The following is a 57,671-nucleotide window of genomic DNA, read 5'->3' as shown; positions in this document are numbered from 1 at the left end:
GACGCGGTGACGTTTTACCGCAGATCGCTCAAACTCTGAAATTTCGGTGTTGCCCGTCCGCCTCTCAGGCGGCCGCAGAAGGGGGAACCATGGCGAAGACCGCTCTCATCACCGGCGTGACCGGACAGGACGGTTCGTACCTGTCCGAGCTGCTGCTCCAGAAGGGATACACGGTCCACGGGCTCATCCGCCGCTCGTCGAGTTTCAACACGGAGCGGATCAACCACATCTACCAGGGACCGGAGGAGGAGAACCGCTCGTTCGTCCTGCACCACGCCGATCTCGCCGACGGGGTCGCCCTGGTGAACCTGCTGCGCGACATACGCCCCGACGAGGTCTACAACCTCGGCGCGCAGTCGCACGTCCGGGTCTCCTTCGACGCCCCGCTGTACACGGGTGATGTCACCGGTCTGGGGACGATCCGGCTGCTGGAGGCCGTGCGGGCCAGCGGCATCGACACCCGGGTCTACCAGGCGTCCTCCTCGGAGATGTTCGGCGCCAACCCGCCGCCGCAGAACGAGCAGACCCCCTTCCATCCGCGCAGCCCGTACAGCGTGGCCAAGGTGTACTCCTACTGGGCGACCGTCAACTACCGCGAGGCGTATGGCATGTTCGCGGTCAACGGCATCCTGTTCAACCACGAGTCGCCGCGTCGCGGGGAGACCTTCGTGACCCGGAAGATCACTCGTGGTGTGGCCCGGATCAAGGCGGGACTGCAGACGCGTCTGCATCTCGGCAATCTGGACGCGGTGCGTGACTGGGGTTACGCGCCCGAGTACGTCGACGCGATGTGGCGGATGCTGCAGTGCGACACCCCGGACGACTACGTGGTGGCGACGGGCGAGGGCGTGAGCGTCCGGCAGTTCCTCGAGTACGCCTTCGAGCACGCCGGTCTCGACTGGCGCGAACACGTCCGCTACGACGCGAAGTACGAGCGACCCAGCGAGGTCGACGCGCTGATCGGAGACGCGTCCAAGGCCGCGGAGCTGCTGGGCTGGAAGCCCGCCGTGAAGTCGCGGGAGCTGGCCCGGATCATGGTCGACGCCGATATCCGGCAGCTGGCCGATCAGCTCACCGGAGCAGCCGTGCGGGTGGACCGATGAGAAATCCCGGCCGTCTCAGACGCGGCCGCAGCGGTGTGTTCGCCGCCGTCCTCGCCCTCACGGGCGGGGTCCTGAGCGCTTCCGCGGTGACCGCTCCGCCGGCCGCCGCGCTCACCGATCCGGTCGGCTTCACGGCCGACCACCTCGCCACGTACCAGACGAACGGCATCGTCTGGTCGCTGGCCGAGGCGAACGGGGTCGTCTACGCGGGCGGCACCTTCACCAACGTCCGCCCGGCGGGCTCCCCCGCCGGCAGCAACACCACGTCCGCCGTCAACTTCGCCGCGTTCAACGCCGCCACCGGGGCGCCCACCGGCTGCTCGCTCTCCTTCACCCGCTCCAGTGGCACCGCGACGGTACGGGCGCTCGCGGTCTCCCCCGACAAGTCCACGCTGTACGCGGGCGGCTACTTCAACGCGGTCAACGGGACGGCAGCCAACGGTCTGGTCGCCGTCAACACCGCCACCTGCACCCTGCGTTCGGGGTTCGCGCCGAACTTCGGGGCGACCGTGCGGGCGCTCGACGTGGCCGCCAACGGCACCGTCTACGCGGGCGGCGACTTCCAGAACGTCAACGGGCAGACCCGCCGCTTCTTCGGCGCGGTCACGTCCGGCGGTGCGCTGACGGCCTGGAACCCGGACGCCGATGATCCCGGCCGGGCCCTGGAAGTCACTCCGGACGGGCAGAGCGTGCTGATCGGCGGGGACTTCTTCACGGTGGGCGGCACGAACTCGCACGCGCTCGCGGTGACCGCGGCCGGCACCGGGGCGCTGACCCGCGCCTACCCGGACAACTTCATCCCGTCGTCCGCCGTGATCAAGGACATCGTCACGGACTCCGCGTCCGGAGGCTGGTACGTGGGCGGCGAGGGGGCCGGAGGCGCCTCGTTCGACGGCCGGCTCGCGATGGATCTGACCACGTTCGACCAGCGCTGGCGGGACACCTGCCAGGGCGCCACGCAGGCGCTGCGGGTCTACCGGGGGGTGCTGTACGCGGGCAGCCACGTCCACGACTGCTCCACCATGGGCGGCTTCCCCAACCAGGTCCGCAAACACCTGACCGCACAGGCCGTCGACGATCCGGCGATGCTCGGCTGGCTGCCGGACACCAACGACGGCATCGGGGAGCCGGTGGGCCCGCGCGCGCTGACCGTCTCGTCCCGCGACGGCCACGACTTCCTGTGGGTGGGCGGCGAGTTCACCACGGTCAACGGGGTCGCCCAACAGGCCCTGACCCGGTTCGCCGACTCCCCGGACACCGGGGCGCCGTCCGCACCGGTGGTCAGTGTCTCCGCGCCGCGGGCGGGCGAAGTGCGTGTGAGCTGGCGTTCGAGCCTGGACCTGGACGACAGCCGGCTCACCTACCGGGTGTACCGCGACGGCGGCCAGACGCCGGTCCACACCACGACGGGTTCCTCGCTCTTCTTCAGCCGGCCGCAGCTGACCTTCACCGACACGAACGTGGTGGCGGGCCGCAGTTACTCCTACCGGATCACCGCGAGCGACGGCACCAACACCAGCGCGCTCTCCGCGGGCGCCTCGGTCACCGCGTCCGGTTCGGCCAGTCCGTACGCCGAGCGTGTGCTCGCCGACGGGGCGGATCTGTACTGGCGTTACGACGAGGCGGGCGGGGCCTTCGCGTCGGACGCCTCGGACAACGGCGACGGCGGGGTGTACGCGAACACCCCGTCGTACCGTTCGACGCCGCCCGCCGTGACCGGCTCCACGGCGCTCGCCCTCAACGGCACCGACGAGTACGTATACAGCGACCGGCTGCATCACTACACCTCACCCACCCCGTACTCCATCGAGACGTGGTTCCGTACGAGCACGACCCGCGGCGGGCGCCTCGTCGGCTACGGCAGCAACATCGGCACCGCGCAGGGGCACACCAGCGGGATCTCCGACAAGATCCTCTACCTCACCGACAACGGGCGCCTGGCCTTCGGCGTCCAGGTCGGCAGCTCCGGCAGCCGCCCGACGATCACCTCCGCCGCCTCGTACAACGACAACGTCTGGCACCACGTGGTCGCCACCCAGGGCCCGTCCGGCATGCGGCTCTACGTGGACGGGGCGCAGGCCGGCACCAACGCCACCACCGGCAACCGCTCCTACAACGGGTACTGGCGGGTCGGCGGGGACGCCATGGCCACGGCCTGGCCCAACCGTCCGACCAGCACCTATTTCGCGGGCCAGGTCGACGAGACGGCCATCTACCCCTCCGCGCTGACCGCCTCCCAGGTGGCCGCGCACCACGATCTGGCGGACACCCCGCCGGGCCCGGGTGAGACCACGCTCACGCTGACGCCGGCGGAGGACGCGTACGTCAACGGGGTGGCCGCGAACACCTCGTACAACGACAACCAGCTCGCCTCCCGGGGCACGACGCCGTACCTCGGCTACCTCCGGTTCGACCTGCCCGCCGCCCCGGCCGGGCAGCGGCTCACGAGCGCCCGGCTCACCTTCCGTACCTCGTCGGACGCCACGGCGGGTTCGGCCGAACCCCACACACTCGTGCCGGTCACCGGCGCGTGGACCGAGTCGGCGGTCACCTACAGCACCCGCCCGTCGCTCGCCACGACGGTGCTGGGGACGATCTCCGGCGCAACCGCCGTCTCCACCGACTACTCGGTGGAGCTGACCGCGCCGGTACTGGGCGGGGCCCTGGGCTCCGCCTACTCACTCGCTCTGACCAGCGGCGGGACGGACAGTCTCCGCATCTGGTCGAGCGAGGTCGCAACCGCGGCCTACAGGCCGCAGCTCGTTCTCACCTTCGGAGCTGAATGATGAACGAAAGTACGGGGCGCAGACGCGGCACCCACGGCCGCGCGCGTGCCGCGGCCGCCGCGCTCTGCCTGCTCGCCGGCGCCCTGAGCGCCGCTGCCGGGGGCTCCCCGGCAGCGGCCCTCACCCCACCGGTCTCGCTCACCGCGGACGACCTGACCACCTGGCAGACCAACGGCATCGTCTGGTCGATGGCCGCCTCCGCCGACGGGGTGGTCTACGCGGGCGGCACCTTCTCCACCGTACGGCCGCCGGACGCCCCGGCCGGTACCTCCGAGCAGCCGGCGGTGAACTTCGCCGCGTTCGACGCCGCGAGCGGGGCGCCGACCGGCTGCAGCCTGTCGTTCACCCTCTCCTCGGGAACGGCGACCGTGCGGTCCCTGGTCCTGTCCCCGGACGGTGACACCTTGTACGCGGGCGGCCAGTTCGGCGCGGTCAACGGGGTCGGGGTCAGCAATATCGCGGCCGTCGACACGGCCACGTGCACCCCGCGGGAGAACTTCAAGGTCGCCGTGTCCGCGACCGTACGGGCGCTCGCCGTCACCGATGACACCGTCTATCTCGGCGGTGACTTCAACAGCGTCGCGGGGCAGACCCGCAACAAGTTCGCGGCCGTGACCACCGGCGCCCAGCTCAAGCCGTTCACCGCGAACACGGACGAGGTGGGCCGGGCCGTGGAGGTCACGCCCGACGGGCAGCACGTGGTGATCGGCGGCGACTTCTTCACCGTCAACGGGACGAACTCGCACGCGCTGGCCGTGGTCGACGCGACGACGGGCGCCCTGGACAGGAGCTATCCGGGATTCATTCCGAACACCTCGACGGTGCAGGACCTGACGTCGGACGCCACCCAGTTCTACACCGCCAACGAAGGCACCGGCGGCGGTGTCTTCGACGGCCGGATCGCCCTCGACCTGGCCACGTTCTCCCAGGTCTGGCGCGACACCTGCCTGGGTGCCACCCAGGCCCTGCTGGTGCACGACGGGGTGCTGTACAGCGGCAGCCACGCCCATGACTGCGCGTCCATGGGCGAGTTCCCCGACCAGCCGCGCAAGCACCTGCTGGCGCAGTCCGTGGACGACCCGAAGCTGCTGCCGTGGTTCCCGGACACCAATGACGGGATCGGCGAGCCCGTCGGTCCCCGGGTGATGGCGCAGACGGACAAGGGCGGCCGTCACTACCTGTGGGTGGGCGGCGAGTTCACCACGGTCAACGGCTCGGCGCAGCAGGGGCTGACCCGGTTCGCCGACGGCCCCGACACGGGGGCGCCGTGGGTGCCCAACGCCAGTGTCTCCACGGTCCGTCCGGGCGAGGTGGACGTGAACTGGCAGACCAGCTTCGACACCGACGACGGGGAGCTGACCTACCGGATCTACAAGGACGGCGCGAGCACCCCCGTGCACACCACCACGGGCTTCTCCGTGTTCTGGAACCGTCCTCAACTCACGTGGACGGACCGGGACGTGGCACCGGGTGAGACGCACACCTACCGGATCAGCGCGAGCGACGGAACGAACACCAGCGCCAAGTCACCCGCGGTGACGGCGGAGGTGGCGTCCGCCGCGGAGGCGTATCCCGCCCGGGTGACCGCCGACGCGGCTACGCTGTACTGGCGCTACGACGAGGCCACCTCGACGTTCGCCGCCGACTCCTCGGGCAACCTGAACAACGGCTTCCTGCGGAACGCGCCCTCCTACCGACAGACTCCGGCGGCGGTCTCCGGTCCGTCGACCGCCATCGGCTTCAACGGCACGGACGAGTACGCCTACGGCAACAGGCCGAGCGCCTCGCCGTCCACGTTCTCGGTGGAGACGTGGATCAGGACGACGACCACCCGGGGTGGAAACATCCTCGGGTTCGGCAATCTGACCATGGAGAACAGCGGCCAGCACGACAAGAGCGTCTACCTGCGCAATGACGGACGTCTGGCGTTCGGGGTCTACAGCGGCGGCTACCGGGCGGTGGCCACGTCCGCCGCGTACAACGACGGGGCCTGGCACCATGTGGTGGCCACCCAGGGCTCCGGGGGCGTGGCGCTGTACGTCGACGGACAGCTCCGCGCCAGCAGTCCGCTGTACACGGGCAACAGGAACTACCCGGGCTACTGGCGGGTCGGCGGGGACAACCTGTCCGGCTGGCCGAACCGCCCGACGAGCAACTTCTTCGCCGGGCAGATCGACGAGACGGCGGTCTATCCGACCGTACTGACCGGCTCGAAGGTCGCCGCCCACTACGCACTGAGGACGGGTGGATGAGGTATCCGTTCCTGGCCGGCGCCGTCGTCGTCATGATGACGGCGGTGCTGGCCGCCTGCGGTTCGTCCTCCGGCGAAGGAGACGGGGAGAACACGGCCGGAGCCGGCCCCGCGGCCTCGTCGGGGGCGGCCTCGCCGGGGCCGGAGGCCGGATCCGGGAGCCCTTCCGCCGCGGATCCGCAGGCCACCGCGACCAGCGAGCCACCGAAGATCCCCCGCAATGAACTCACCCCGGCCACCGGCACGTTCACCAAGAAGCAGAAGGAGTACCTCGTCGACCGCGTGCCCGAGGGCATGGACCCCGCGGCCGTGCTCCAGACCGGCCAGGAGACCTGCGACCGGCTGACGTATCTCGTCAAGGTGGACCGGGACACGGCCGTAGGCGCCATCGTCACCGGTGAGATCGCCGACGCGAAGCCCGCCGTCGAGCACCTGTGCGTCCAGCACAAGGAGCTGGTGGAGCGGGCCTCCGGGGGGTACGCCGACGGCACGCACGAGGGCAAGGCGCTCCGAGCGGGGCGCTTCCGCGACGTCTCCCCCACCATGACCTGCAGTTGGCAGGTCACCGGGGCGAATGGCAGAAACCTCGTGTCGGGGTCCTCGGACGACGGCAGGCGGACCGTGATCACGATCCCGGAGGCGGCCCGCGCCTTCACCTCCACAGGCTGCTACGCCTGGCTGCCCGAAGGAGACAACGGATGAACCGACTGCCGATAGCCGTGGCGATCCCCACGAAGAACGAGGGCCTCAACATCGCCGAGGCGGTGAAGTCGGTCCTCGGCCACTTCGAGGCGGTCGTCGTCGTCGACTCGCACAGCACCGACGACACGGCGAAGATCGCCGCGGAGTGCGGGGCCGAGGTCGTGATGTACACCTGGGACGGCGGCCACCCCCGGAAGAAGCAGTGGTGTCTGGACCATGTCCGCACGGACCTGGACTGGATCCTGCTGCTCGACGGCGACGAACGGCTGAGCCCGGGGCTGCTGGCCGAGCTGCGTCAGATCTTCGCCGATCCGGACGCGCCCCGGCCGGCCGCGTACGACATCCCGCTCGGGTACTGGTTCTCGGGGAAGCGGCTGCGGCACGGGTACACCATCCGCAAGCGCTCGCTGACCGATCGCACCCGCAGCCGCTACCCGGAGGTGGGCGATCTCGACGCGCCGGGCATCGGCGAGGTGGAGGGGCACTACCAGCCGGTCGCGGACAGCGCGGAATCCCTCCGCAACCCGATCGAGCACCAGGACCTCGATCCGGTGACCGCCTGGTTCGAGCGGCACAACAGGTACTCGGACTGGGAGGCGTGGCTGGAGCACCACCCCGACGTCAAGGAGCAGGTGCGCCGGGTCAAGTCGCGACAGGGGCAGCTGTTCCACAAGGCGCCGTTCAAACCGCTGGTGTCCTTCGCGTACATGTACGTGTACCGGCGGGGCTTCCTGGACGGGCGGGCCGGGCTCGACTTCGCCCTGGCGATGAGCTTCTACCGGTGGCAGATCGCGCTCAAGTCACGGGAGAAGCCGTCTCCTTGACTTATCGGCGCTCCGGCGGGCCACCACGTCCTCATAGGTCCGCCGGAGCGTCCGGGTCACGACGTCGATGGTGAAGTGCTCGTTGACCAACTCCCAGGCGGCCTTTCCCGCTGCGGCGTTGGCCTCGGGCTCCAGCAGCTCCAGGACCGCGCGCGCGACCTTCTGCGCGTTGGCCCCGTCCTCACCCACCCGGCTGTCGATCACCCGGCCGGCTCCGGCCCGGGCCACGTCCGGGCCGAGGCCGCAGGTGCGGGTGACGACCACCGGGGTGCCGACGGACATCGCTTCGAGGACCGAGACGCCGAGGGGTTCCTCGATCGAGGGCAGGACGTACACATCGGCCTGCCGCCCGGCGGCCAGTACCTCCTCGTGGCCCAGCGGTCCGACATGGTCGAGCGAGTCCAGCACGCCCAGGCGGCCGGCCAGTCGCAGGGTGCCAGGGAGTGCCCCGGTGTCCGGCCCTGCCAGGACGAACCGCGCGTCCGGGTGTTTCGCCAGGACCGCGGGCATCGCGGCCACGAAGTCCTCCGGGCGCTTGCGCTCCTGGATCCGGGCGAGGAACAGCACGGTCGGCGGGCGGGCCGGATCACGGGCGGGCTTGAACTCCTGCGGGCGCACGCCGTTGACCAGGCGCACGGTCCTGGTGAGCGCGACGGGGGCGGCGACGGCGTTCACATCGGCCCGTTCGACTTCGGTCAGGTGGAGCACCGCGTCCGCGCCGCGCAGGACCCTCCGTACGCCCAGCAGGTCCGTCAACTGCGCGACCCGCTTCTCGGTGGGGTCCACCATGCCGTGCGTCTGCACGACGAGCGGGGTCCGGGTGGCCAGTGCGAGCAGCGCGGCGGGCAGCGTCACCAGGTCGCGCATCAGATGGACGTGTACGAGGTCGGCGCCGCGCATCATGCGGGACGCGGCCCGCAGGAGGGCTCCCGAGGTGATGCCGCTGACCTCGAACGCCGGCAGCAGGTGGCGGGCCTGGAAGAGATGGACGGGCACGCCCTCCACCTCGGCGGGCAGCGGGCCGTCGAAGCCATCGCCCAGGGCCATGATCCGGGCGTCGTCACCCCCTGCCCGCTGGACCTTCGACAGGTTCAGGGCCACCCGGGTCGGACCGCCGAAGGCATGGTCCGGGGTGTGCAGTGTGACGATGTGCAGGATCTTCACCAGGGTTCCCCTCGACCTCGGCCGGCTGTTCACAGACTAGTCATCACATCACCTCAAGTGGGTTGATTCGCTAAGGTGTTCACAGGCGCGCAGGCTCACGGAACGGGGAATCGATGACGTCCGTGCACCAGGCACCGCCGTCCGCGCCCGTCCGGGGGGACGGCCCGCGCCATCCGGTCGAGCCGCCCGCCAGGCCGATGTCCTGGGCGATGCTCTCGCGGGCGATGGCCGTGCCGCTCATCCTGGGGCTGGTCTGCTTCCTGCCGGCCCTGATCGCCGCCCAGCCCGGGACCGGGTCCCGGGACACGGCGTACTGGTTGCAACTCGTGCTGACGTGTTACGCGGGGGCCCGGCTCTCGACCATGATCCTCTCCACCCGGCGGCGACTGCTGCAGGGCGTCTTCTGGATGTTCGTGTACATCGCGATGGGGGTGGCGCCGTTCGCCCAGGCGGTCATCGGTCAGACGCCGACGCCGGTGGTCGGGCCGCGCTCCGATCTGGTCACGGCGATCGCCCTGATCCTGGTGGGGTGCGCCGCCTTCGACCTGGGGGCGCTGCTGGCGTCCCGGCGCCCGCTGCGCCGGCGCGCCACGGCCCGCGGGGGCGGCGGCCCGGCCACAGCCCATCCGGTCAGGCTGCGGCTGCTGGTGCTGTTCGCCTTCGCGGCGAGCGGCTACTACGTGCTGAAGCTCGGCGGGCCCGGCGTGTTCTTCTCCAGCAGGCAGGAGATCAGTGCCTCGGTGGCGGAGAGCGGCGTCGCGTCCGGCGAGTCCAATGTGGGCTCGGCGTTCCTGAAGGGCTTCGGCACGGTTCCGGCCCTGCTGGCGCTGCTGTTCTACACCCGCCGGCTGGTGACCTCGCGCCGGGCCCGGCGCGCACCGTCCACCGTCCTCGTGTGGATCGCGCTGGCCGGGGTGAACCTGGTCGTGAACAACCCGATATCCAACGCCCGTTACTGGTTCCTCACGGTGCTGGTCTCGCTGCTGTTCACGGCGTTCCCGAGCAGCGCGGCGATGTACCGGTCGGTGCTGGCCATGGGGGTGGTCGGCGCCCTGGTGCTGTTCCCGTACGCGGACAGGTTCCGCTACGACGACTCCGGGTACCGGCCTGTCCAGTCGTCGTCGGTGTTCGAGCCGCTGGCCACCAAGGACTACGACCAGACGGTGATGTTCGCCAACACCATCTCGTGGGTCGACACGCGCGGCCACACGTACGGCCGCCAACTCGCCGGCTCCGCCTTCTTCTTCGTTCCTCGGGCGGTGTGGAGCGGGAAGCCCGAGGACACCGGGGTGCGCGTCGGGCAGTGGATGGGGATGAACATGACCAACCTCTCCGCGCCGCTGTGGACCGAGCTGTGGGTGGACTTCGGGGCTCCAGGACTGATCGGCGGGTTCGCCCTGATCGGCTACGCGACGGCACGTACCGACCGGCGCTATGCGCGGGCGGTGTCGCGGGACGGGCCGGGGCCCGGCAGTGTGCTGGCCATCACGGCGCCGCTGATCGCGGGGTACACCTTCATCCTGCTGCGCGGCCCCCTGCTTCAGGCCGTCGGGAAGCTGGCCATCGCGGCACTGTGCCTGGCACTGATCACGAGTTTCACGGGCCGGAGCCGACGGCGGTCGCCGTGACCGGGACGGGCCCGTGCTCACCCCGCCGGACGAGCCGGGCCACCCGCGTCCAGGTGGCGACCGCCTTGCAGACGGATCCGAGGCACAGGCCCCACGCGGCACCCATCACTCCGCCGGTCAGATAGCCGCCGGCGAGGAAGCCGACGGCGGCGAGGGAGAAGACCACCTGGATGGAGAGCGTGGTGCGCGGGTCGAGCAGCCTGAGCGCCAGCAGTCCGCAGGTGCCGACGGCCATCGCCGCGTACTGGCTTCCGGTCGCCGGGAGCAGCGCCGCCGCCGTCGGCCAGGTGTCGCCGAGCAGATGACGGCCGGCCGATCCGGGGAGCAGGGCCAGAACGGTGGCCCAGCCGGCGGCGGTGAGCGCCAGGAGCACGGCCAGGAGCACGGTGGCCCGCACCCTGAGCCGGTCGGTGGCGAGCCGCCCGAGGAGCGGGGGGCCGAAGCCGGTGGCCGAGGTGTACAGCACGTTCAGCGGGCCGAAGAGCGTGGTGGCGCCGCGCAGGGCGCCGACGACAAGGGGGCTGCCGACGGCGCCGAGCCCGAGCACGGAGAGCTGGCTGGTCGCGTTGCCCACGCCGAACTCGACGACGAACCGGCGGCCCAGGTGCCCCTTCCCCAGCAGCGGCCGAAGCCGCACCGGGGTGCCGGCCGTCCTGCGGTGCAGGATGGCTGCGGACAGCAGGAGCGCGGGCAGGGCGGAGAGGCCCCAGACGATGACCAGCCGGGCCGCCGGGGCACCGTGCGGCTGTACGGCCAGCGCGCCGAGGACGCAGACGAGCCGGAGTGTGTCGGAGGCCAGCGCCAGGTGCTGTGCCTGCAGTGTGGCGAAGGCGTAGCGGGCCGTGTCCTGCCCGAGGACGACCGGCAGCACGAGTCCGAGCATCGCCGCGGCGCGTGCCGTCTCCCCCGGCAGCAGTGCGCAGACCGCGGCGAGCAGGCCTCCGATGACGGCCGAGACGAGCAGGGTGAAGCCGACCGCCGACCGGCACGCACCACGCGTTTTGTCGCTCGCCGCTCCCCGGCGCAGCACCAGGGGCTGTCCGGTGTAGGCGCCGGACACCCCCAGCAGCACGGAGAAGACAAGGTAGACGGCGGAGAAGCGTGCGAAGTCGGCGACGCTGGAGAGCCGGGCGGCCACCACCAGGACCAGGATGTTGGTGAGCGCCGCCACCCCCTGGTCCGCGACCGAGCAGACGACGGCGGTGCGTGCCCTCATCTGTGTCCCGCGGTGCTGCTGTGGTCGCCGCCGCCGCGTCCTGTGCCGCCGTCCAGTGTGCGCAGGCCGAGGGTCTCGGTGGGGTCGCCGGTGCGGGCCACGTCGCGTGCCCGGTCGGGCCCGTCCGGCTCCGCGTCGTCGTGGGCGTCGCGGCCGTCCGGGGGTGCCGGCCGGCCGCGGCCCCGTTTGGCCGCCTTCCGGCGGGCCCGGCGCTCCAGGCGTCCGTATCCGGGGTGGAGCAGGGTGCCGAGGACCGAGCCGCCCGCGGCGGCGATGATCTCGCGGATGCGCTCCAGGTCGCTGCGGTGCACCTCGCGCGGGTCGCAGACCACCACGACGCCCTCGACGCGGTCGATGAGGGCGACGGCGTCGGCGTACGAGAGCACGGGCGGGGCGAGCACGATGACGACCGCTCCCGGCCGGCCGCCCTCGGCGAGGATGCGGCTGACGGGGGCGGAGGTCAGGGCGCGCGGCACGTTGTCCGTGCGACGGCCGGCGATGAGCGTGAAGGCCCCCGATCCGGGCACGTCCACGTTGGTGCGGCTGKCCGASGGMCAGCCGCGCCCGTCGCGTTCGGTGGCCCAGCTGGGCCGGCCCGCGCGTCCCACCGCGCCGAGCGCCCCGGCCAGGGACGGGGCCCTCAGATCGGCCTCGACGAGCAGGACGTCGCGCCCCATCTCGGCGAAGGCGGCCGCGAGGTTGGCCGCGGCGGCCGTCGCCATGTCGTTGTCGCCGCGAGGAGCCGTGACGAGGATCCGGCGGCGCTCGGTGAACGAGGGGTCGTAGGCGAGCCGGAAGGCCACCGCCCGGTACTCCTCGGCGAGTCTGCTGCCGCCGCGTCCGATGGCGAGCAACGTTCCGGCCGCGGCACGTTCCCTGGGCAGTGTGCCGAGCAGCGGGGCGCCGAGCGAGCGGACGAGTTCCCTGGTGGAGCGCACGGCGGGGTCGAAGACGAGCCGTACCCAGGACAGCAGCAGGCCGAGCGCGAGTCCGACGACGCCGCCGAGTCCCAGAAGCAGCGGCAGCCCGGCGCCGCTGGGGTTCTCGGGCGCGACCGGCTTCTTGTTGAGATAGCCGGGCGTGGTGTCCAGGGCCCGCAGCTCCGAGATCTTCTGGCTCAGTTCGGAGATGGAGACGATGAGGTTGGCCCGGGCGCTGGTGACGTCGTTGCCCACCGTGCCGGTCTCCTGCTCGGCCAGCCGGTCCCGCTGTTCGGTGAGTGGCTTCAGCTGGGCGCGATAGCCGTCGACCATGTTGTCGATGCTGTTCTCGGTGCGTTCCCGGCGTATCTCCAGGTAGGCCTCGGCGAGTGCCTGGGCGCGGGCCCTCGCCTCTTCGGGGGTGCGGCCGGTGTAGGAGAACCTGAGGACCAAGGTGTTGGGCGGATTGGTGACCTGGAGCCCGGAGAGCAGCGCCCCCACGTCCACGGTGTCGCCGGACTTGGTCAGCGAGCCGACGGCGACGGTGCCGACCGCGTCGCTGACCGCGGTCTGGCGCTCGGATCCGATGTTGATGCCCTTGTCGGCCGAGGCACCGGCGGCGAAGGGGTCGGACGTGGCGGAGCGTACGGACACCTCACCGGTGGAGGTGTAGGTGTCCTCGCCGCCCAGGGCCAGCCAGCCGGCGCCGAGCAGTCCGACGACGACACCGCACGCGAGCAGGGCGCGGTAGCGCAGGAGCTGGCGGAACTGGTCCCGCAGCAGCGCGGGTTCGTCCTGGTCCTCCAGGGCGCGGATCGGGTGGGTCATCGGCGGTCTCTCCCTTCGGCGTCCTGAAGGACCTCGGTGATCAGTGCGTCGAAGCGGGCGAGGCCGGCTTCCCGGCCGAGATGACGGGTCACGTACCGCGGTCCGTTGGAGCCGAGTTCGTCGGCGGCGGAGGGTTCCTCGACGAGTTTGCGGACCGCCGCGAGCACCGCGGCCGGGTCCTCCGGCGCCACGAGGAGCCCGGCGCCCGAGCGCTGCACCTCCTGGGCCGTGCCGCCCCCGTCGGCCACGGAGGCGATGACGGGGCGGCCCGAGACGAAGTACGAGGTGAGCTTGGAGGGCACGCTCATGTCGAGGACGGACGCGCGCTGGGTCACGGCGAGGACGTCGGCGGCGGCCAGGACGTCGGGGAACTCGTCCGCGCCGGCGGGCGGCAGGAAGTCGAGGTTGGGCAGACCGGACGCACGGGCCAGCAGGGCGTCGCGCTGATTGCCGTCCCCCATCAGGACGATGCGTATCTCCGGGGCGAGCCGCGCCGCGTCGACGAGGACCTCCAGTCCCTGTTTCAGCCCCATGTTGCCGGAGTGCAGGACCACGGGTGTGCCCTCGCGCCACCCCAGGCGAGCCCTGGTCGTGGCGCGGTCCGCCGAAGGCGGCTGTACGTGGGTCCAGTTGGGAACCAGCCGGATGCGTTCCGGGTCCACCCCGTAGGCGGTGACCCGGGGGACGAAGCTCTCGTGGATGACGCCGACCAGCGTGGCGGCCCCGAGTGCGTACCGCTCGGCGCGTGAGGCCAGCGCGGCTGCCCTGCCCCCGCCCCGGATGCCGCTCTGCGCGGCGGCGGCACCCATCAGGTCCTGCACCACGGGTATGTAGGGAATGCCGTGGCGGCGGGCGAGCCGGGCGCCGATGACACCGCCGGCCAGGCTCGGCAGCTGGGCGATCACCGCGTCGGGCCGCACCGCGGGCGGGGCGGCGAGGCCGTGCGCGAGCACGGTCGCCTCGAAAGCGGCTCTGCGCAGGGCGCTCTGACGGGGCGGCACATAGTGTCTTCGCCGGTGGACGGTGACACCCGCGCGCTGCTCCTCGGTCCGCCACACGCCCCGGTAGGCCGCCTCCGTCCGCCAGGACGGGTAGTGCGGCATGCCGGTCAGCACATGGGTGTCGGCCCCGGAACGGGCCCAGTGCTCGGCGAGCTGGGCGGCGTACGGGCCTATGCCGGTGAGTTCGGGCGCGTAGTTCGTGGAGACCACCAGCAGGCGGCGGCCGTCGAGCGGCGTGCGGTGCTCTTCTTCTGGCATCTCTTCTGGCATCGGACGATCGCCTTCCCCCCGGAGCCACCTGTGTTCCCCCCAAGGAACAGCCCCAAAAGTGAGCTTATCCGTTCACGAGATGCGCAAGTGGTCTTCACAGTAAGGTCGTTGCACCATCAACACCGATACCGATATCCCACCGGACCGGATGCCATGTCCGGACACCAGCCGATGGGGCTCGGACATCACGTTCACACCGTGGGGGGAGAGAACGGATGGTGCACAGGGTCGGCTACGCGCCGGGGGTCTACGACCTGTTCCACATAGGTCACCTCAACATCCTGCGGCATGCCCGCAGTCAGTGCGACTACCTGGTGGCGGGGGTCGTCTCGGACGAGATGGCCGCACTCGCCAAGGGACACAAGCCGGTCATACCGCTGCCGGAACGGCTGGAGATCGTCCGGAGCGTGCGGTACGTGGACGCCGCCTTCGTCGAGACCGTCCCGGACAAGGTCGAGACCTGGCAACAGGTCAGGTTCGACGTCATCTTCAAGGGGGACGACTGGCGCGACACGGAGAAGGGCAAACGGCTGGAACGCGACTTCGCCGAGGTCGGTGTGGAGGTCGTCTACTTCCCGTACACCGTGCACACGTCCAGCACCCAGCTGCGCCGGGCGCTGGACACGCTGGTCAGTCCGCCCGGAGCGCTCTCAGCTCCCTGAACCACTTGCCGAGGAACGCCACCAGGAACAGCGCGTGCACGGCGGCGAGTACGGCGTATCCGGTCCGGAACGCCGTCTCGTCGCCGAGCAGCAGGAACACCAGGCAGAACACGCCGTAGTCGGCCGGCAGCAGCACCACGGCCCGCAGCCGGGAGACGGGTCCGGCCGGCGCGCCACCGGAGGGTGCGGACCGGGCGGCGGCCTTGCCCAGCTGCTCGCGCAGCAGCCCGGCGCAGAACGTGAGCACCGCGACGAACAGGAAGCCGAGCGGCAGCAGCAGCCAGGCGTCGGAGCCGAGACCGAAGAAGCGGCGGAACGCGATCAGTACGGCGGTGTGGACGAGGATCATCTTCGCGCAGTCGACGACGTGGTCGAGCCATTCGCCGTCGGGGCCGCCGCGGCCGGTCAGCCGGGCGAGCTGGCCGTCCGCCGAGTCCAGGGCGAACCCCACGGCGAGCCCCAGGTAGACCAGGACCGCCAGCCCCCAGGTGGGGCGCGCCAGGGCCACCGCCGCAACGGCGGCGAAGGTGAACGCGGCACTCACCAGCGTGACCTGATTGGGAGTCATACCGAGTCGGTACGCAGCGGCGGCGAAGACCCGCCCGGCCGGCCGGTTCACGTACCGGGAATAGAGCGACACCCCCTTGGCCGACTTCTGCGCCCCGCGCAGTTCACGCAGCACCGTGCCCGTGCTTTCCATACGCCCCCCAGCGTGTCGCCGTTCCCCACAGCTCCGGCGGCGATGCGGACCTCGCCGCCGGAGCCGCATCATGGCACGCGTGCCCCCTCGCGGGGGCGGGAACTCCGGGACCCGGCCGGGAGGGTCCCTGCCGGGTGGCCGTCAGGCGGTGGCGGTCCGGCACTCCGGGTGGCCCCAGCCATGGTCGTTCTTGGCGATCATGTCCTTGGCCGCGTACGGCTTTCCGCAGTGGCACCGCCCGGAGAACTTGGCGCGGATGGTCGCTCCGGCCCGGGCGGCGCTCCCCGCCTTCTTCGGCGCGGCGCCGGTCCGCCGTCCTTCGGTGGCACGGGAGGGCGCGGGAACCGGCAGATCCGCCGAGCCCTGGGAGGTGCCCGCCGCGCGCTGCGCGACGGCCACTTCGCTGGCTGCCTGGTCGGCCAGGGCGTTCAGCGGGTCGCCGTCCACCTGGTGGGCCGGCACGTAGACGAACTCCACGGCCCGGCCGGTCAGCAGGGAGTCAATGCGGGCCACCAGGTCGCGGTTGGCGACGGGCTTGCCCGCCGACGTCTTCCAGCCGTTGCGCTTCCAGCCCGGCAGCCACTTGGTCACGGCGTTCATCGCGTACTGCGAGTCCATCCGGACTTCGAGCGCGACGGCCGGGTCGATCGACTCCAGCAGTTCCCGCAGGGCGGTGAGCTCGGCGACGTTGTTGGTGGCGGTGCCCAGCGGACCGGCCTCCCACCGCAGCGGCCTGCCTGCCGCGTCGGCCACCACATAGGCCCAGGCCGCCGGCCCCGGATTACCCTTCGACGCCCCGTCACACGCGGCGATCATGCGCTCGTTCATACCCCTGATCATGCCAGCGTCCCCCAGGCCCGGATCACGCCGGTTCCGCTCCCGGTGTCCGCATCGCGTCGTCCCGGCGTCGCACCCGCCCCACCTGCCACCCTCACCGTGCGTGACGCTTCGGGGTGCGTTGCTCACGCAGCGCTGCTTCTCTGGGAGGGCCCGCTCTTCCCTACCGTTCAAGGAGCGACGATGAGCGTTGCAGGAGAAACCGGCCGAGCCCAGCAGATGCGCGAGAAGGCCCGGCACATGACCGAGGCCGCGGAGCGCACGAGCGATCCGGAGCAGCGGCGCCGGCTCCAGGAGAAGGCCCGGAAGCTGCAGGAGCAGAGCGAGCAGCAGGGTGTCCGGAGCGGCAGCGACCGCCCCGTGTAGCCACCGCATACGCGGTCGACCGGCTGCCACCCTTCCATGAGGGGGTGGCAGCCGGTCGGCATGCCCGCGCCGCGGCGTGCGCCCGCTCCCGACACCGCGGCCCACCCGGAGGTTGCTGATCACCACTCCCTACGATGGGTGCTCACCGAGGACGTACAGCGTCGTCGCACACGAGCGAGGGGCCTTGCATGAGCCGTCAGCCGGTCACCGTGGTCACCGGTGGCAGTCGCGGAATCGGAGCCGCCGTCTGCCTGCGTCTGGCGGCCGACGGTCATCACGTCGCCCTGGGCTACCGCTCCGACGCGGCAGCGGCCGAGGCAGTCGCCGCAGCCGTACGGGAGGCGGGCCGGCGCTGCGTGACGGTGCGGATGGACACCGCCGACGAGGCCGGCGTCGACCTGCTCTTCGACACCGCGGCGGCCGAGCTCGGCCCGGTTACGGGTCTGGTCAACAACGCCGGGGTCGGCGGCCCGACGGGCCCGCTCGCCGACGCCGACGCGGCCGGGCTCCGGCGCGCCCTCGACGTCAACGTCGTCGGCTACCTGCTCTGCGCGCGGCGTGCCGTGCGCGACATGACCCGGTCGGGCGGCGGGGCCATCGTGAACATGTCGTCGGCGGCGGCCACGCTCGGCAGTCCGGGCGAGTACATCCACTACGCCGCGGCGAAGGCAGCCGTGGACACGATGACCATCGGGCTGTCCAAGGAGGTCGCGGCGGCGGGCATCCGCGTCAACGCGGTCGCCCCCGGCATCATCCGAACCGGTTTCCACGCGGACCCGGAACGCCCCGACAAGGCTGCCGCCGGGATCCCCCTGGGCCGGCCGGGAGAGCCCGAGGAGATCGCCGGCGCCGTCGCGTGGCTGCTCTCGGAGGACGCCTCGTACGCCACCGGCGCGATCCTGAGGGTGGCGGGCGGTCGCTGACGCCCGGTTGTACGGTGCTGCGGTGACCGGTCACGGCGGGCTTCCGGTGCTCTTCCTCGATGTCGACGGCCCCATCGTCCCGTTCGGCCCGCGCGCCGGCGGGCACCCCGTCTTCCCTGGTGCGCCGGGTCCACCGGAGGCCGGGGCGAATCCGCTGCTCGACAGGATCGACCCGGCGCTCGGGCCCAGGCTGGCCGCGCTCCGGTGCGAGCCGGTCTGGGCGACGACCTGGGAGGACGAGGCGAACACGGTCGTCGCACCGCGCCTCGGGCTGCCGGAACTCCGCGTGGTCTCCTGGCCCGCTCCTTCGGACGAGGACGAGCGGGACGCACGGGCGGGGCTCCACTGGAAGACGCGCACGCTCGTCGGCTGGGCCGCGGGGCGCGCCTTCGTGTGGGTGGACGACGAGATCACCGAGCGGGACCGGCGCTGGGTGGCGGCCCACCACGGCGGACCGGCTCTGCTCCACCGCGTCGATCCCGGAATGGGCCTGACGGACGCCGGTCTCCGCGTGATCGACACCTGGCTGAGCACGGTGTGAGAACCGCGTGTCCGGGTCATACCGGGGCGGTGCCGCGGACCAGCAGGAGCGTCACGTCCGCCGCCGCGACCACGGCCGCCGCGGCGAGGGGCGCCTTGCGCCAGGTCCGGGCGAGCAGGAGCCCCGCGAGGGCCGCGGGCGCCGCGACGGCGAGCGTGACCGCTCCCCCGGGCCCGGCCGGACCGGCCGGGCCGAGGGCCAGGACCACGGAGGCCGCCACGAGGGGCACCGGAAGCAGCAGTCCGGTGGCGCTGGGGCCCAGCCGGTGCGGGAGACCGCGCACACCGCTGCGCAGGTCGTCCTCGATGTCGGGCAGCACATCGCCCAGGTGGGCCGCCAGACCCAGCAGGGCGCCCGCGGTCACCGCCCACCACGTCGGCCCCGGGCGGCCGGGCAGGGCCAGCGCGGCCACGGCGGGCAGGGTGCCGAACCCGATGACGTACGGAAGCCAGGACAGGGCCGTGGCCTTCAGCTTCAGGTTGTACGCCCAGGCGGCCGCCACCGCCGTCAGATGCACGGCGCCGGCGAGCGGGCCGCAGGCCAGGGAGAGCGGAACGCACAGCAGCGCGGCGGTGAACGCCGCCGCCCAGACCGCCCTGCGGCTCACCGAGCCCTCGGCCACGGGTTTGCCGGTGCGTCCGGCGGCGGCGTCCCGCCGGGCGTCGAACGCGTCGTTGCACCAGCCCACGGAGAGCTGGCCGCTCAGCACGGCGGCGACGAGGACGGCGCACCGGGCACCGTCGAGGCCGACGCCCACACCCAGGGCGCCCGCGATGGCGGTCACGGCGACGACCGGCCCCGGATGGCAGGAGCGGGCCAGCCCCATGGTGCGGCGGAGCGGCAGCGTGGTCGGAGCGTAGGCGCGAGAGGGGTCCTGAGTGCCCATCACGTGATCGTAGGTACTCCGGACACCGCGGGCGTGACAGCCGCACGGGTTGTCTGCGGTGTTCTGCCCCGGTTTCGGGGCAGGGATGGGCCATGACGCCTGAGAAGCAGGGCCCGGGATGACGCGGATCGCAGCCGTGCACGGCACCCTGGCCCCGTATCGCCACACCCAGCGCGAGGTCACCGACATGGTGGCCCGCACCTGTCTGCCGCCCGGGGCCGACCGGCGGGTCCTGGACCGGCTGCACGAGAACGCCCGGGTGCGCAGCCGCACCATGGTGCTGCCGCTGGAACGCTACGCGGAGCTGGACGGTTTCGGGGACGCCAACGACGTGTTCATCAAGGAGGCCGTGGACCTGGGCGCCGACGCGGTGCGCGGTGCGCTGCGGACGGCGGGGCTGCGGCCCGCCGACGTGGACCTGCTGATGTTCACCTCGGTGACCGGTGTGGCCGCCCCCTCCGTCGACGCCCGGCTCGTGGGGCGCCTCGGCCTGCGCCCGGATGTGAAACGGCTGCCGGTCTTCGGGCTCGGCTGTGTCGCCGGGGCCGCGGGGATCGCCCGTCTCCACGACTACCTGCTCGGCCGGCCCGACGACGTGGCGGTCCTGCTCTCGGTCGAGTTGTGCTCCCTCACCTTCCAGCGCGGCGACGCCTCGCCCGCCAATCTGGTGGCGACCGCGCTGTTCGGTGACGGGGCCGCCGCCGTGGTGGCGCTGGGCGAGGGCAGGGCGGCCCGGACGGGTCCCGAGGTGGTGGCCACCCGCAGCCGGATGTACCCCGACACCGGGCACGTCATGGGCTGGGACATCGGCGACTCGGGCTTCAAGGTGGTCCTCGATCCGGGCGTTCCCGACGTCGTGCGCCGCTATCTGGCGGACGACGTGGCCGGCTTCCTTTCCGAGCACGGCCTCAAGCCGAAGGACATCGCCCACTGGGTGTGCCACCCGGGCGGGCCCAAGGTGCTGGAGACCGTCACCGATGTCCTCTCGCTCCCCGAAGGCGCGCTCGACGTCACCTGGCGTTCGCTGGCCGACGTGGGAAACCTGTCGTCGTCCTCGGTGCTCCACGTCCTGCGGGACACACTGGAGCAGCGGCGGCCCGAACGGGGCTCTCCCGGGCTGCTGATCGCCATGGGACCCGGATTCTGCTGCGAACTGGTGCTGCTGCGCTGGTAGGTCGGAGGACACATGATCTGGTACACGGCACTGGTGCTGGCCGTTGCGGGCGAGCGCCTCGCCGAACTCGCCGTCGCCCTGCGCAACACGCGCTGGGCGCTGGCCCGGGGCGGAACCGAGTCGGGCCGCGGTCACTATCCCGCGATGGTCGCCCTGCACACGGCGCTGCTGGCGGGGTGTCTGGCCGAGGCCGGACTGGCGGACCGGCCGTTCGTGCCGCTGCTCGGCTGGACGATGGTGGCCGTGGTGGTGGCCGCGCAGGCGCTGCGCTGGTGGTGCATCCGTACGCTCGGCCACCGGTGGAACACCCGCGTCATCGTGGTTCCGGGGCTGCCGCTGGTGACGGGCGGCCCGTACCGCCTGCTGCGCCACCCCAACTACGTCGCGGTCGCCGCGGAGGGTCTCGCGCTGCCGCTGGTCCACGGCGCCTGGGTGACCGCGGTGGTCTTCACGGTGCTCAACGCGGCGCTGATGGCCGTACGGGTCCGGTGCGAGGAGGCGGCCCTCGCCTCCGCCGGGGGCGTGCCGGCGTGATCGATCTCCTCATCGCGGGCGGCGGCCCGGCCGGTCTGGCGGCGGCGATCCGGGCGGCCTCACTCGGTATGGAGACCGTCGTGGTCGAACCCCGCGCCTCCCCCGTCGACAAGGCGTGCGGCGAGGGCATCATGCCCAGTGGAGTGGCGGCGCTGCGCGCCCTCGGCATCGACGTGTCCGGCCATCCCCTGCGCGGGATCCGTTACGTGGACGGGGCGCGGAGCGCGACGGCGGCGTTCCGTGGCCGGGCCGGGCTCGGGGTGCGCCGGACGGCACTGCACACCGCGTTGCACGCGCGGGCGGTGGAGCTCGGGGTCCGGATCGTGCCGGGGAAGGCGGGGGAGGTTCGCCAGAGCGGCGACCGGGTCGGCGTGTGCGGGCTCACCGCCCGTTGGCTGATCGCCGCCGACGGGCTCCACTCGCCGGTCCGTCGTGGGCTCGGCCTGGACGGGCCCCGGAGCGCCGTGCGCCGTTACGGGCTGCGCCGGCACTACCGCGTCGACCCGTGGACGGAGTTCGTGGAGGTGCACTGGTCCCGGCACGGCGAGGCGTACGTGACACCGCTCGGGGACGGCCTGGTGGGTGTGGCGGTGCTCAGCGGAGAACGTCGTGCGTACGAGAACCAGTTGGCGGACTTCCCCCGCCTGGCCGCCACGCTGCTGGGCCGGGAGACCGGTGCCGTGCGCGGCGCCGGGCCGCTGCGTCGGCGGGCGCGCGGCCTGCGGGCGGGACGGGTCCTGCTGGTCGGCGACGCCGCGGGCTACGTGGACGCGCTGACCGGCGAGGGGGTCGCGCTGGCCGTGGCGACGGCCGGTGCGGCGGTGGACTCGCTCGCCGCGGGCCGTCCGCAGGACTACCCGGCCCGCTGGGCCCGGCTGACCCGGCGTCACCGCCTGCTCACAGTCGGGCTGTTGTCGGTGGCCCGGCGTCCTGCCACCGCCCGGTTGATCGTCCCGGCCGCGCATCGGGCTCCGGCCCTGTTCGGCGCCGCGGTGCGCGCACTTCAGTAGACGCCGCGCCGTGCCGGTTTCCGCTCTCCGGTACGGCCCCACCGGCCAGGCGGGCTCGCTGACGCCCGCCAACACCGCATGATCATCGGCAAGTTGCTGTGGCAGACTTCACCGCAGGTACGGTTTCACCTCATCTGCAACGGAGCTCGCCATGACGGCAGGGACGTCCCAGCCCCCGATAGACACCAGCAGGCCGCAGTCGGCGCGCGTGTACGACGCGCTCCTCGGAGGCAAGGACAACTACCCCGTCGACCAGGCCGTGGCGGAGCAACTGCCCATCGAGGCGAAGATCGGCGCCCACCAGAACCGCGCGTTCATGAACCGCGCCACGGCGTGGCTGGCCGGGGAGGGTGTCGACCAGTTCCTCGACATCGGCACCGGCATTCCGACCGCGCCGAACCTCCACCAGATAGCCCAGGAGATCAATCCCGCCTCACGGGTGGTCTACTGCGACAACGATCCCATCGTGCTGCGTCACGCCGAGGCACTGCTGATCAGCCGGCCCGAGGGGGCCACCGACTACGTCCCGGCGGACGTCCGCGAACCCGGCACCATCATCGAGGCGGCGCACAAGGTCCTGGACTTCCGGCGCCCGGTGGCCCTGTCGATGCTCGGCCTGCTGCACTTCCTGCCCGATGACGTAAATCCGACGGGCATCGTCCGCACCCTGACGGAGGCACTGGCCCCGGGCAGTTATGTGGTGCTGTCCCAGGGTGCGTCCGACGTCAACCCGGAGCGGGGGCAGCAGGGGGCCGACGAGTACGACAAGGGCGGCATCCGGCTTGCGCTGCGCACCCGGGCCGAGTTCGCCCGGTTCCTGGACGGGCTGACCGTCGTCGAGCCGGGCCTGGTCACCGCACCCGAGTGGTTCCGCGACACGCCCGCGCCGGAGCCCGAACACAGCGGACTGTACGTGGCCGTCGCCCGCGTACCGTAGGGACACCCGGAGAAGAAGGGAATCCGCCATGGATTCGGACCGGCACCCCACCGCCGCGTCGGTGTTCGACGCTCTCGGTGCCGACTACGAGCAGGCGTTCGGCGAGTCGGCCGCGCACCACGCCTCCTTGGGGTCCCTGCTGGAGCGGCTCGCTCCGGGCAGCCGGGTGCTGGACATCGGCTCCGGTACGGGACGGCCGACCGCGCAGACCCTCGCCGACGCCGGCCACGAGGTGCTCGGCGTCGATGTCTCCCCCGTCATGGTGGACATCGCGTCGCGGCAGGTGCCCGGGGCGGAGTTCCGGTGCGCCGATGTGCGTGATCTGCCGCTGGAGGACGGGAGTTTCGACGCGGTCTGCGTGTACTTCTCGCTCCTCCAGCTGTCCCGTGCGGAGCAGACGGACGTGCTGCGTCTGGCCGCCCGGGTGCTGCGGCCCGGCGGCCATCTGGCCGTGGCGACGGTGCCGCTGGACATGGAGGGTGTGAGCGGCACGTTCATGGACCAGGCGGTGCGGGTGACCAGTTTCGGCGAGGAGGCGTTCACCGCGGTGGTGACGGCGGCCGGGTTCGCGGTCCTGGCCCGGGAGAGCGTCCTGTTCACTCCGGCCCATCCGACGGCCGTGCCCGAGCCCCAGCTGTTCCTCCTGGCGCGGCGGACCTGACGGAGTGGCGCCGCGGGCTGCGTGCCCCAGCGGCGCCCCCACGGGCGTACCGGAAAAAACTTTCGCGGACGTGTCACGTTTTCCCTTCGGGGCGTTTCAGTGCGGTGCCGGACCGGCCACCGAGGCCGGTGAGAACACCCCGGCACCCGCCCGCTGAGGAGATCCCCTCATGTCCGTCGCCCACGTCGTCGTCACTCTCGTCGCTGCCGCCATGGCCGGCTACTCGGCCGGTGCCCTGCTGTTCCGCGCCCAGTGGGTCGTCCAGGCCCTGACCGACTACAGCGTCCCGCGCTCCTGGTGGACGTGGCTCGGCGCGGCGAAGGCCGCCGGGGCCGTGGGTCTGGTCGCCGGGCTGTTCGTCCCGGTCGTCGGCGTCCTGGCCGGTTCCGGACTGGTGCTGTACTTCGCCGGTGCGGTCGTCACGGTGATCCGGGCCCGCTCGTACACGCACATTCCCTACCCCCTGGTGTACGCGGCGCCGGTCGTCGGAGCCATGGTCCTCGGCCTCGCGGCCTGAACCCGGCGGCTCCCTGCCGGGGCGGCCCGGGCAGGGAGCCGCGCCGTGCCGGGGGGCCGCCCGTGGCGGAGATGCCGAACCTCTCCCGAGGACATAGCGTCCAGGTGGCTCGTACCGCACGTCGGGAGGCGCTGATGCGGAAGACGGATCGCCTTCGGTCCAGCGYCTCCCCCGGGCCCGCGCGAGAAGCGGCGGGAGAAGGTGGCGCAGCCGCCTCCCGGCACACGCCGGCGTTCACCCGCCCGGCCGCACGTCTCGCATCGGCCGTGCTGCTCGCCGGCTCGCTCGCGCTCACCGCCCCGGCCCCGCCGCCGTATCCGGGCGCTTCCCCCGTTCCGTCGTCCGTCAGCCGTGAGACGGCCGCCGAGGGGTGCGACGAGGGTCCCGCGGAATGCCACGGCGGCGTGAAGTGGCTGTACCGGTACGGCTACTCGCTGGGGGTGCATCCGTTCACCAGCCCTCACGAGGTGCGCCGGCAGCTCACCGACCACTTCTGGCTGTTCCCGGTGAGCGGCGCGTGTCCGGCCCGGATCCGGCCCGCGGACGAGTGCGATCTGCTGGGCGGAAACCCGGTCCGGGTGGAGGCCGTCGGCGCCGCCCGGTTGCAGATCGCGACCCTGCCCGGTCACGACCTGGGCGACGGCCTGCATATCCGCTTCGCTTTCAGCCGCTCGTTCGGCTTCCACTATCTGGTCGTGAGCGCCTGGCAGGACCGGCCGACCCGATGCACGCGGAGCACCCCGTGCGCGGTGGCGAGCCGGACGGGCGCCTGGGCGCTGTGGAAGGTGCTGTCCGCGACGCTGGCAGTCACCGCGTACGCCGCCTGACCGGTCGGCGCCTTCGCCGCCGGGAGCTACCGCGCGTCGGTACCGTCCTGCGCCTCGGCGGCCGCCGCCGCGTCGAGCGCGGAAGTGAGGCGGTCGAGGCGCTCACGCAGCTCGCTGATCTCATCGAGGCCGAAGCCCGTCGCGGCGGCGATCCGGCGGGGTACGAGCAGCGCCCGCTCGCGCAGAGCGGCACCCTCGTCCGTGAGCTGCACCTGCACGGAGCGCTCGTCCCGGGCGCTCCGCTCGCGACGCACCAGGCCGGCCGCCTCCAGCCGCTTGAGCAGCGGCGACAGCGTGCCGGAGTCCAGCCGCAGGTGCCGGCCCAGCGCCTTCACCGGGAGTTCGCCGTGCTCCCAGAGCACCAGCATCACGAGGTACTGGGGGTAGGTGAGCCCCAGATCCTTGAGAAGCACCCGGTAGACGCTGCCGAAGGCGCGCGAGGCGGCGTTCAGGGAAAAGCAGATCTGCTGGTCGAGGCGGAGATAACCGGCCTCGGGCGGGTCCTGGCGGGCGGTGCTGGGCGTGGCGGTCATGCATTCAGCATAGCGCCGGACGCCCCATTTGGTTGTGCACAACTAAGTTGTGTGCTTCACTTCAGGGGAAGCGGCCGGACCCGCCGCGGAACATGACCTTCGAGAGGAACCGGTTTCCATGGAATCGATCTACACCGCCGTCGCCACCGCCACCCACGGCCGTGACGGCCGCGCCGTCAGCTCCGACGGCAAGCTGGATCTGGAGCTCGCCATCCCCGTGGAGATGGGCGGAAACGGTGAGGGTACGAACCCGGAACAGCTGTTCGCCGCCGGGTACGCCGCGTGTTTCGCCAGCGCCCTGGGCCTCGTGGGCCGTCAGGCCAAGGTCGATGTCACCGACGCCGCCGTGACGGGCGAGGTCGGCATCGGCAAGCAGGGCGAGGGGTTCGGGCTCGCGGTCACGCTGCGCGTGGAACTGCCCTCGACCGTCGACGAGGCCACCGGTCGCAAGCTGGTCGAGCAGGCCCACCAGGTCTGCCCGTACTCCAACGCGACCCGCGGCAACATCCCGGTCGAGCTCGTCATCGAGTAGCCGGGCCGCGCATGCGCGGCGGACGCGGAAGGAGCCCCCGGGCTCATCCGGGGAACGAGAGCCGCCTGGACACGCGGATCGCCGAGGACAGCAGCCCTTCGCGGACCTGGTCGGACCGGTACATCCGGTCCGACCGGAAGGAGATGCCGAGGGACCCGACCTGATCGCCGCTGTACACGGGCACCGCGATACAGGTCGTGCCCCGGGCGTACTCCTCGCGGTCCATCACCAGCGGAGCCGCCGAAGCGGCGTCCAGCTGCCGGAGCAGCTCCTCCCGGCCCGTGATGGTCCTGGGTGTGAGCCCGGTCAGGGAGTGCCGCGACAGATACTCGGCCCGCGCCTCCCCGTCCAGCTCCCGCAGCACGCTCTTGCCCAGGGCGGTCGCATGCCCGGCATCCTCGAAGCCCACCCAGAGGTCCACCCGCGGCGTCCTGGCGCTGTCGACGATCTCCATGACGCGGATCTCGCCCTCCTCGTACAGCGTCAGGTAGACAGCGGCAGAGAGATCGTTGCGCAGTGCGGTCAGCACGGGGCGGACGCGCTCGTGCAACTCGCGGCCGTCGTGTCCGGCACCCGGCACGGTGCCCGTGTCGGCGAGGACGTACGCGCCGTCGCCCAGGTCGGTGACGAACCCGTCCCGGGCCAGTCCGGGCAGCAGCTCGGACACCGTGACCTGGGGAAGCCCCGCTTCCCGGGCCAGCTGGTGCGCGGTGGCCCCGCTCCCGTGCGCGCCGACGGCCTCCAGCAGGCGGAGGGCACGTCGGACGGCCTCGACGGGATCGGGGCCGGCTTGGTCAGCCATGCCCCCAAGCATCACCCCGCCACCCGGGAGTGGCAAGGCGTCCCGGCCGCAGAGGCCGGGAGCACCCCTGCGGGCGGCCCCGGGCGGCCCCACCCGGCCCCTCGGGTCAGCCCGTGACGATTCCGGCGACGAGGTTGATGGTGGTGGCGAGGATGCTGGCGCCGAAGACGTACGACAGCAGGCAGTGCCTCAGGACGATCGCGCGCAGCGCGGAACTCGACACGTTGGTGTCGGACACCTGGTAGGTCATCCCGAGGTTGTAACTGAAGTACAGAAAGTCGACGTAGCGCGGCGGGTCTTCGGAGTTGAAGTCGATCCCGCCCTTCGGCACCCGGTAGTAGAGGTACGCGTAGCGGGTGGCGTACATCAGATGGAGTGCGGCCCAGGCCATGAACACCCCGCACAGCGCGGTCGCGGCCGCGGCGTGGTTGAGGTCCGACCGGCCGACCACGAGCAGCAGCACGATGCCGACCAGCCCGCACAGAGCGGCGGCGACGACGACGAGTTCCTCCGCGACGGGGCGGAACTCCTCCCGCCGGGCGTTGCGATGGGTGGTGGCGGGGTCCATGGGCCACAGGACGAGCCAGCCCGCCACGACGTACAGCGTCTCCACCGCGGTGATGCCCGCGAGCAGGCCCATGGGGTGGTTGGTCAGCATGCCGACGGCCACGCCGATCACCGCTCCGGCCACCGCCGAACCGGCGAGACGGGGAGCGGCTGACAGGGGCAGCAAACGCCTGGGGGACATCAAGATCGACCGCCTCGCCGGCTCGATGAGGGTCTCGGACGTGCCGTGCGGTCAGGGACCGCGCGGAGGCCGCGGAGGGCGTCGTCCCGTGGCAGTACAACCCGATTCCGAAGCGGTCGCCACAGCACAGGACGCGCCGCGGCCGGGTGCCGGAGCCGGCGCGCCGAGGGTCTCGACGGTGCGATGGCAGGGGTGCGCCCCCGGGCGTAGCCTGCCGGAAACGTCGTTCTGCAGCCGCCCCACCTGGTTGAAGGGTCGAGAACGTGAGCGCCAACGGTGACAGCCGGCAACCCCGGGAGCCCGAGATCGGGCCCGCCTCGGACGAGAAGCCCGAGTTCCGTCCCTACCGCCACCCCGCGGCGGGCTGGGGCGCGGCCAGGAGCGTGAGCCGGTTCCTCGTGCGCGAGGGCGCGCCGGTGGACGGGCCGCGGGCGATCATGCGGATGAACCATGAGGACAAGGGCTTCGACTGCCCCGGATGTGCGTGGCCCGACGACACCAAGGGCCTGCATCTCGACATCTGTGAGAACGGCATCAAGCACGTCACCTGGGAGATGACCCGCAAACGGGTCGGTCGTGAGTTCTTCGCCGCCCATTCGGTGACCGAGCTGTCCGGGTGGAGCGACTACGACCTGGAGAACCAGGGCCGGCTGACCGAACCAATGGTCTACGACCCCGGCTCCGACCACTACGTCCCGATCAGCTGGAAGGACGCGTTCGAGCTGGCCGGGCGTGCGCTGCGCGAGCTCGACAGCCCGAACCAGGCGTCCTTCTACACCTCGGGACGGCTCGGCAACGAAGCCACGTTCCTGTATCAGCTGATGGCCCGCGAGCTGGGCACGAACAACCTGCCCGACTGCTCGAACATGTGTCACGAGGCGAGCGGCCGTGCCCTGCAGGCGTCCCTGGGCACGGGCAAGGGAACCGTCGACCTCAAGGACTGGGAGTCGGCCGACGCACTGTTCATCCTCGGGGTCAACGCCGCCTCGAACGCACCGAGGATGCTCACCGCGCTGGCCGAGGCCCACCGCCGCGGCGCCCAGATCGTGCATGTCAACCCACTGGTCGAGGCGGCGGCCACCCGCACCATCGTCCCGCACGACTTCGTGGACATGGCCCTGTTCAAGCCGACCCGGACCAGCACCCTGAATCTGCAGCCGCGCATCGGCGGCGACATGGCGCTGCTGCGCGGCATGGCCAAGGCGATCCTGGAGCAGTCGACGACCGATCCCAAGGCGCTGGACGAGGAGTTCATCGACCGGCACACCGCCGGTTTCGAGGAGTACCGAGCGGTGTGCGCCGCCACGCCGTGGGAGGAGATCGAGACCCAGTCAGGGCTGGGCCGCGACGACATCCTGAAGGCGGCACGCGTGTACCGCGAGGCCGACCGATCCATCGTCAGCTGGTGCCTGGGACTCACCCAGCACGAGCACGGGGTGGATACCGTCCGGGAGGTCGTCAACCTGCTGCTGCTCCGCGGCAACCTCGGCAGGGAAGGGGCCGGCCCCTCCCCCGTACGAGGACACAGCAACGTCCAGGGCAACCGCACCTGCGGTATCGATCACCGCCCCACCGACGCGTTCCTGGACCGTCTCGGCGAGGTCTGCGGCATCGAGCCGCCGCGCGAGCACGGTCTGGACACCGTCCGCACCATCCGGGCGATGCACAGCGGCGACGTGAAGGTCTTCGTCGGTATGGGCGGCAACTTCGCCCTGGCCGCCCCCGACACCCCGTACACCTACGAGGCGCTGCGCGCCTGCGACCTCACCGTCCAGGTGAGCACCAAGCTGAACCGCAGCCATATCGTCCACGGCAGGCAGGCCCTGATCCTCCCGTGCCTGGGGCGTACCGAGAAGGACCATCAGCGCAAGGGGATCCAGCGCACGTCCGTCGAGGACTCGATGAGCATGGTCCATCTGTCGATCGGCATGAAGCGACCCGCGTCCCCCCATCTGCTGTCCGAACCGGCCATCGTCGCCGGCCTGGCGCGCGCCGCGCTCCCCGGCAGTGCCACGCCGTGGCACTGGTACGTCGAGGACTACGACCGCATCCGGGACACGATGGCCCGGGCGCTCGACGGCTTCGAGGACTTCAACCGCCGGGTGCGCCTGCCTCTCGGCTTCCGGATCAAGCAGCCCGCCCGGGAGCTTGTCTTCCGCACCCCGTCCGGGCGAGCCGAGTTCTCCGCCGCCGCCCTGCCGGACGTGGTCCCCGCCGCCGGCACCCTGGCCCTGGGGACCATGCGGTCCCACGACCAGTGGAACACCACCATCTACTCCGACAACGACCGCTACCGCGGCATCAAGAACCTGCGCACGCTCGTCTTCATGAACCGGGCCGACATGCGCGAACGCGGCATCGACGACCTCGGCCCCGTCGACATCACGAGCACGGCGAAGGACGGCAGCCGGCGGTCCCTCAACGGCTACCTCGCGATCCCCTACGACATCCCCCGCGGCTGCGCGGCCGGCTACATGCCGGAGATGAACGTGCTGTGCGCGCTCGGCGACTACAGCACCCAGAGCGACCAGCCGATCATGAAGCACCTCAAGGTCACCATCGGCCCCGCCGCCTGAGCGGGAAGCCGGCGAGGGCCCGCGCCCGGCAGGAGTCGCCGCGCAGGCCTGCCGGCATCGGTGCCGGCGGGCCTGCGCTCCGGTGCCGTCAGCCGCTGTGGACGCCGACCTCCTGCAACGAGTAGCCCCACTTGGTGCCGCGTTCCAGACCGTGCAGGCGTACGTAGCGTGCTTGAACCGGGGTGAACCGCGCCGTGTCCAGGCCACCGTCACCCGCGGCCGTGGACCATGCCGTCTGCCAGTTCCTGCCGTCCTGCGACAACTCGACGCGGTAGGACTTCGCGTACGCCGCCTCCCAGTCGAGGGTGACGCGCCCGACCGGCTTCGCCGATCCGAGGTCGATCCGCAGCCACTGGTCGTCGGACCATTCACTGGCCCAGCGCGTGCCCTCGTCCCCGTCCACGGCCCGGCCGGGAGCGAAGCTGACGGCCGGGTTCCACCACTCCGACGTGGACGCCGAGGCGGCCGCGCCCGAGGCCAGATTCACCGCGGACCGGTGCTGTTCGGCGTTCCCCCAGGTACGCAGGTAGGACTCGGCGCCCGTGAAGAGGTCGTCCACGACACCCTGGCCGCCGACGACACGGATGTCCTCGATCCAGTCCGGGACCATGCCGTAGTGCGCCGCACCGTCGGTGTTGAAGTCCCACGTGCGCTCGCCGGTGGTCTGCTTCTCGATCACCGAACCGCCGTCCGCGCTGCGGAAGGGGTACCGCACCGGGTCGGGGACGTCACCGCCCCGCGGGGCGGGCCAGCCACCGACACCGTTCATGTCGGTGCCGTAGCCGTAGCCGACCTGGTACTTCTCCCGCAGCGCGTCCGTACGAGCGGCCTCCGCGCTGAACGCCGCGGAGCCGCTCATGTACTGGGCGGCGAATCCGCCGAGCTTGTAGAGCCGCTCGGTCCATCCCAGGTCCATCCAGCTGTGCGAGGAGATGGCGCCGGGGTACGACGCGGACTCCAGGACGTCGAAGGCCTGGTCCGCGGCCTTGACGCTCATGTGGTCCAGCTCCAGCATCATGTGACGCTTCATCATCCCGCGTACCGCGTACTCGCCCAGGCCGGTCAGCCCGCGGGTGTTGCACTGCGCGTCCGAGGCGTACGCGGGAACGGCCACCCCGCTCGGCAGCAGCTTCTGCGCCTCGGCGGCCACCGCGTTGCCGATGGGGTTGTCGTGCTGCGGGCCTCGGCAGGTCTCCGTCTTCCAGAAGGTACCGGTCGACAGGAACTGGCCCACGTTGATGGCCGTGCCGAGTGCGCCGGAGTCGTACCGCACCCCGCACAGGGCGTTGTCGAACTTGTGGCACAGGAACATGCTGCTCACGCCGAGTTCCTGCAACTCGTCCAGGCCCCGGTCGATGTCCGCCTTGCCGCACTGCGCGATGTCCAGGATCTGCTTGCAGCCGAACGGCTCGGACGTCTCGACCCCCAGGACCACAGCCAGCTTGCCCTGCTCGATGACCTCGCGGGCCTGTGCGCTGCTGGTGACGATCCGGAACCAGCCCTTGCCCGGACCGCCGTACATCTTGTCGATGAAGGCCTGCATGTCGTACGACTTCTTCGCCTCGAGACGGATGGCGGTCATCTCGTCGCAGCTGCGGTCCTTGAAGAAGTAGACCGAGCAGATCACGCCGTTGGTGACCAGGTCGTTGACCAGCACCCGCTGGCCGCCGCGCCAGGCCCGCTCGATACTGGCGTAGTAGTTCTGCTGGTGGGTCAGCGAGTCATGGGCGGGCCAGTCCTTGAAGGTGGGCCACCCGTCGGGGTCATGCCGGCCGTCGCCGCCCTTGGTGACGAAGTCGAAGACGGCGAGCGAGCCGTCGGGGTAGTGCTCGGGGCAGTCCTTGAGCGCGTCGGCGACGCCCTGCTCCGAGAACGGCTTGCCACAGATCAGCCGGCCGCCGAAGCCCTCGTTGGACATGATGTGGTCGTGGGCGTCCACGAAGCCTCGTACGCGGCCCTGGGCGTCGGTGCCCTTGAAGGGCTCCCCCGTGACGTCGACCTGCGCGTCGGGCGCGGGCCGCGCGGTCGGGTTCCACCAGCCGGCATCGGGCTCCGCCGCGGAGCTGGGCATCGGGCCGAGTACCAGGGACAGCACGGCGAGGAGCAGTGACACCACCGTGAGGGATCTGAATCTGCGGCGCGGAGGTTGAGCCATGGTCATCACTCGCTTCGATTGACATGCTCATTCACGTTACTGACGAGTTATCAGAATCGCGACCACGGTCGACGGAGTCAACGGCCCCGGCAGGCAAACATGAGAATTTCTCATCTTTGATGAACTCATCCCCCGCTGAGGCAAGTTCCCGTCTCTACGAGCGTCGGGAGCGGACGTACGGACGGGCCCGCCCCGTCCGGCCGTTCGTCAGGCCACGCCGCGGACGCGGTTGACGAGGAGGCCGCCGATGAGGATGACCAGGGCCGCGGTGGCGTAGAGGCCGGTGTAGCCGCCGAGGTGCGTGATGATCGGCGCGGCGAGAGCGGGGGCGAGGACCTGCGGACCGGAGTTGGCGATGTTGATGACGCCGAGGTCCTTCGCACGGTCGGTGGCCTCGGGCAGGACCTGGGTGACCAGGGCTTGGTCGACGGCGAGGTAGATGCCGTAACCCGCGCCGAGGACGGCCGCGGCGGCGAGGGCGGACGGCCAGGTGTGGAGGGTGGCCAGCAGCACGGCCGCCGCGGCCATGACCAGCGAACAGAGCACGACGAAGACCTTGCGGCGCCCGATGCGGTCGGACAGGACGCCGGCCGGAATGGCCGTGAGCGCGGCGCAGAGAGTGTAGATCACCGTGAGGACCAGAACGCCGGTGCCGGGGTCGTCGTAGTGGACGGCGTCGGCGAGGAAGTAGAACAGGTAGAGGGTCCCGAGGGCGTTGCCGAGGTTGATCAGGAACCGGGTGAGCCAGGCCCAGCCGAAATCGGGGTGCCGTCGCGGACTCACCCAGAGCGAGCGGGCGAAGGCGCGGGCGTCGAAGGCGGGGCGCAGGGCCCGGGTCAGGGGCGGCTCGGAGTGGCGGAGCACGAAGGGGAGGGCGAGTGCGACGGTGAGCACGGCGAGTGTGACGTAGCCGGAACGGACACCGGTGACGAGCAGTGTGGTGATCAGCGCGCCGAGGACGAGGCCGAAGGACTGCATGATTCCGGTCCAGCCCGCGACCTGAGCGCGTTGGGTGAGCGGAACGCGGTCGGCGATCGGGGTGGTGACCCCGGCCAGCATCGCGTTCAGCCCTGCCTGCGCGAGGCACCAGCCGACGGCGACTCCGGCCACGGTGTGCTGGGTGGCGGTGATCGACAGACCCGCCGCCCCGGCGAGGGCGCCGCCCAGGATCCAGGGCCGACGGCGGCCGAACCTGCTCGTGGTGCGGTCCGACCATGCGCCGGCGAGCGGGTTGGCGAGCACCGCGACGAGTGCGCCGAGGCCGGTGACGAGCGAGAGCGCGTCGTTCTTGTCGTGCGGGTCGATGTGCTCCAGCTGGAGGGGCAGCAGGATCTGGATGGGGGTCATGAACGCCATGAAGACGGCCAGCGTGGCCAGCGAGAGGTTCACTGTCCACACGGCCTTGACCGGGGCGGTGGGCTCGGCGAAGACGGCGGCGTCGCCCGCCGTGGAGGCGTGGGACATGACGGGTCCGCTGCTCAGGACCGCTGGGAGGCGATGAGGTCGCGGTACCACTCGAAACTCGCCCGGGGCGTGCGTTCTCGGGTGGCGAAGTCGACCTCGACCAGACCGAACCGCTGGTGATAGCCCTCGGCCCACTCGAAGTTGTCGAGCAGCGACCAGGTGAAGTAGCCGCGCACGTCCACCCCGCGGGACACGGCACGGGCGATCGCGTCGATGTGCCCGGCGAGGTACTCGATGCGCGCCCGGTCGTGCAGTCCGGCCGGCTGCGAACAGCCGTTCTCGGTGATCCACACCGGTGGGAGGTCGTTGCCGTAACGGGCCTTGAGACCGGTGAGCAGTTCAGTGAGCCCGTCGGGAACCACCGGCCAGCCGAACGCGGTCCGCTCGTAGGGCTCCGACGGCTCGGCCAGGTCGAAGGGCAGCGCTGCGGCAGGGTCGGCCGGGGCGGTGACCCAGGTGGGGTTGTAGTAGTTGACGCCCAGTCCGTCCAGCGGTGCGGCGATCGTGGCGAGATCACCCTCGCGCACCACTCCTCCCCAGCTCGGGTCGGTCATGCCGTAGGCCGACAGATCGGGATAACTCCCCCGCAGCAGCGGATCGTTGAAGAGCCGGTTGTGCAGGGCGTCATAGGCGGAGGCGGCCGCCACGTCCGTGTCGTCGCGTGCGTCGTCGCGCAGACGGACGGGCGTGCAGTTGTTGGCGATCAGGATCTGCCCGCCCGGAACGGCGGCTCGCAGCGCCGCGGTCGCCAGGCCGTGGCCGAGCAGTTGGTGGTGTGCGACGGGCAGTGCGTCCAGCATCAGTGCGCGGCCCGGGGCGTGGACGCCGAAGCCGTATCCGAAGGACATGTGGACGAAGGGCTCGTTGAGGGTGATCCATCGCTTGACCCGGTCGCCCAGCCGTTCCGCGACCACGGCGGCGTACTCGGCGAAACGGTGGGCGGTCTCGCGGTTCAGCCATCCGCCCTCGTCCTCCAGGGCCTGCGGCAGGTCCCAGTGGAACAGGGTGGGTACGGGCTCGATCCCGGCGTCGAGCAGCGCGTCGGCCAGGCGGTCGTAGAAGTCCAGTCCGCGCGGCTCGATCCGGCCCGCGCCGGTGGGCAGGATGCGGGTCCAGGAGACCGAGAAGCGGTACGCGTCGAGCCCGAGCCGGCGCATCAGGGTGACGTCCTCGCCGAACCTGTGGTGGTGGTCGCAGGCGATGTCGCCGGTGTGGCCGTCGCGTACGGCCCCGGGACGTCGTACGAAGGTGTCCCAGATCGACGGCCCCTTGCCGTCCTCGTCGGCGGCGCCCTCGATCTGGTAGGCGGCGGTCGAGGCGCCCCAGACGAAGCCGGCCGGGAACCGGGGAAGTCCGGTGGCATCGGTGGATCTCGTCGTCACTGGCGCCTGCCTTCGTCGGTGGTGCGCACGCCACCCGGGCCGGGCCGTGCGCGCGGCTGCGGAACTCTGCCGACGGCCGCGCTTCGCGCCCCAACGGCAGCCCGGCGGCGGCTGTTCGGTACCGGGCACGCCGTCCGAGGTGGGCCGCACCATAACATGAACTTTTGTTCATGTTCTATGCCCGTGTCGCGACGTCGAAGTGCCCGGCCCGGTCAGGGGTGCTACCGGCCTGTCCGGCAGTCGGGGCCCGCGGCCCGGCGCCCGGCCGGCTGCCGAACGCCTCGGTTCACTCCTCCACGGCCGTCAGCCGGGCGCGCAGGTCCTCCCAGTAGGCGTTCAGCATCCGCTTGAGCTCGTCCACGGCCTCCAGGTCCGGCTCGCCGTCGCTCTTGAACACTTCGTGCAGCACGGCGTTGGCGGCCCACACCACCATCCGCGTCGCCCGCTGCGCCGTGGGCCCGCCGGGGCCGCCGATGAGGTGCTCCACGATGCGCTGGAGTCCCTCGGCGATGTGCGCGTTGCTCGCCTCGTCGGCGCGCGCGAGCTCGGGACTGAGGTGCCGCCCGGCCCACAGGGCCATGCCGCCCGTCTGGGACCGGACGAGCTCGGCGTAGACGCCGACCATCGTGCCGACCGGGTCGGACAGATCGCCCTCGACCGTGCGCTCGACGAGTTCGTCGATGGCGGTCCTGAAGGTGTCGAGGTACCTCTGGCCCAGCGCGTCCACGACGGCGCCCTTGTCCGCGTAGAACTGGTAGATGCTCCCGACCGGCGTGCCCGCCTCCTCGGCGATCCTCCGCGTCGTCAGCGCCTCGTACCCCTCCTGGGACAGGATCCGGTCGGCCGCGGCCAGGATGGCCTCGACCCGGGCCCGGCTGCGCGCCTGCTGCGGCTGCCTCCGTAGCCGCGCCCGCGGTGTCGGCTGCCGCTCGCCTGCTTCCGTCACCACGTGCCCCCGGTCGTCCGATCACGCGAACGTAGCACGCGACCGCGGAGCGGGGGCGGCCGGCCGAAGCGCTAGTGGACGGCGCTGCTTCCCGAGGTGTCCGGCTGCTCCGCGACGCTCCCGGCCTCGCCCTTGCGCACCGTGCAGTGGAGCGATTCGCCCCGCACATCGGCGACGATGGTGTCCCCCGGGTCGGTTTCGCCGCTCAGAAGCAGCGAGGCGATGCGGTTGTCGAGTTCCGTCTGGATCGTGCGCCGCAGCGGACGAGCGCCGAACTCGGGCTGGTAGCCATGGGCGACCAGCAACTTCTTGGCCGCTTCGGTCACTTCCAGCGTCAGGCCCTGCGCGCGGACGCGGTGTTTGCTCCGGTCGAGGAGGTGTTCGACGATCTCCGACAGGTCTTCCTCGGTGAGGCTGTGGAAGATGATGATGTCGTCGATCCGGTTGAGGAACTCGGGCAGGAACCGTCCCCGCAGATCGTCCATCAGCTCGTCCTTGAGCTCGGCCGCGTCGCCCTGGTGGGCGAGGATGCGATGCGCGCCGATGTTGGACGTCATGATGACCACGCAGTGGCGGAAGTCGACCGTGCGGCCCTGCGCGTCCGTCAGACGGCCGTCGTCGAGGATCTGCAGCAGCGTGTTGAAGACATCCGGGTGCGCCTTCTCCACCTCGTCGAACAGCACCACGCTGTACGGCATGCGGCGGACCTTCTCGGTGAGCTGGCCGGCCTCCTCGTAGCCGACGTATCCGGGGGGTGCGCCGACGAGCCGGGCGACCGTGTGCTTCTCCTGGAACTCGCTCATGTCGAACCGGATCATGCGGTTCTCGTCGCCGAAGAGCAGTTCGGCGAGCGTCTTGGCCAGTTCGGTCTTGCCCACGCCGGTCGGTCCCAGGAAGAGGAACGAGCCCACGGGACGGTTGGGGTCCCCCATGCCCGCACGGTTGCGGCGCACCGCTTCGGAGACCGCGGTGACCGCCTCGGCCTGGCCGACGATCCTGGCGTGCATCTCCTCCTCCAGCCTGAGGAGCTTCTCCTTCTCGCCGGCGGTGAGCTGGGAGACCGGGATGCCCGTGCGGCGGGAGACGATGTCGGCGATGTCGGAGGCGGTGACGGAGACGACGCCTTCGCGGCGCTCCTCGATGCCCGCGAGCTCACCCTCCACCTCGGCGATCTGACGCTTCAGTTCCGAGGCCTTCTCGAACTCCTCGGCGGCGACCGCCTGGGCCTTCTCGCGGCGCAGCTTCGCGAGGCGGTCCTCCCGGCTGACGACCTCGGTGGAACGGCCGGCGCTGCGCAGCCGTACCCGGGCGCCCGCCTGGTCCATCAGGTCGATCGCCTTGTCCGGCAGGAACCGGTCGCTGATGTAGCGGTCGGACAGTTCCGCGGCCGCGGTCAGGGCTCCGTCGGCGAAGCGGACCTGGTGGTGTGCCTCGTACGCGTCACGCAGCCCTTCGAGAATCTGCACCGCTTCCTCGACGCTCGGTTCGGGGATGAGGACGGGCTGGAAGCGGCGTTCGAGCGCGGCGTCCTTCTCGATGTGTTTGCGGTACTCGTCGATCGTCGTCGCTCCCACCACGTGGAGCTCGCCGCGCGCCAGTGCGGGCTTGAGCATGTTGCCCGCGTCCATCGCTCCCTCTCCCGTCGCGCCCGCGCCGACGACCGTGTGCAGTTCGTCGATGAAGAGGATGATGTCGCCGCCGGACGCCTGGACGTCCTCGATGACCTTCTTCAGCCGCTCCTCGAACTGGCCGCGGTACTGCGCACCGGCCACCATGCCGGACATGTCGAGGGAGACGACCCTCTTGCCCTTCAGGGATTCGGGCACTTCGCCGGCCACGATGCGCTGGGCCAGCCCCTCCACGATGGCGGTCTTCCCGACGCCGGGCTCCCCGATGAGCACCGGGTTGTTCTTGGAGCGCCGCGAGAGGATCTCGATGGTCTGCTCGATCTCCTCGGCCCGGCCGACGACGGGGTCGAGCCGGCCCGCCTTCGCCTCCTCCGTCAGATCCCGGCCGAACTCGTCCAGGGTCGTCGAGGGCTCCCTCCCCGCGGCGGGAGCGCCGTCCGCCCGGGCCGCCCGGTCCGTCCGGCCCCGCAGCTTCTCGGTGTCCATGTCCTCGGCGCGCAGGAACCGGGTCGCGCCGGAGTCGGGGTCCTCCAGGAGCGCGCCGAGGATGTGCTCGGGGCCGATGTAGGACACTCCCGCCGCCTGCGAGCCCGCGTAGGCCGCGGCGAGGGTGCGCTTCGCCGCCGGCGTGAGTCCGGGCTCCGCGGACGGTTCGCCCGCCTCCCGGGGCAGCACCTCGGCGATCCGGGCCGCGAGCGCGTCGACATCGACGCCGGCCTGGGCGAGGAGCTGCCGCGCGGGGTCCACCTGCGTGGCCGCCCACAGGAGGTGCTCCGTGTCGAGGTCGGAGGTTCCGTTCTCCGTCGCCTTCTGCGTGGCCAGGCCGAGGAGTTCGTGCGACGACTCCGTGAGGAGGCGGCCGATGGGCACCCGCTGCACGGCCGGTGGCGACGATGCCGGTGACGTGCCGAAGAAGCGGTCGAGCATCTCGCTGAAGGGATCGGACGAACCAAAAGGTGAACCGAACGCCATCGACATGTCAGCTCCAGAGGGCAAGGGGGTTCTTCCACTCAAACCCGATGTCCAGGGCTCCGCAAACGGAGTGGGACCGTCTCTCGGGCGCGCGCCGCGGGCGGCCGGAAACACCCGCGGCAACGTGCGGGCAGGACGGCGGGATCGCCACCTGGACCCCCTTATTCAGGTTAGGCTCAGCTAACTTATCGAACGGGGTGGGGCAGACATGGCACCGGTCGTCACAGATCGCGTGAACCCGGACACGGACGCGTCGACCGGGTCGGCGGGCAGGCCCGCGGAACCACGGCCCCGTGTGGTCGTCGTCAAGTTCGGCGGCAACGCCATGGTGGACGCGAGCCTGCAACACCTCTTCGCCCAGGACGTCGTGGAACTGTGGCACGCGGGCCTTCACCCGGTCGTCGTGCACGGTGGCGGGCCACAGATCAGTGCGATGCTCGACCGCCTCGGCCTGGAGAGCCGCTTCGAGGCGGGGCTGCGCGTGACGACGGCGGAGACCATGGATGTGGTGCGCATGGTGCTGTCCGGCCGGGTCCAGCGGGAACTGGTCGGCCGGATCAACGCCCATGGGCCCTTCGCCGTGGGCCTGACGGGCGAGGACGCGCACACCATGACGGCGGTGCGACGGCCCGGCTATGTGGACGGCCGCCCGGTGGACATCGGTCTCGTCGGAGACATCGTGGACGTCAACCCCGGCATGGTGCGCACGCTCCTGGAGCAGGGACACATCCCGGTGGTCTCCCCCGTCGCCCGCGGCGAGGACGGGCAGGTCTACAACGTCAACGCCGACCTTGCCGCGTCCGCGCTGGCCGTGGCCCTCGGGGCCGAACGGCTGGTCGTGCTCACCGACGTGGAGGGGCTGTACGCGGACTGGCCGCGCAGCACCGAGGTGATCAGGCATTTGACGGCCGACGCACTGGCCGCGCTGCTGCCGGAGCTCGCGAGCGGGATGCTGCCGAAGATGGAGGGCTGCCTGCGGGCCGTCCGGGGCGGCGTGCGCAGAGCCCAGGTACTCGACGGCCGGGTACCGCACGCGGTGCTGCGCGGCGTGCTCGGCGAGAACGGTCCCGGCACCACGGTGGTTCCGGGCACTGCCCTCGCGCCCGGCACCGGCCCTGACCGCGACCTGAGCACCGTGTGACCACCGGCGGTCGCGATACGGGCAGCCACTCGACGTCAGGGGCTCGGCGCCACCGCCGCTGACACGTGCGGTGCGGCGAGCGTGCGTGCATGGCGTCGCCGGGCAGGCGGGATGTTCGAGAACACGCCTTAGACGGCCCTCGCGAGGATCCGGGCGCCCCGCCGCGGATCCAGCGACTCCGCCCAGGTACGGGGCGCCAGACATGCTGCCGTCGCGGTGAATCCGTACCGCTGGAACAGGCGTCCGCCGCCGGTCGTCGCAGTGAACAGCGCACTCAGCGACCGCGCACGTGCACTCGTCAGGGCGGAGCCCAGCAGCACGGCCCCCACTCCGCACCCCTGCCGGTGCGCGGCCACACAGAAGTTGTACAGCACGCCCGCGGGTGCGCCGCTCTCCGCCGGACCGGCCGGGTACAGGCGCAGACCCACACAGCCTTCGAGCCGGCCCGCGGGGCCCACGGCCACCAGGAAGTCGGCCGCGTGGGCGGCGTAGAGCGAGACGGGGCGCTCCCGCAGCGCGCCCGCACGGACGAAGGGCCGGGACAGGGCGGCGAGTTCGCCGGCGTCCTCCGCGCGGGCGAAGCGTACGGAGGGGGCGGGCGCACGGCGCGCCCGCGCCGCAGGGACGGGGCGCGGCACGGTCGTGGTCAAGGCATTCCTTCCCGGGTTCCACGAGCGGGCGGCAGCACGGCCGGGCGGCAGCCCCCGGCCGCGGGCCGGTGCTGAGCCGGTCAGGCGTCCGCGGGGACGGTGAGGGAACGGGGCCGCAGGTCCGTCCAGTTGGTCTCGACGAAGTCCAGGCACGCCTCCCGGGTGTTCTCCTCGAAGGCGATCATCCAGCCTCCGGGCACGTCAGCGAAGGACGGCCACAGCGAGTGCTGGCCCTCATCGTTCACCAGGACCAGGAACCGGCCGTCGGGGTCGTCGAACGGGTTGGTGCTCATGTGTCAGTACCTCCTCGGGTCCGACGGACCGGTGACGGCCGCGCCGAGCGTGTGCCTCTGCCCGCCGGCGGGCCGGCGGCGCCCCCGGGAGCGGGCCCGGAGAGCGGGTTCGAATGAAGAGCCAGGGATATGGAAGGAGAAGTCCAACTTAGGTTAGGCTCCCCTAATCACCCAGAGCTTAGCCTTTCCTCTTCCCCTCTCACAAGGAGATGTTCATGCCCCCGGTGACCGAACGGATCCGCGCCGAGAGCGACTTCGCCGGCTTCGGGCTGAGCGGCGCTCCCGGCACCGACGCGTTCTGGGCCGCGGCACGCACGCCCGCTGCGGTAGCCGCCGGCGACGGCGGCTGGGTATCGCTGTTCCTCTGGCGCGGCTCTCCGGCGACCGTCGACTTCGAGAGCTGGTCGGAGCCGGTCCCCCTGCGCCGGTGGCGCGACACCGACTGCTGGTACGCCGAAGTGCCCATGCCCGAACGGCTCCACGTGACCTACCGGTTCCTCGTGGACGAGACGCCGCATGCGGACCCGTTCAACCCGGCAGGCGCCGGACTGGACCGTTCCGTCGCCGCGACCCCGGACGCCCCCGCCCAGCCGCACTGGCCCGTGGTCGGCGCCGACGACGTCCTCCCCGTCCCGCACACCCGGCTCCGCTGGAACAGCGCACGGCTCGGCGGACGACGCACGGTGCGCATCCACCCGGCGGGTGGCGGCGGACCGGTGGTGCTGCTGCTGGACGGGGACGACTGGCTGTACCTCCATCCAGCCATGGCCGCCTTCGACTCCGCCGTCGCCGCGGGTGAGATGCCGCCCGTCACACTGGTCTTCCTGCCGGCCAAGGACCGGGCAGCCGAGTTCGCGGGCGGGTCCGGGCTGTGGGAGGCCGTCCGCGACGAACTGCTGCCGCTCGTCGCGGAGTCCGGGGTGGTCGCGGACCTGAACCGGCTGGTGGTGGCCGGCCAGAGCCTCGGCGGACTCAGCGCGCTGACCGCGGCGCTGGACTTCCCGGAGCTGGTCTCCCGGGTCGCCTGCCAGTCGGGGTCGTTCTGGTGGGCACCCGGAGCGCCGGACCGGCCGGACCCTCTCGACGGTCCGGCCGGCGGCTCCGTCGCCGCACGGCTGCGGGAGCGCCCCGACCTGACCGGGCTGCGGGTCGCGTTCGACGTCGGGGAACACGAGACGCGGATGCTCCCCCACTGCCGGCCGGTCGAGATCCTGGCCGAAGAAGCGGGCGCGACGGTACGCGTGTCACGGTCGCCGTCCGGCCACGACCGGGCAGGCTGGCGGCACGCCCTGCTCAGAGATGTCGCCTGGGCCCTCGACGGGCCGCTCCACACCCCGGGGACCACGCGAGCGGGCGCTTCCGCGGGGTCCTGAAGGCCGTGAGGCGGCGTTGATCATCAGCCGCTCCACTCCGGGCCCGGTGGTGCCGGGCCGCTACGTGGCCGGCCGGCATCGACTGCCACCCCGACGCGAAGTCGGCGGCTCGGTGCCGCCGGCCCGTCGCGGACCGTTGCCGCCGGGCGCGGGGGCGGAGAAACGCGTGGGCCCCGTGGGCCGTCCGCCCCTGGCATCCGCCGCATGAACCAGGGCACCGGGATCGCGGACGACGAACGCGACGAAGAGACCGCGAGGGAAGTCTCCTGGCACGCCGAGTCCGTCGGACTCGCACCGGTCGACCTGGACGACGCCGAACTCCTGCACCATTGGCGTGCGGATGCGGCGGCCGCCCACGAGATCGGGTTCTGGCCGCGCTCCCTCACCGCGATGCGCGAGCGCATCGAGCGCGACATCGACGACGACGATCGCGACGACTTCCTCGTCCTGCTCCCCGACTCCACCCCCATCGGCCCTATCGCGCTCAGCGGCCAGGACATCGTCAACGGCACATCGCCAACGGCACGGCTCAGATCGAGCTGATGCCGGCCGCGGAGCATCGTGGGAGGGGCCACGGCACCCACGCCCTCGACGCCCTGGTGGACCTGGCGTTCGGCGAACTCCCCCTGCACCGCCTCACCGCGGAGACCCACACCGGCAACGCCGCCGCCCTCGCCGTCCTCACCGGATCCGGCTTCGTACGCGAAGGGGTCAGCCGCGCCGCGTGTCTTCATCGCGGACGACGGCACGACCTCGCCCTGCTCTCACTGCTGCGCCCCGAGTGGGAGGCGCTGGACCGCCCCCGCGCCTGGGACGCCTGAGAGACGGCAAACGCGTTCCCGCATCAAGGGCCCCCGGCCGCTCACCTCGCCACCGCCAGGCAGTAGGCCTCGTCGGTGGCGAGGAGGTTGCGATGGGTGTCCTCGGCCGTGATGATCCCGTCGTCCAGGACGAGCACCCGGTCGGCCGCGTCCAGGACCGCCGGACTGCTGGAGATCACGAGGGTGGTCCGGCCCCGGCGCAGCTTCACGAGGTTGCGCGCGATCAGCTGCTCGGTGACCGCGTCCACGGCCGTGGTCGGATCGTGCAGAACGAGGACGTCGGTGTCGGCGGCCAGGGCGCGGGCCAGGGACAACCGCTGGCGCTGTCCGCCGGACAGATTCGCGCCGCGGTCGCGGATGGCGTAGTCGAGCCCGTCGCGGTGGAGCGCGACGACATCGGTCAGCATGGACGCCTCCACCGCTTCGGCAACCGTACGGCTGGTGCCCGCCGGGTCGATGTTCGTACGGAGGGTGCCCGCGAAGATCTCCCCGTCGTACGGGTTCACCAGCATGTGTGCACGGACGGCCTCGACCGGCAGGTCCGCGATCTCCCGCCCGCTGATCCGAACCGTCCCGTCGTAGTCCTGCGGCGGGACGTTCACGGCCAGGATCGACGCGAAATCGGCTGCCGCGCGCGGCTGATAGGCGGTGATCGCCACGAACTCGCCGGCTGCGACGCGGAAGTTCAGCTTGCGCAGCGTCCCGTACCGGACGCCGTCGATCTCCAGGTCCCCGCCCGCGGAAGGGCGCTGCGGGCCCAGAGCCGCCACCGGCGGCGCCGCCAGCACCAGGGCCATCCGCTCGGCCGAGGCCCGTGCCATCATCACGTACTTCGGCATCTCCGAGAACATCTTCAGCGGTTCCATGATGAACTGCGCGAGGCCCACCGCCATGACGAGTTCCCCGATGGTGATCCGGCCGTCGAAGGCCAGCCAGCCGGCCGTCAGGGTCACGGCGGCGGCCAGGACCGCGTTGAGGGCCTGTGCGGCGCCGGCGTACGCGCCGTTCACCTTGGCCACGGTGATCGCCTGGTGCTTCGCCTCCGTACTGACCTTCCGGTAGGACACGAACGCCGCGTGATTGCCGCCGAAACCGTGCAGCGGGCGGAGGCCGGAGATCAGGTCCGCGACCTTCGCACCGGCCCGCGCCACCCGGGCCTGCTGCTCCTGGGTACTGGCGCCGATCCGTTTGGACATCACGCTGAGGATCGTCAGGATCACGACGGTTCCCATGATCACGAGCAGTCCGAGCCGGAGGTCCGCCAGCCCCAGGGCGACCGCCGCGACCACGACCGCGACCAGTGAGCTGATCAGCAGCGGAACCACTTCGATGATGTCGGCGGTGGAGTCGGCGTCCTCGGTGGCGATGGTCAGCACCTCACCGGACTTCAGATCGATCTTCCTGTCCACGGGCTGGAGTCCGCACTCCGCGACCCGCACCCGCCAGCGGTGCGCCTCCGTCGTGTTGGCCTTCTGCAGGACGCGCATCCCGAACCGCCACGACAGCGACACGGTCGTGATGATCACGGCCAGCGCGCCGATCGACACCCCGAGGGAAGCGGGGCTCCGGTCCTGGAGGGTGTACTCGACGATCAGGCCGAGCGCGATGGGGAAGGCCGTCTCGCCGGCCTGGTACAGGCCCATGAGGACGGTGCCCCAGGTCATGGCACCGAGGTTGCGGCGCAGCGCCGTCCGCAGGATGCCGGCTCCGTCGAGGGGCCGGTGGGGGTCAGGAGTGCGCATCGAGGTGACCGGCAATCGCTTCGGGGGTTCGCAGGGTGAGCAGGTCGCGGATGGTGATGACCGGACCGTACTCCCGGCGGAGCAGCCCGATCAGGCGGACCGCCAGCATGGAGTGTCCGCCGAGGGTGACGAAGTCGCTGACCGCGCTGACCTCGTCGTCGTCCAGGTCCAGTGCCTCGGCGAAGAACTCGCACACCGTGATCTCGGTGTCCGTCTCCGGTGCGCGTTCGGCTGCCGTCGTCAGCACACCCAGCGGCCTGGCCTCCGGGAGCGCCTTGGTGTCGGCCTTGCCGTTCACGGTCAGCGGGATGCGGTCGACCTGCGCGTAGTGCGTGGGGCGCAGGAAGTCGGGGAGGGCGGCGCCCACTTCGGCGGCGACGGATGCCAGATCGGAGCCGTCGAGCACCAGGTAGGCGGCCAGCCGGTACGCTCCGTCGACCTGTGGGTCGGGCTGCGCGACCGCGGCGGCGAACCGGACCGCCCGGTGGGCGGCGAACGCGGCCTCGACCTCGCCCGGTTCGACGCGGTGTCCGCGGATCTTGACCTGCTGGTCGGTCCGGCCCAGGTACATCAGGTTGCCGTCGGGCCGGCGGACCACCAGGTCCCCGGTGCGGTACATGCGCTCGCCCGGTTCGCCGAACGGGCAGGCCACGAACCGGTGCGCCGTCTGCGCGGGCTGGCCGAGGTAGCCGCGGGCGATGCCGACGCCCGACACGTACAGCTCGCCCGGCACGCCGTCCGGCAGGGGCCGCAGCCACGGATCCAGTACGTACACCTCGGTGTTGTCGATCGCCACGCCGACCACCGGGTCCTCGCACTCGAAGGTGCCGACGCCGAGGGTGTTGATGGTGTACTCGGTGGGTCCGTACAGGTTGTACCCGGCCGTGCCCTCGGTCTCCGCGAGCCGCCGCCACAGTGCCGGGGTGACGGCCTCTCCTCCCAGCAGGACGAGCGCGGGCCGCCGCCCGGGGGTGTCCAGCAGTCCCTCGGCCACCAGTTGCTGCGCATAGGTCGGCGTCACGTTGATCACGTCGATGCCTTGCTCCAGGCAGTACTCGACCAGCCGGGGCGCGTCGCGGCGCAGTTCCTCGTCGCAGATGTGCACCTCATGGCCGTCGGCGAGCCAGAGCAGCTCCTCCCACGACATGTCGAAGGCGAACGACACGGTGTGCGCGATCCTGAAGACGCGGTGCTCGTGCTCCGCCAGCACCGGTTCGAAGATCCGCCGCTGATGGTTGATCAGCATGTTGGTGAGTCCGGCGTACTCGGTCACCACACCCTTGGGCTTCCCGGTCGATCCGGAGGTGAAGATCGTGTACGCGGGGTGCCGCAGCCGCTCCGGATCGTCCGGCGCGAACGTGCGGAACGGTTCGGCTTCGGGCAGCGGCCGGTCGAGCTCGATCAGCTCACCGGTCAGCCGGGGCGACACCGCGCTGACGGTGAGGGTCACGTCCGGGCGGGCGGCCTCGACGATGGCGGCGATCCGCTCGTCCGGGTGGTCGAGCTCCAGCGGCACATAGGCGGCTCCGACGCGCAGTACGGCGAACAGCGCCACGATCGACTCCAGGGAGCGCGGGATCGCGAGGGCCACGGTCCGCTCCGGTCCGATTCCCCGGCCTGCCAGCACTCCGGCCACCGCACGGCTGCGGTCCCGGAGCTCGGCGAAGGTCAGGGCCGAACCGTGGGCGACGAGGGCGACGCGCCGCGGGTCGCGGTCGGCCGCCCGGTCGAACCGGTCGACGACGGTGTCCGTGCCGACGTCCGTACGGGGGGCCGCTCCGGGCAGTGTGCCCACGCCGGGCAGCGCGCCGACCGGGCCGGCGGACCGGGCCAGGTCCTCGAGTATCCGGAGGTAGCCGTCGAGGAGGCGGCGGGCGCCCTCGGGGTCGTCGTCGCGGTGCTCCAGCTTGACGGTGAGCCGGTCGCCGGGCGTGACGACCCAGGTGAACGGGTAGTGGGTCGAGTCGTCGGCCTGCACCGAGGTGATGCCGTGCCGGGCGTTCATCTCGGCGAACGCGTCCAGGTCCAGGAAGTTCTGGAGCACGAACAGGTTGTCGAACAGGGTGTCGTGGCCGCTCGCCCGCTGGATCTCGCCGAGACCCAGGTGCTCGTGCTCCATGGCCTCGACCCGGGCCTCCTGGACGGCGGTCAGGTACTCCCGGACCGTGTCGTCCGGCCGGGCCCGCGTCCACAGGGGCACGGTGTTGAGCAGGACGCCGACGATGCCGGACAGGCCCTCGCCCTCGCGGCCGGAGACGGTCACGCCGAACACGGCGTCGCCGCGGCCGGTGTGCGCGCCGAGCAGAAGGCCGAACGCCCCGGTCAGTACCGAGTTCAGTGTGACGCCGTGGGTCCGGGCCGCCTGCCTCAGCAGGTCGGACAGTTCGGCGGACATCGTGTGGACGAGCGCGCGCGGCAGTTCGTCCGTGACGGCCGGCCGCTCCCCGCCGAGCAGGGTGGGGCCGGTCAGGCCGTCGAGGTGGTCCGCCCAGAAGCGTTCCGCCACGGCGGGATCCTTGGCGGCGAGCGCGCGGGCGTAGTCCTCGAAGCCGGGCGAGAGCGGGGTCGCGGCCGGCGGCCGGCCCGTGAGGACGGCCCGGTAGGCGTCGAACAGCTCCCGCAGCACGATCTCGCGGGACCAGCCGTCCCACAGCAGCAGGTGGTAGCTCAGCAGCAGGCCGTCGCGGTCACCGGGCAGGCGCACCACGGTCAGCCGGATCAGCGGCGGCTCCTCCACGTCGAATCCGGTGTCGCGGTCCCGGGCCCGCAGGGCGTCGGCCTCGGCCTCCGTCGCGACGGTGACCGTGCGGACGTCTACCCGGCGGCCCGCCCTGAGGACCTGGACCGGGTTGCCGCGGTCATCGGTGGTGAAGCCGGCGCCCACGACGGGGTGCCGGGCGATCACGTACGCCATCGCCTCGGCGAGCGCGTCGGTGTCCAGGCGGCGGTCGAACGTGAAGTAGCTCTGCGCGACGTAGTGTCCGGCCGTGCCCGCCATCTGGGCCTGGAAGTACAGGCCGCGCTGGAGAGGGCTGACCGGCGCGGTGCGCTCGGCCGTGGTGGAGGCCTCCGCGACGCGCTCCAGCGCGGTCAGCCAGTGCGCGGTGATCTCGTCGGGGATGCCGTCGGCGAGGGTGAAGGCCGCGTGCAGGCTGCCCGTGGTGTCGTCGGTCCAGGCGTTGACCTCGACGGCGTAGGGGCTGCCCTCGTCCGCGCCGGTGAGCTGCGGCGCCCGGGACTCGCCGCCGCGGCCCAGGTAGTTGAACAGGACCTGAGGGCGAGCGGTCAGCAGCGGGGCCGTCTGCGGGTTGAGGTATCTGAGCCTGCCGTAGGCGACGTGCCCATCCTCGTCGGGCTGGCGTTCGGCGACTTCGCGCGCCGCCTCGACGGGGTCGGTGTGCGCCGTGAGCCGTACGGGCGCGATGGCGGTGAACCAGCCGACCGTGCGTGTGTAGTCGTGGTGTCCCCGGACAGGGACACGGCCGTGGCGCTCCAGGTCGATCGCGAGGTCGGTGGGTGCCGTCTGAACGTGGGTCAGCGCGGTGCGCAGTGCGCCGCACAGGAGCTCGGTGAGGCCGACGCCGAGTGCGGCGGGTGCGGTACGCGTCACCCGGCCGCTCACGTCGGGCGCGAGCACGACGGTGGTCTCGCGCAGGCCCTCGACGCCGGACAGCAGCGCGGGCGCCGCGAGCGTGGTGATCCAGTCGTCGAGGCCGGTCAGCTCGGCGCTGCGGGCGCCCGTCGCTTCGGCGTACTCGCCGTAGGACGTGGTGGGCGGCGGCAGGGCGGCTCCGCTCAGGGCGGTGGCCAGGTCGTCGAGGAGGATCAGCCAGGACACCGCGTCGACGGCGAGATGGTGCGCGGTGACCACGAGGGTCCGGCTCCCGGGTATCCAGGAGAAGGCGACGACCTCCCCGGACCCGGGGCTCAGGCGCCCCGCGGCTTCGTTCGCGGCGGCCGATGGGTCGCCCGTCTCCGTGCGGAAGACGGTGACCTCGCGGTGGGGCTCGGTACGCAGGGCCCACACGCCGTGATCCACGTCCAGCTTCAGCCGGAGGACGGGGTGCGCCGCCACGACGGCGTTCGCGGCGCGTTCCACGTCGCCGAGCCCGACGCCCTCGGGGACCACCAGCGACCTGGCCTGGGCGAACCGGGCGAGCGAACCGCCCCGTTCCCGCCGGCGCAGGATGATCGGCGTCGGGAGCAGCGGGCCGTCCTCGCGGCGGACGGGTCCGGCGGCCAGGGCCTGCGGTACGCGCGAGTCCAGCTGCTCGGCGAGTGCGCGCGGGGTCTTGAACAGGAAGACGTCGCGCGGTGCGATGTGGAGTCCGAGGGCTCTGGCCCGGTTGATGACCGTGATGGCGAGGATGCTGTCGCCGCCGGCCGCGAAGAAGTCGGTGTCGGCGTCCACGTCGGAGCCTTGCAGCGTCTCGCCGAAGACGCCGGTCAGCGCGCCGAGCGCGCCGCCGGTGGTGGCCGGCGGGACGGCCGTCTGCGGGCCGGCTTCCCGCGCGGCCTGCGCGGCCAGGGCCTCGCGGTCCAGCTTGCCGTTGACGGTCAGCGGCAGCGCGTCCACGCATCGCACCTGGCCCGGCACCATGTGCGCGGGCAGCTTCGCGGCGAGGAGCGCGGTGAGGTCGGCGGGTGCCCGGCCCACGACGTGCGCGACCAGGTGGTCGCCGCTGTCCGCCACCGTGACGGCCGCGTCGACCACGGTGTCGAGTTCCCTGATCGCCGCCTCCACCTCGCCGGGCTCGATCCGGAATCCCTTGAGCTGGACCTGGCCGTCTGCCCGGCCGGCGAACTCCAGCTCGCCGTCGAGCGTCCGGCGGGCCAGGTCGCCCGTGTGGTACATGCGGGAGCCGTCGCCCGCGAAGGGGTTCGCCACGAACCGGCCCGCGGTGAGCCCGGGCCTGCCGAGGTAGCCGAGGGAGACCTGGTCGCCCGCGACGTAGATGGAACCCACCTTGCCGGGCGGCACCGGCCGGAGCCGGTCGTCGAGAAGGTAGGTGTCCAGACCGGGGATCGGGCCGCCGATCGGGCTGACGTCTCCGCCGAAGTCCTCGTCGGTGAGCACCCGGTGGGTGACGTGGACGGTGGTCTCCGTGATGCCGTACATGTTGACGAGCTCGGGCGAGCGGGTGCCGTACCGCTCGACCCAGCCGCGCAGCCGCGCGGGATCCAGGGCCTCGCCGCCGAAGATGATCCGGCGCAGGGCGGCCGCCGGTTCTCCGGCGTGCCGGTCCGCCTCGATGAACCGGTAGAACGCCGACGGGGTCTGGTTGAGCACGGTGACTCCGCGCTCGCGGACCAGCCGGTGGAAGTCCACCGGGGAACGGGTCAGCGCGTAGTCCGGCACGAGCAGCTCCGCTCCGTGCGCCAGCGCTCCCCACAGCTCCCAGACGGCGAAGTCGAAGGAGTACGAGTGGAACTGGACCCACACGTCCTGTGGCCCGAAGTCCATGTCGGCGCGGGTGTGCGCGAGCAGCGCGACAACGGAGGCGTGCGGGACGACGACGCCCTTGGGCCGGCCGGTGGACCCGGACGTGTAGATCACGTACGCGGGGTCCTGCGGGCGGGGACCCGCGGTCTGCGGCGCCGTGCTGTCCGCCCGCGGCAGTTCGTCCCCGAGCACGAGCACCCTCGCCGGGACACCGGCCCGGGCCAGCAGGCCGGTGAAGCGCTCGCGCTGCTCCCGCTCCACGAGCACGGCCTGCGGTGCGGCGTCGGCCAGGATGTACGCCAGCCGTTCGTCCGGGTACGCCAGGTCCAGCGGTACGTAGGCGCCGCCCGCGGTGACGATGGCGACCAGGGCGACGACCTGTTCCGGCGAACGCGGTACGGCGACGGCGACGCGGCCGCCCGGTCCGATGCCGGCGGTGCGCAGCGCCCCCGCCAGCTCGGCCTTCCTCGCGGCCAGTTCGCCGTAGGTGAGGGAGCTTCCGGAGCCGTCCAGCGCGCACTGGGTGACGGCGACGGCCGCCGGGTCGCGGAGCGCGGCGGCGTCGAACAGTGCGGCCAGCGTCGTCGGTGCGTGCGCGGCGGGGCGCCGGTCGTCCTCGGCCGCCAGCTCCTCGACGCGTGCGTCCGGCCGGGTGAGCAGACCGGTGAGCGTGCGGGTGAACGTGCGGAGGATCGTCGCGGCACCGGAGTCCCGGAGCAGCGCAGCGTCGTAGATCAGGTTGAAGCGCGGCCGGCCGTCGTGGGTGCGTTCCACCACCAGCGTCAACGGGTAGTGCGGGGCCCCCTCGTTGACGATGGCGGTGATGACCAGTTCGTCGCCGGGCCGGCGCAGCGCGGCCACGTCGGTCGCGACGTCGAACACGACCAGGGTGTCGAAGCGGGCACCGGCACCGGTCAGCCTGCCGATCCGCGCCAGCGAGACGTGTTGGTGCGGCAGCACGGCGCTCTGGTGTTCCCGCACGGAGGCGAGCAGGCCGGCGGCCGTCGTCGTCGCCTCCCAACGGGCGCGTACGGGAATCGTGTTGATGAACAGGCCCACCATGTCGGCGATGCCGGGCACCTCCGCGTCGCGTCCGGACACGGTGGAGCCGAACACGACGTCGTTGCCGGGCAGGATGCCGCCGAGCGTCACTGCCCAGGCACTGTGCACGGCCACGCTCAGGGGTACGCCGGCCGCCCGCGCTGCCGCGTCGACGTCGACCGGGGGTTCCACGGCCGTGTCGGCGAACCGGTCGGACGGGAGGTGGCCGTCGGCGACGAGCGAGGGGCCGGGCAGACCGGCGAGCTGCTCGCGCCAGACCCGGTCGCTCTCGTCGTCGTCCCGGTCGGCGAGCCAGTGCACGTAGTCGGGGAAGCCGCCGGTCCGGTACGCGGCGCCCGGGCGGTGGTACTCGGCCAGCAGTGTGCGGAGCATCGGCGGCACCGACCAGCCGTCGGCGATGATGTGGTGCACGGTCTGCACCAGCACGTTGCGTCCGGCGCCGTCGCGGATGAGTGTGTAGCGCATCAGCGGGCCGGTGGCCAGGTCGAACCCGGCGCGGCGGTCCCGCTCGGCGTGCTCGCGGATCTCGGCGTCGGTGATGCCGGGGCGGTCCAGCGTGGTGAAGGGCGCCTCGACGCCGGTTTCGAGTACGGAGACGACCCGGCCGTCGGCGAGGGCGGTGAACCGGGCGGCCAGGTTGGGATACAGCGTCAGCAGTCGGGTGGCCGCGGCCGCGAGCCGTCCGGCCTCCACCTCGCCGTCCAGCGTGAGCAGTTGCTGCTCCACGTAGCTGCCGGCCGAGTCGTCGTCGAAGACCGAGTGGAAGTACAGGCCCTCCTGCAACGGGGTCAGCGGGAGGATGTCGCACAGTCCGGGCCCGTCCAGGGCGTCGACGTCGGCCTGGGTGAGCGGGAGCGGGGCGAAGTCACTGGGCGAGTGGCCGCCGCCTTCGAGCGCGGCCAGCCCGGCCAGGGCGTCGCGCAGGTACGCGCCGATGACGGTGATGTCCTCGTCGGTGAACACGCCGTCGGGCCAGGAGATCGTGGTGACGAGTTCGTACCCGCCGGTTGCGTCCGGTTCGGCGATCAGGTTGAACTCCAGGGCGCGCCGCAGGCGCATCCTCGGATCGCGCTTCTCGCCCAACTGCCCGGTGGCACCGGCGAGCTGCCAGTCCCCGGCGGAGCCCGAGTCGAAGCGGCCCAGGTAGTTGAACAGCACCTGGGGTGCGGGCGCCTCGAACCGGGCGCCGGACAGATACCGCAGGGCGCCGTAGGAGAGACCGTTGCCCGGCACGCCGGCCAGGTCCTCCTTGACCGCCTTCAGCGCGGCGGACAGGTACGCCGGCGAGGTGAGGTCGGCCGCGGCCCCCGGGTCGACCGTCACCGGGAAGAGGGTGGTGAACCAGCCCACGGTCCGCGACAGTTCGGGTTCGAAGCCGGCGGCGGCCGCGACGAAGCGTCCCTCTCGGCCGTGGCCCTCCAGCTCGATGTGGGCGAACGTCTGGTCCTGGCCGAGGTCGCGGCGCCACCGGGCGAGGGCCACGGCGAGCGCGGTGAGCAGGACGTCGTTGACGCCCGCGTGGAACTTCGCGGGTATCTCGCCGAGCAGCGCCGCCGTGATCCCGGGCCCGACCGGTACCGTCCGCTCCCGCTCGCTCGCCACCGTGTCGGCGCCGGACAGCGCGCGCCTGCCCAGGGGTCCGTCCGCGCCCGGCAGGGGACGCGCGAAGTAGGCGCGGTCGGCGTCGAATTCGGTGCTTGCGAGCAGCTCGGTCCAGCGCCGGAACGACGTGCCCACCGGTGGCAGTTCGACGGGTGTTCCCGCGCTCGACTGCTGCCATGCCGTGGCCAGGTCCTCCATCAGGACCCGCCAGGAGACGCCGTCGACGACCACGTGGTGGATGACCACGACCAGTTCCCGCGCCTCGCGCCGCCAGACGGCACGCAGCATGACTCCACGGTCCGGATCGAGCCCGTCGGTGGCGAGCCGGACGCAGGCGTCGAGCGGCAGGCCGCTCTCCTGCCACCCGGCGACGGCCTCGTCGGCCTCCGGGATGTCGAAGCTCCAGCGCTCACCGCGCACCAGCCTGGCCCGCAGCATGTCGTGCCGCCGGACCACGGCGGTAAGGATCTCGTCCAGCGCTTCGGCGCTCAGCTCCGGCGGGGTGTTCAGCACCACCGACTGCACGAAGCCGTCGACCGCGTCCGTGACCTCGCCGAGCCACTGGACGATGGGTGAGCCCACGACGGGCCCGGTCGCCACGTCGTCGTCCCGCACCGCGGAGGCGTCCTCGCGGCTCGCGACGGCCGCGAGGGCGCCGACGACGCCGTGGGCGAAGATCTGCCGTGCGGTGACGTGGAGCCCGGCGTCCCGCAGCGCGCTCAGCAGGGAGATGGCCAGGATGCTGTCCCCGCCGAGCCGGAAGAAGTCCTGGTCGACGCCGACCTCGTCCAGCCTCAGGACCGCGGCGACGGCCGCGCAGACCACGCGTTCGTTCTCGGTGGCGGGCTGGAGGACCGGGCCCGCCGAGGTCACCGGTTCCGGCAGCGCGGCCCGGTCGAGCTTGCCGTTGGCGGTGAGCGGGAACTCCCGCATCACGACCGTGTGGGTGGGCACCATGTACTCGACCATGTGCGCGTCGGCCCATGCCCTGACCTCGTCGGCGTGCAGGTCCTCGTGTCCGGCGGCCGGGATCACGTACCCGACGAGGTAGCTGCCGCCCGCCGTGTTCTTCCTGGCGACGACACAGCTGTGCCGTACGCCGGGGTGCTCGGCGAGACCTGCCTCGACGTCCTCGATCTCCAGGCGCATCCCCCGGATCTTGATCTGGTTGTCGGCCCTGCCCAGGAAGTCCAGTGAACCGTCCGGGGCGTACCGGGCGAGGTCGCCGGTCCGGTAGAGCCGGGAGCCGTCGGCGGCGAACGGGTTCGCCACGAAGCGGGATGCGGTCAGGCCGGGCGCGTTGACGTATCCGCGGCCGAGCAGGAAGCCGCCGACGTACAGTTCGCCGCCCACCCCGACCGGGACCGGGCGCAGTTCGTCGTCCAGCACGTACAGCTGGGTGTTGGGGTTGGCCCTCCCGATCGATGTCGACAGGCGTTCCGCGGCACCCCGGTAGATGACGTGCGAGACGCCGATGGTCGTCTCGGCGGGGCCGTAGCCGTGGTACATGGGGATGTCGAGGCGGGTGCGGAACCGTTCGTAGAGCTCGGGGGTCAGTACCTCGCCGCCGCACCACACATGGCGCAGGCTGTCGAGGCGCCCGGAGTCCCCCGCCATCTCCAGCAGGACGTCCAGCATGGACGACACCAGGTAGGTGAAGGTGACGCGCTGTTCGGCGATCACGCTCAGCAGGTGGTGCGGGTCGCGTTCGCCGCCGGGCGGCAGGACCACCAGCCGGCCGCCGCACACCAGCGGCAGGAAGATCTCGTTGATCGAGATGTCGAAGGACAGCGGTGCCTTGAACAGGGACGCGTCGTCGTGACCGAAGTGCAGGATCTGCTCGACCTGCCACAACAGGCGCTCGCTGATGGCCTCGTGACGGATCATCGCGCCCTTGGGCCGGCCGGTCGAGCCGGAGGTGAAGATCACATAGGCCAGGGCGGGACCGGGAACGGTGAGGTCGGGCGCCTCGACGGAGTGGGAAGCGAACGTCCAGTCGTCGAGGTCGACGGCTACGGCCTCCGGCTCACCCGGCTCGCGCTCGCCCGAACTGTTGAGCTGGAGGACGGCCCGGGCGTCCTCGATGACGACCGCGCGGCGCGCGGCGGGCCACATCGGATCGAGCGGGACGAAGGCGCATCCCGCCTGGAGCACGCCGAGCAGCCCGACGACCATGTCGGCACTGCGGCCGAGGGAAATGCCCACGACCTGCTCGGCCGCGAGTCCGCGCTCGATCAGATGGTGGGCCAACTGGCTCGCGAAGTCCCCGACCTGACCGTAGGTCAGTGAGCGCTTTCCCTCGACGATCGCGACCGCGTCGGGCCGCTTCCGTACCTGCTCGCGGAACATCTCCACGATGGTCGGCCGGTCTCGGCCGGCCTCGGTGTCGTTCCACCGGGCCAGATCCTCGATCCGTGCCGCGAGACCGGAGGGGCCGATGGTCCCCAGCGGCCGGTCGGGGAATTCGGCGAGGTCGTCGAGGGCGAGCTGGGCGTCGGCCGGCGAGACGCCTTCCGGAACGGTGATGGTGCGCCGCGCCGCGTCGGTCTCCCATCCGGCGGTCCCGGAACCGCCGTTGGCGGCCCATCCGAGGACATCGGCGAACAGCGTGCCGGGGGCGAGGTCCATGCCGCCGGGGCTCTGCCGGGTCGCCCAGTGGGCCAGCGCGATGGCACACGCGGTGACAAGGGACCCGTCGCTGTGTTCACCGGTCCTCCGGCGCAGGCCGGCCAGGCCCTCCTCGGAAAGCAGTACGTGACGAGCGTCCGGTTCCATCATCGAAGACTCCGCTTCCCATCCGACGAGGTTTCCAACTTAGCCTAGCCTAAGTAAGGTTCACCTAACTACCTTCGCGCCAGGCCCGCCACAGTCGCGCGTACCGGCCGCCCAGGGCCACCAGCTCCTCGTGGGTCCCCTGCTCCACCACCCGGCCTGCGTCCAGCACGGCGATCCGGTCCGCGGCCGTCGCCTGGGTCAGCCGGTGCGCCACGAACAGCGTGGTCCGGCCGGCACACGCGGCGAGCACGCCGCGTTCCAGCTCGGCAGCGCCCTCGCTCCCGGCCTCCGCCGTCGACTCGTCCAGCACCACCACCGGCGAACCGGCCAGCACCAGCCGGGCCAGGGCGATCTGCGCGACCTTGGTGACGTCGAGGCGCTCGCCGCCCTCGCCGACCACGGTCCGCAGCCCGTCCGGCAGCGCTTCGGCCCACACACCCGCACCGACCGTCCGCAGCGCGTCCGTCAACTCCGCATCGGTGGCCTCCGGCGCGGCAAGCCGCAGATCGTCGCCGAGAGGACCGGAGAACACGTGCGTCTCCTGCGTCAGGATGCTCACCAGGGCCCTGGCACCGGCCTCGTCGAGATCCGCGAGATCGTTCGGCCCGATCCGCACCGAGCCGGACTGCGGGCTCCCGATGCCCGCGATCAGCGCGGCGAGGGTCGACTTGCCCGCGCCCGTCGCCCCGACCAGCGCGAGTGAACCGCCGGCCGGAATCGTCAGGCTGACGTCCCTCAGGACCGGGTCCTCGGCGTCGGGATAGCTGAACGTCAGCCCCTCCACCGTCACCCGGTACGGAGCGGCGTCCGCCGGCGCCACGGTGGAGTCGCCCACCAGGCGGTCCTGCGCGTCCTCGCCCAGCACCCCGACCAGCCGGGTCAGGCTCGCGCCCGACTTCTGTGCCTCGTCGAACGTGAACATGATGGCGCCGAGCGGCGTGAACAGCCGGTGGAACATCAGCGGGGCGGCCGAGACTTCGCCGAGGGTGGCGGCGCCGCCCTCCAGCAGGGCGTACCCGACCAGGAGGATCAGGACGAGTCCGATGAACTCGGCACGGTTCTCCCGGCCGACGAAGCGGCCGAAGAACCGGAACACCTCGATGCCGTACTCGCGCACCCGCCACGACTCGGCCGTGACCTTCTCGCGGAACGCGCCTTCCAGGCGGTACGCCCGTACCGTGTCGATGCCGTTCAGACCACTGATCAGCGCCTGGGCCCGGTCGGCCTGAGCGGCACGCTGCTTCCGGTAGAGCGGTGCGGACCGGGGCAGGTACCAGCGCAGGGCCAGGGCGTACGCGGGGAGCGCACCGGCGCCCGCCAGACCGAGCCGCCAGTCGAGACCGAACATGCCGGCCGTCGCGATGGCGACGAGCACGCCCGCCGAGAACACCGTGGGCACGGCGGACCGGATGCCCCGGGACAGCACGGCCACGTCGTCACCCACCCGGGAGAGCACGTCTCCCCGGCCGACCTGCTCGATCCGGGCGCTGGGCATCCCCAGCACCGCCCGGACGGCGCGTTCACGCAGCCGGGCCAGCAGATCCGCGCCGAGCCGCCCGATGAGGTACGTCGACGCCGCGGTGGCCGCCGCTCCGAGAAGCGCGGCGGCGGCCATCAGCACGCCGATCCGGACGAGGAGGGACCGGGGCTCGCCGTCGACCACCCCGTCGACCACCTGACCGAGCAGCAGCACCGGGAGCACCTGGAGCGCGGCCCCGGCCACCGTGSTSASCACGGTGGCCGAGGTCAGCCACGGAACCTCG

General features: G+C 71.9%; 43 protein-coding genes (1 of these 43 cut by a window edge). 23 read left to right on the top strand and 20 right to left on the bottom strand.

The window, feature by feature from the left end; translation table 11 throughout:
• Positions 1–89 precede the first annotated feature (89 nt).
• From gmd to EAO72_RS12545, 5 genes are read left to right on the top strand one after another with little or no spacing between them, the layout of a single operon-like run.
• A complete protein-coding gene (gmd, locus tag EAO72_RS12565) occupies positions 90–1,103 on the top strand; it encodes a GDP-mannose 4,6-dehydratase (RefSeq protein ID WP_148017375.1) in 1,014 nt (337 codons plus the stop codon).
• The gene (locus EAO72_RS12560) at positions 1,100–3,889 is read left to right on the top strand and encodes a LamG-like jellyroll fold domain-containing protein (protein ID WP_148017374.1); all 2,790 of its coding nucleotides are present in this window, start codon (positions 1,100–1,102) and stop codon (positions 3,887–3,889) included. The genes gmd and EAO72_RS12560 overlap by 4 nt, the downstream gene beginning before the upstream one ends.
• A complete protein-coding gene (locus tag EAO72_RS12555) occupies positions 3,886–6,141 on the top strand; it encodes a LamG domain-containing protein (protein WP_148017373.1) in 2,256 nt (751 codons plus the stop codon). The genes EAO72_RS12560 and EAO72_RS12555 overlap by 4 nt, the downstream gene beginning before the upstream one ends.
• Positions 6,138–6,842, top strand: coding sequence for a hypothetical protein (locus EAO72_RS12550; protein WP_148017372.1), 705 nt, complete (start codon positions 6,138–6,140; stop codon positions 6,840–6,842). Before EAO72_RS12555 ends, EAO72_RS12550 begins: the two co-directional genes overlap by 4 nt.
• A complete protein-coding gene (locus tag EAO72_RS12545; protein WP_148017371.1) occupies positions 6,839–7,666 on the top strand; it encodes a glycosyltransferase family 2 protein in 828 nt (275 codons plus the stop codon). Before EAO72_RS12550 ends, EAO72_RS12545 begins: the two co-directional genes overlap by 4 nt.
• Here the strand turns inward: EAO72_RS12545 and EAO72_RS12540 are convergent.
• Positions 7,643–8,830, bottom strand: a complete 1,188-nt coding sequence (locus tag EAO72_RS12540) for a glycosyltransferase (protein WP_148017370.1) — start codon at positions 8,828–8,830, stop codon at positions 7,643–7,645. The two genes, EAO72_RS12545 and EAO72_RS12540, sit on opposite strands and share 24 nt — an antisense overlap.
• A gap of 113 nt (positions 8,831–8,943) precedes the next feature.
• Here EAO72_RS12540 and EAO72_RS12535 point away from each other — a divergent pair, with 113 nt between their 5' ends.
• The gene (locus EAO72_RS12535) at positions 8,944–10,458 is read left to right on the top strand and encodes a hypothetical protein (RefSeq protein ID WP_187285024.1); all 1,515 of its coding nucleotides are present in this window, start codon (positions 8,944–8,946) and stop codon (positions 10,456–10,458) included.
• On the opposite strand, the gene EAO72_RS12530 is transcribed toward EAO72_RS12535, so the two are convergent.
• The 3 genes from EAO72_RS12530 to EAO72_RS12520 are packed head-to-tail and all read right to left on the bottom strand — an operon-like array spanning position 10,427 to position 14,681.
• Positions 10,427–11,674 (bottom strand): MATE family efflux transporter, encoded by a 1,248-nt coding sequence (locus EAO72_RS12530; protein ID WP_148017369.1) that lies wholly within the window; start codon positions 11,672–11,674, stop codon positions 10,427–10,429. The genes EAO72_RS12535 and EAO72_RS12530 overlap by 32 nt on opposite strands.
• Positions 11,671–13,422 (bottom strand): lipopolysaccharide biosynthesis protein, encoded by a 1,752-nt coding sequence (locus EAO72_RS12525; protein ID WP_148017368.1) that lies wholly within the window; start codon positions 13,420–13,422, stop codon positions 11,671–11,673. The genes EAO72_RS12530 and EAO72_RS12525 overlap by 4 nt, the downstream gene beginning before the upstream one ends.
• Complete coding sequence (locus EAO72_RS12520; RefSeq protein WP_148017389.1) at positions 13,419–14,681, bottom strand: glycosyltransferase; 1,263 nt, start codon at positions 14,679–14,681, stop codon at positions 13,419–13,421. The genes EAO72_RS12525 and EAO72_RS12520 overlap by 4 nt, the downstream gene beginning before the upstream one ends.
• Positions 14,682–14,908: 227 nt before the next feature.
• Between EAO72_RS12520 and EAO72_RS12515 the strand changes: the two genes are divergently transcribed.
• A complete protein-coding gene (locus tag EAO72_RS12515; RefSeq protein ID WP_148017367.1) occupies positions 14,909–15,355 on the top strand; it encodes an adenylyltransferase/cytidyltransferase family protein in 447 nt (148 codons plus the stop codon).
• Here the strand turns inward: EAO72_RS12515 and EAO72_RS12510 are convergent.
• Together EAO72_RS12510 and EAO72_RS12505 are read right to left on the bottom strand one after the other, a co-directional pair.
• Positions 15,324–16,055, bottom strand: a complete 732-nt coding sequence (locus tag EAO72_RS12510; RefSeq protein ID WP_148017366.1) for a CDP-alcohol phosphatidyltransferase family protein — start codon at positions 16,053–16,055, stop codon at positions 15,324–15,326. The genes EAO72_RS12515 and EAO72_RS12510 overlap by 32 nt on opposite strands.
• Before the next feature lie 141 nt (positions 16,056–16,196).
• Positions 16,197–16,883, bottom strand: coding sequence for a ribonuclease H family protein (locus tag EAO72_RS12505; protein ID WP_148017365.1), 687 nt, complete (start codon positions 16,881–16,883; stop codon positions 16,197–16,199).
• 192 nt (positions 16,884–17,075) lie between these two features.
• Between EAO72_RS12505 and EAO72_RS12500 the strand changes: the two genes are divergently transcribed.
• The 3 genes from EAO72_RS12500 (at position 17,076) to EAO72_RS12490 (ending at position 18,722) form a co-directional block, all read left to right on the top strand.
• Positions 17,076–17,258 (top strand): DUF6381 family protein, encoded by a 183-nt coding sequence (locus EAO72_RS12500; protein ID WP_148017364.1) that lies wholly within the window; start codon positions 17,076–17,078, stop codon positions 17,256–17,258.
• 188 nt (positions 17,259–17,446) lie between these two features.
• Entirely contained in the window at positions 17,447–18,181 is a 735-nt protein-coding gene (locus EAO72_RS12495) for an SDR family NAD(P)-dependent oxidoreductase (protein ID WP_148017363.1), read from the top strand.
• A gap of 22 nt (positions 18,182–18,203) precedes the next feature.
• Entirely contained in the window at positions 18,204–18,722 is a 519-nt protein-coding gene (locus EAO72_RS12490) for an HAD domain-containing protein (RefSeq protein ID WP_148017362.1), read from the top strand.
• A 16-nt stretch (positions 18,723–18,738) separates the two neighbouring features.
• On the opposite strand, the gene EAO72_RS12485 is transcribed toward EAO72_RS12490, so the two are convergent.
• A complete protein-coding gene (locus EAO72_RS12485) occupies positions 18,739–19,608 on the bottom strand; it encodes a UbiA family prenyltransferase (RefSeq protein WP_148017361.1) in 870 nt (289 codons plus the stop codon).
• A gap of 118 nt (positions 19,609–19,726) precedes the next feature.
• Here EAO72_RS12485 and EAO72_RS12480 point away from each other — a divergent pair, with 118 nt between their 5' ends.
• The 7 genes from EAO72_RS12480 (at position 19,727) to EAO72_RS12450 (ending at position 25,268) form a co-directional block, all read left to right on the top strand.
• Entirely contained in the window at positions 19,727–20,782 is a 1,056-nt protein-coding gene (locus EAO72_RS12480; protein ID WP_148017360.1) for a type III polyketide synthase, read from the top strand.
• 12 nt (positions 20,783–20,794) lie between these two features.
• Entirely contained in the window at positions 20,795–21,316 is a 522-nt protein-coding gene (locus EAO72_RS12475) for an isoprenylcysteine carboxyl methyltransferase family protein (RefSeq protein WP_148017359.1), read from the top strand.
• On the top strand, positions 21,313–22,326 hold the full coding sequence (locus EAO72_RS12470; RefSeq protein WP_148017358.1) for an NAD(P)/FAD-dependent oxidoreductase: 1,014 nt from the start codon (positions 21,313–21,315) through the stop codon (positions 22,324–22,326). The genes EAO72_RS12475 and EAO72_RS12470 overlap by 4 nt, the downstream gene beginning before the upstream one ends.
• A gap of 151 nt (positions 22,327–22,477) precedes the next feature.
• Entirely contained in the window at positions 22,478–23,263 is a 786-nt protein-coding gene (locus EAO72_RS12465) for an SAM-dependent methyltransferase (RefSeq protein WP_148017357.1), read from the top strand.
• A 28-nt stretch (positions 23,264–23,291) separates the two neighbouring features.
• The gene (locus EAO72_RS12460; protein WP_187285023.1) at positions 23,292–23,924 is read left to right on the top strand and encodes a class I SAM-dependent methyltransferase; all 633 of its coding nucleotides are present in this window, start codon (positions 23,292–23,294) and stop codon (positions 23,922–23,924) included.
• 169 nt (positions 23,925–24,093) lie between these two features.
• Positions 24,094–24,441 carry a DoxX family protein gene (locus EAO72_RS12455; protein WP_148017356.1) on the top strand — a complete coding sequence of 116 codons (348 nt, stop codon included), beginning with the start codon at positions 24,094–24,096 and terminating at the stop codon, positions 24,439–24,441.
• 266 nt (positions 24,442–24,707) lie between these two features.
• Entirely contained in the window at positions 24,708–25,268 is a 561-nt protein-coding gene (locus EAO72_RS12450; protein WP_148017355.1) for a hypothetical protein, read from the top strand.
• A 26-nt stretch (positions 25,269–25,294) separates the two neighbouring features.
• On the opposite strand, the gene EAO72_RS12445 is transcribed toward EAO72_RS12450, so the two are convergent.
• Positions 25,295–25,801, bottom strand: a complete 507-nt coding sequence (locus EAO72_RS12445) for a MarR family winged helix-turn-helix transcriptional regulator (protein ID WP_148017354.1) — start codon at positions 25,799–25,801, stop codon at positions 25,295–25,297.
• A gap of 118 nt (positions 25,802–25,919) precedes the next feature.
• Between EAO72_RS12445 and EAO72_RS12440 the strand changes: the two genes are divergently transcribed.
• Positions 25,920–26,333 (top strand): organic hydroperoxide resistance protein, encoded by a 414-nt coding sequence (locus tag EAO72_RS12440; protein WP_148017353.1) that lies wholly within the window; start codon positions 25,920–25,922, stop codon positions 26,331–26,333.
• A gap of 43 nt (positions 26,334–26,376) precedes the next feature.
• Here EAO72_RS12440 and EAO72_RS12435 read toward each other — a convergent pair whose 3' ends face one another.
• Both EAO72_RS12435 and EAO72_RS12430 read right to left on the bottom strand, forming a co-directional pair.
• Positions 26,377–27,135, bottom strand: a complete 759-nt coding sequence (locus EAO72_RS12435) for an IclR family transcriptional regulator (RefSeq protein WP_187285022.1) — start codon at positions 27,133–27,135, stop codon at positions 26,377–26,379.
• A 106-nt stretch (positions 27,136–27,241) separates the two neighbouring features.
• Positions 27,242–27,883 (bottom strand): DUF1345 domain-containing protein, encoded by a 642-nt coding sequence (locus EAO72_RS12430; protein ID WP_148017351.1) that lies wholly within the window; start codon positions 27,881–27,883, stop codon positions 27,242–27,244.
• Positions 27,884–28,188: 305 nt separating this feature from the next.
• Here EAO72_RS12430 and EAO72_RS12425 point away from each other — a divergent pair, with 305 nt between their 5' ends.
• Positions 28,189–30,459, top strand: coding sequence for an FdhF/YdeP family oxidoreductase (locus EAO72_RS12425; protein WP_261991447.1), 2,271 nt, complete (start codon positions 28,189–28,191; stop codon positions 30,457–30,459).
• Between the two features lie 88 nt (positions 30,460–30,547).
• Here EAO72_RS12425 and EAO72_RS12420 read toward each other — a convergent pair whose 3' ends face one another.
• The 5 genes from EAO72_RS12420 to EAO72_RS12400 all read right to left on the bottom strand — a co-directional run bounded on the left by EAO72_RS12420 (position 30,548) and on the right by EAO72_RS12400 (position 39,012).
• Complete coding sequence (locus EAO72_RS12420) at positions 30,548–32,620, bottom strand: discoidin domain-containing protein (protein WP_148017349.1); 2,073 nt, start codon at positions 32,618–32,620, stop codon at positions 30,548–30,550.
• A gap of 201 nt (positions 32,621–32,821) precedes the next feature.
• Positions 32,822–34,078, bottom strand: coding sequence for an MFS transporter (locus tag EAO72_RS12415; RefSeq protein WP_148017348.1), 1,257 nt, complete (start codon positions 34,076–34,078; stop codon positions 32,822–32,824).
• A gap of 14 nt (positions 34,079–34,092) precedes the next feature.
• Positions 34,093–35,460, bottom strand: coding sequence for a GH1 family beta-glucosidase (locus EAO72_RS12410; protein WP_148017347.1), 1,368 nt, complete (start codon positions 35,458–35,460; stop codon positions 34,093–34,095).
• A gap of 286 nt (positions 35,461–35,746) precedes the next feature.
• A complete protein-coding gene (locus EAO72_RS12405; protein ID WP_148017346.1) occupies positions 35,747–36,409 on the bottom strand; it encodes a TetR/AcrR family transcriptional regulator in 663 nt (220 codons plus the stop codon).
• Positions 36,410–36,477: 68 nt separating this feature from the next.
• Entirely contained in the window at positions 36,478–39,012 is a 2,535-nt protein-coding gene (locus EAO72_RS12400) for an ATP-dependent Clp protease ATP-binding subunit (RefSeq protein WP_148017345.1), read from the bottom strand.
• Positions 39,013–39,214: 202 nt separating this feature from the next.
• Between EAO72_RS12400 and argB the strand changes: the two genes are divergently transcribed.
• Complete coding sequence (argB, locus tag EAO72_RS12395; RefSeq protein WP_148017344.1) at positions 39,215–40,147, top strand: acetylglutamate kinase; 933 nt, start codon at positions 39,215–39,217, stop codon at positions 40,145–40,147.
• 128 nt (positions 40,148–40,275) lie between these two features.
• Here argB and EAO72_RS12390 read toward each other — a convergent pair whose 3' ends face one another.
• Positions 40,276–40,797, bottom strand: coding sequence for a GNAT family N-acetyltransferase (locus EAO72_RS12390; RefSeq protein ID WP_410090249.1), 522 nt, complete (start codon positions 40,795–40,797; stop codon positions 40,276–40,278).
• Positions 40,798–40,877: 80 nt separating this feature from the next.
• The gene (locus tag EAO72_RS12385; protein ID WP_148017343.1) at positions 40,878–41,090 is read right to left on the bottom strand and encodes an MbtH family protein; all 213 of its coding nucleotides are present in this window, start codon (positions 41,088–41,090) and stop codon (positions 40,878–40,880) included.
• Positions 41,091–41,305: 215 nt separating this feature from the next.
• Here EAO72_RS12385 and EAO72_RS12380 point away from each other — a divergent pair, with 215 nt between their 5' ends.
• The 3 genes from EAO72_RS12380 to EAO72_RS42980 all read left to right on the top strand — a co-directional run bounded on the left by EAO72_RS12380 (position 41,306) and on the right by EAO72_RS42980 (position 43,284).
• The gene (locus tag EAO72_RS12380) at positions 41,306–42,463 is read left to right on the top strand and encodes an alpha/beta hydrolase-fold protein (RefSeq protein ID WP_148017342.1); all 1,158 of its coding nucleotides are present in this window, start codon (positions 41,306–41,308) and stop codon (positions 42,461–42,463) included.
• Positions 42,464–42,667: 204 nt separating this feature from the next.
• On the top strand, positions 42,668–43,006 hold the full coding sequence (locus tag EAO72_RS42985) for a hypothetical protein (RefSeq protein ID WP_261991443.1): 339 nt from the start codon (positions 42,668–42,670) through the stop codon (positions 43,004–43,006).
• Positions 43,006–43,284 carry a GNAT family N-acetyltransferase gene (locus EAO72_RS42980; RefSeq protein ID WP_261991442.1) on the top strand — a complete coding sequence of 93 codons (279 nt, stop codon included), beginning with the start codon at positions 43,006–43,008 and terminating at the stop codon, positions 43,282–43,284. The genes EAO72_RS42985 and EAO72_RS42980 overlap by 1 nt, the downstream gene beginning before the upstream one ends.
• A 41-nt stretch (positions 43,285–43,325) precedes the next feature.
• On the opposite strand, the gene EAO72_RS12370 is transcribed toward EAO72_RS42980, so the two are convergent.
• From EAO72_RS12370 to EAO72_RS12360, 3 genes are all read right to left on the bottom strand, one after another.
• Positions 43,326–45,026, bottom strand: a complete 1,701-nt coding sequence (locus EAO72_RS12370) for an ABC transporter ATP-binding protein (protein ID WP_148017341.1) — start codon at positions 45,024–45,026, stop codon at positions 43,326–43,328.
• On the bottom strand, positions 45,013–55,911 hold the full coding sequence (locus EAO72_RS12365; RefSeq protein ID WP_148017340.1) for a non-ribosomal peptide synthetase: 10,899 nt from the start codon (positions 55,909–55,911) through the stop codon (positions 45,013–45,015). The genes EAO72_RS12370 and EAO72_RS12365 overlap by 14 nt, the downstream gene beginning before the upstream one ends.
• Before the next feature lie 61 nt (positions 55,912–55,972).
• On the bottom strand, positions 55,973–57,671 hold the 3' portion of the coding sequence (locus EAO72_RS12360; RefSeq protein ID WP_148017339.1) for an ABC transporter ATP-binding protein. The gene runs 89 nt beyond the window's last position; only the last 1,699 of its 1,788 coding nucleotides appear in the window; its start codon lies beyond the right edge, outside the window — the gene reads right to left on this strand; it ends in the stop codon at positions 55,973–55,975.

The sequence above is a fragment of the Streptomyces sp. OR43 genome (genome assembly GCF_008042275.1).
GTDB lineage: Bacteria > Actinomycetota > Actinomycetes > Streptomycetales > Streptomycetaceae > Streptomyces.
This window is presented reverse-complemented; position numbering and strand designations above follow the sequence as displayed.

What these genes read in the sequence shown, in the direction of transcription:
- gmd (WP_148017375.1), top strand. Translation starts at nt 90, where the DNA reads ATGGCGAAGACCGCTCTCATCACCGGCGTGACCGGACAGGACGGTTCG.
- EAO72_RS12560 (WP_148017374.1), top strand. Translation starts at nt 1,100, where the DNA reads ATGAGAAATCCCGGCCGTCTCAGACGCGGCCGCAGCGGTGTGTTCGCC.
- EAO72_RS12555 (WP_148017373.1), top strand. Translation starts at nt 3,886, where the DNA reads ATGATGAACGAAAGTACGGGGCGCAGACGCGGCACCCACGGCCGCGCG.
- EAO72_RS12550 (WP_148017372.1), top strand. Translation starts at nt 6,138, where the DNA reads ATGAGGTATCCGTTCCTGGCCGGCGCCGTCGTCGTCATGATGACGGCG.
- EAO72_RS12545 (WP_148017371.1), top strand. Translation starts at nt 6,839, where the DNA reads ATGAACCGACTGCCGATAGCCGTGGCGATCCCCACGAAGAACGAGGGC.
- EAO72_RS12535 (WP_187285024.1), top strand. Translation starts at nt 8,944, where the DNA reads ATGACGTCCGTGCACCAGGCACCGCCGTCCGCGCCCGTCCGGGGGGAC.
- EAO72_RS12530 (WP_148017369.1), bottom strand. Translation starts at nt 11,674, where the DNA reads ATGAGGGCACGCACCGCCGTCGTCTGCTCGGTCGCGGACCAGGGGGTG.
- EAO72_RS12520 (WP_148017389.1), bottom strand. Translation starts at nt 14,681, where the DNA reads ATGCCAGAAGAAGAGCACCGCACGCCGCTCGACGGCCGCCGCCTGCTG.
- EAO72_RS12515 (WP_148017367.1), top strand. Translation starts at nt 14,909, where the DNA reads ATGGTGCACAGGGTCGGCTACGCGCCGGGGGTCTACGACCTGTTCCAC.
- EAO72_RS12510 (WP_148017366.1), bottom strand. Translation starts at nt 16,055, where the DNA reads ATGGAAAGCACGGGCACGGTGCTGCGTGAACTGCGCGGGGCGCAGAAG.
- EAO72_RS12505 (WP_148017365.1), bottom strand. Translation starts at nt 16,883, where the DNA reads ATGAACGAGCGCATGATCGCCGCGTGTGACGGGGCGTCGAAGGGTAAT.
- EAO72_RS12500 (WP_148017364.1), top strand. Translation starts at nt 17,076, where the DNA reads ATGAGCGTTGCAGGAGAAACCGGCCGAGCCCAGCAGATGCGCGAGAAG.
- EAO72_RS12495 (WP_148017363.1), top strand. Translation starts at nt 17,447, where the DNA reads ATGAGCCGTCAGCCGGTCACCGTGGTCACCGGTGGCAGTCGCGGAATC.
- EAO72_RS12485 (WP_148017361.1), bottom strand. Translation starts at nt 19,608, where the DNA reads ATGGGCACTCAGGACCCCTCTCGCGCCTACGCTCCGACCACGCTGCCG.
- EAO72_RS12480 (WP_148017360.1), top strand. Translation starts at nt 19,727, where the DNA reads ATGACGCGGATCGCAGCCGTGCACGGCACCCTGGCCCCGTATCGCCAC.
- EAO72_RS12475 (WP_148017359.1), top strand. Translation starts at nt 20,795, where the DNA reads ATGATCTGGTACACGGCACTGGTGCTGGCCGTTGCGGGCGAGCGCCTC.
- EAO72_RS12465 (WP_148017357.1), top strand. Translation starts at nt 22,478, where the DNA reads ATGACGGCAGGGACGTCCCAGCCCCCGATAGACACCAGCAGGCCGCAG.
- EAO72_RS12460 (WP_187285023.1), top strand. Translation starts at nt 23,292, where the DNA reads ATGGATTCGGACCGGCACCCCACCGCCGCGTCGGTGTTCGACGCTCTC.
- EAO72_RS12455 (WP_148017356.1), top strand. Translation starts at nt 24,094, where the DNA reads ATGTCCGTCGCCCACGTCGTCGTCACTCTCGTCGCTGCCGCCATGGCC.
- EAO72_RS12445 (WP_148017354.1), bottom strand. Translation starts at nt 25,801, where the DNA reads ATGACCGCCACGCCCAGCACCGCCCGCCAGGACCCGCCCGAGGCCGGT.
- EAO72_RS12440 (WP_148017353.1), top strand. Translation starts at nt 25,920, where the DNA reads ATGGAATCGATCTACACCGCCGTCGCCACCGCCACCCACGGCCGTGAC.
- EAO72_RS12435 (WP_187285022.1), bottom strand. Translation starts at nt 27,135, where the DNA reads ATGGCTGACCAAGCCGGCCCCGATCCCGTCGAGGCCGTCCGACGTGCC.
- EAO72_RS12430 (WP_148017351.1), bottom strand. Translation starts at nt 27,883, where the DNA reads ATGTCCCCCAGGCGTTTGCTGCCCCTGTCAGCCGCTCCCCGTCTCGCC.
- EAO72_RS12420 (WP_148017349.1), bottom strand. Translation starts at nt 32,620, where the DNA reads ATGACCATGGCTCAACCTCCGCGCCGCAGATTCAGATCCCTCACGGTG.
- EAO72_RS12415 (WP_148017348.1), bottom strand. Translation starts at nt 34,078, where the DNA reads ATGTCCCACGCCTCCACGGCGGGCGACGCCGCCGTCTTCGCCGAGCCC.
- EAO72_RS12400 (WP_148017345.1), bottom strand. Translation starts at nt 39,012, where the DNA reads ATGTCGATGGCGTTCGGTTCACCTTTTGGTTCGTCCGATCCCTTCAGC.
- argB (WP_148017344.1), top strand. Translation starts at nt 39,215, where the DNA reads ATGGCACCGGTCGTCACAGATCGCGTGAACCCGGACACGGACGCGTCG.
- EAO72_RS12385 (WP_148017343.1), bottom strand. Translation starts at nt 41,090, where the DNA reads ATGAGCACCAACCCGTTCGACGACCCCGACGGCCGGTTCCTGGTCCTG.
- EAO72_RS12380 (WP_148017342.1), top strand. Translation starts at nt 41,306, where the DNA reads ATGCCCCCGGTGACCGAACGGATCCGCGCCGAGAGCGACTTCGCCGGC.
- EAO72_RS42985 (WP_261991443.1), top strand. Translation starts at nt 42,668, where the DNA reads ATGAACCAGGGCACCGGGATCGCGGACGACGAACGCGACGAAGAGACC.
- EAO72_RS42980 (WP_261991442.1), top strand. Translation starts at nt 43,006, where the DNA reads ATGCCGGCCGCGGAGCATCGTGGGAGGGGCCACGGCACCCACGCCCTC.
- EAO72_RS12370 (WP_148017341.1), bottom strand. Translation starts at nt 45,026, where the DNA reads ATGCGCACTCCTGACCCCCACCGGCCCCTCGACGGAGCCGGCATCCTG.
- EAO72_RS12365 (WP_148017340.1), bottom strand. Translation starts at nt 55,911, where the DNA reads ATGATGGAACCGGACGCTCGTCACGTACTGCTTTCCGAGGAGGGCCTG.